This is a genomic window from Endozoicomonas sp. PH6C, from assembly GCF_059322965.1.
Genome location: NZ_CP185342.1, coordinates 3525146 through 3582043, shown reverse-complemented (window position 1 = coordinate 3582043; position 56898 = coordinate 3525146). Strand labels below are relative to the sequence as shown.

At 48.3% G+C, this 56898-nt stretch carries 59 protein-coding genes (2 of these 59 only partly in view); 21 read left to right on the top strand and 38 right to left on the bottom strand.

From position 1 onward, the window contains the following. The 7 genes from ACOMG9_RS13640 to ACOMG9_RS13610 all read right to left on the bottom strand — a co-directional run. Window positions 1-105, bottom strand: partial view of a hypothetical protein gene (locus ACOMG9_RS13640; RefSeq protein WP_494530381.1) — the 5' portion only. It extends 1737 nt beyond the left edge of the window; 105 of the gene's 1842 nt are visible here — the first part of the coding sequence; its start codon is at window positions 103-105; its stop codon lies off the left edge, out of view. Beyond that, window positions 106-1311, bottom strand: coding sequence for a hypothetical protein (locus ACOMG9_RS13635; protein WP_494530380.1), 1206 nt, complete (start codon window positions 1309-1311; stop codon window positions 106-108). It abuts the gene before it with no gap. Next, the gene (locus tag ACOMG9_RS13630; protein ID WP_494530379.1) at window positions 1311-4859 is read right to left on the bottom strand and encodes a hypothetical protein; all 3549 of its coding nucleotides are present in this window, start codon (window positions 4857-4859) and stop codon (window positions 1311-1313) included. The genes ACOMG9_RS13635 and ACOMG9_RS13630 overlap by 1 nt, the downstream gene beginning before the upstream one ends. Window positions 4860-4940: 81 nt before the next feature. Next, window positions 4941-5420, bottom strand: a complete 480-nt coding sequence (locus ACOMG9_RS13625; RefSeq protein ID WP_494530378.1) for a hypothetical protein — start codon at window positions 5418-5420, stop codon at window positions 4941-4943. Between the two features lie 55 nt (window positions 5421-5475). Then, window positions 5476-5865, bottom strand: coding sequence for a hypothetical protein (locus tag ACOMG9_RS13620; RefSeq protein ID WP_494530377.1), 390 nt, complete (start codon window positions 5863-5865; stop codon window positions 5476-5478). Beyond that, a complete protein-coding gene (locus ACOMG9_RS13615) occupies window positions 5865-8852 on the bottom strand; it encodes a tape measure protein (RefSeq protein WP_494530376.1) in 2988 nt (995 codons plus the stop codon). Before ACOMG9_RS13615 ends, ACOMG9_RS13620 begins: the two co-directional genes overlap by 1 nt. A 55-nt stretch (window positions 8853-8907) precedes the next feature. Beyond that, window positions 8908-9651 carry a phage tail tube protein gene (locus ACOMG9_RS13610; protein ID WP_494530375.1) on the bottom strand — a complete coding sequence of 248 codons (744 nt, stop codon included), beginning with the start codon at window positions 9649-9651 and terminating at the stop codon, window positions 8908-8910. A gap of 50 nt (window positions 9652-9701) precedes the next feature. Between ACOMG9_RS13610 and ACOMG9_RS13605 the strand changes: the two genes are divergently transcribed. Beyond that, window positions 9702-10085 (top strand): DUF2237 family protein, encoded by a 384-nt coding sequence (locus tag ACOMG9_RS13605; protein ID WP_494530158.1) that lies wholly within the window; start codon window positions 9702-9704, stop codon window positions 10083-10085. Here the strand turns inward: ACOMG9_RS13605 and ACOMG9_RS13600 are convergent. From ACOMG9_RS13600 to ACOMG9_RS13550, 11 genes are all read right to left on the bottom strand, one after another. Continuing rightward, window positions 10082-10492 (bottom strand): phage tail terminator family protein, encoded by a 411-nt coding sequence (locus tag ACOMG9_RS13600; RefSeq protein ID WP_494530374.1) that lies wholly within the window; start codon window positions 10490-10492, stop codon window positions 10082-10084. The genes ACOMG9_RS13605 and ACOMG9_RS13600 overlap by 4 nt on opposite strands. Further along, window positions 10470-11057 (bottom strand): hypothetical protein, encoded by a 588-nt coding sequence (locus ACOMG9_RS13595; protein ID WP_494530373.1) that lies wholly within the window; start codon window positions 11055-11057, stop codon window positions 10470-10472. Before ACOMG9_RS13595 ends, ACOMG9_RS13600 begins: the two co-directional genes overlap by 23 nt. Continuing rightward, a complete protein-coding gene (locus tag ACOMG9_RS13590; protein WP_494530372.1) occupies window positions 11047-11340 on the bottom strand; it encodes a head-tail joining protein in 294 nt (97 codons plus the stop codon). Before ACOMG9_RS13590 ends, ACOMG9_RS13595 begins: the two co-directional genes overlap by 11 nt. 17 nt (window positions 11341-11357) lie before the next feature. Continuing rightward, entirely contained in the window at window positions 11358-12347 is a 990-nt protein-coding gene (locus ACOMG9_RS13585; RefSeq protein ID WP_494530371.1) for a major capsid protein, read from the bottom strand. Window positions 12348-12416: 69 nt separating this feature from the next. Beyond that, window positions 12417-12788, bottom strand: coding sequence for a head decoration protein (locus ACOMG9_RS13580; RefSeq protein ID WP_494530370.1), 372 nt, complete (start codon window positions 12786-12788; stop codon window positions 12417-12419). Between the two features lie 36 nt (window positions 12789-12824). Continuing rightward, window positions 12825-13805 (bottom strand): head maturation protease, ClpP-related, encoded by a 981-nt coding sequence (locus tag ACOMG9_RS13575; protein ID WP_494530369.1) that lies wholly within the window; start codon window positions 13803-13805, stop codon window positions 12825-12827. Next, window positions 13795-15264 carry a phage portal protein gene (locus ACOMG9_RS13570; RefSeq protein WP_494530368.1) on the bottom strand — a complete coding sequence of 490 codons (1470 nt, stop codon included), beginning with the start codon at window positions 15262-15264 and terminating at the stop codon, window positions 13795-13797. The genes ACOMG9_RS13575 and ACOMG9_RS13570 overlap by 11 nt, the downstream gene beginning before the upstream one ends. 2 nt (window positions 15265-15266) lie before the next feature. Continuing rightward, window positions 15267-15467, bottom strand: coding sequence for a phage head-tail joining protein (locus tag ACOMG9_RS13565; protein WP_066015960.1), 201 nt, complete (start codon window positions 15465-15467; stop codon window positions 15267-15269). A 5-nt stretch (window positions 15468-15472) separates the two neighbouring features. Continuing rightward, window positions 15473-17320, bottom strand: a complete 1848-nt coding sequence (locus ACOMG9_RS13560) for a phage terminase large subunit family protein (RefSeq protein ID WP_494530367.1) — start codon at window positions 17318-17320, stop codon at window positions 15473-15475. Between the two features lie 157 nt (window positions 17321-17477). Beyond that, window positions 17478-18200: a hypothetical protein gene (locus ACOMG9_RS13555; RefSeq protein ID WP_494530167.1), complete on the bottom strand. Its 723-nt coding sequence runs from the start codon at window positions 18198-18200 to the stop codon at window positions 17478-17480. A gap of 119 nt (window positions 18201-18319) precedes the next feature. After that, a complete protein-coding gene (locus tag ACOMG9_RS13550; RefSeq protein WP_494530168.1) occupies window positions 18320-18790 on the bottom strand; it encodes a hypothetical protein in 471 nt (156 codons plus the stop codon). 125 nt (window positions 18791-18915) lie between these two features. Between ACOMG9_RS13550 and ACOMG9_RS13545 the strand changes: the two genes are divergently transcribed. From ACOMG9_RS13545 to ACOMG9_RS13535, 3 genes are all read left to right on the top strand, one after another. Further along, window positions 18916-19269, top strand: coding sequence for a DUF3768 domain-containing protein (locus ACOMG9_RS13545; RefSeq protein ID WP_494530169.1), 354 nt, complete (start codon window positions 18916-18918; stop codon window positions 19267-19269). Between the two features lie 18 nt (window positions 19270-19287). Then, the gene (locus tag ACOMG9_RS13540; protein ID WP_494530170.1) at window positions 19288-19683 is read left to right on the top strand and encodes a hypothetical protein; all 396 of its coding nucleotides are present in this window, start codon (window positions 19288-19290) and stop codon (window positions 19681-19683) included. Between the two features lie 360 nt (window positions 19684-20043). Further along, window positions 20044-20358, top strand: a complete 315-nt coding sequence (locus ACOMG9_RS13535) for a hypothetical protein (RefSeq protein ID WP_494530171.1) — start codon at window positions 20044-20046, stop codon at window positions 20356-20358. 193 nt (window positions 20359-20551) lie between these two features. Here ACOMG9_RS13535 and ACOMG9_RS13530 read toward each other — a convergent pair whose 3' ends face one another. From ACOMG9_RS13530 to ACOMG9_RS13485, 10 genes are all read right to left on the bottom strand, one after another. After that, complete coding sequence (locus ACOMG9_RS13530) at window positions 20552-21619, bottom strand: GNAT family N-acetyltransferase (RefSeq protein WP_494530172.1); 1068 nt, start codon at window positions 21617-21619, stop codon at window positions 20552-20554. Beyond that, window positions 21598-22158 carry a ParB/Srx family N-terminal domain-containing protein gene (locus ACOMG9_RS13525; protein ID WP_494530173.1) on the bottom strand — a complete coding sequence of 187 codons (561 nt, stop codon included), beginning with the start codon at window positions 22156-22158 and terminating at the stop codon, window positions 21598-21600. The genes ACOMG9_RS13530 and ACOMG9_RS13525 overlap by 22 nt, the downstream gene beginning before the upstream one ends. 2 nt (window positions 22159-22160) lie before the next feature. Continuing rightward, window positions 22161-22529, bottom strand: a complete 369-nt coding sequence (locus ACOMG9_RS13520) for a 3TM-type holin (protein ID WP_494530174.1) — start codon at window positions 22527-22529, stop codon at window positions 22161-22163. After that, entirely contained in the window at window positions 22526-22951 is a 426-nt protein-coding gene (locus ACOMG9_RS13515) for an N-acetylmuramoyl-L-alanine amidase (protein ID WP_494530175.1), read from the bottom strand. Before ACOMG9_RS13515 ends, ACOMG9_RS13520 begins: the two co-directional genes overlap by 4 nt. An 18-nt stretch (window positions 22952-22969) precedes the next feature. After that, window positions 22970-23245, bottom strand: coding sequence for a hypothetical protein (locus ACOMG9_RS13510; RefSeq protein ID WP_494530176.1), 276 nt, complete (start codon window positions 23243-23245; stop codon window positions 22970-22972). Between the two features lie 128 nt (window positions 23246-23373). Then, window positions 23374-23931, bottom strand: a complete 558-nt coding sequence (locus tag ACOMG9_RS13505; protein ID WP_494530177.1) for an LpoB-related protein — start codon at window positions 23929-23931, stop codon at window positions 23374-23376. A 71-nt stretch (window positions 23932-24002) separates the two neighbouring features. After that, entirely contained in the window at window positions 24003-24581 is a 579-nt protein-coding gene (locus ACOMG9_RS13500) for a bacteriophage antitermination protein Q (protein ID WP_494530178.1), read from the bottom strand. Further along, entirely contained in the window at window positions 24578-25048 is a 471-nt protein-coding gene (locus tag ACOMG9_RS13495; protein WP_494530179.1) for a hypothetical protein, read from the bottom strand. The genes ACOMG9_RS13500 and ACOMG9_RS13495 overlap by 4 nt, the downstream gene beginning before the upstream one ends. 266 nt (window positions 25049-25314) lie before the next feature. Continuing rightward, window positions 25315-27312 carry an AAA family ATPase gene (locus tag ACOMG9_RS13490; RefSeq protein ID WP_494530366.1) on the bottom strand — a complete coding sequence of 666 codons (1998 nt, stop codon included), beginning with the start codon at window positions 27310-27312 and terminating at the stop codon, window positions 25315-25317. Window positions 27313-27350: 38 nt separating this feature from the next. After that, window positions 27351-27590, bottom strand: a complete 240-nt coding sequence (locus tag ACOMG9_RS13485) for a helix-turn-helix domain-containing protein (RefSeq protein WP_494530365.1) — start codon at window positions 27588-27590, stop codon at window positions 27351-27353. A 181-nt stretch (window positions 27591-27771) separates the two neighbouring features. On the opposite strand from ACOMG9_RS13485, the gene ACOMG9_RS13480 reads away from it, so the two are divergent. The 11 genes from ACOMG9_RS13480 to ACOMG9_RS13430 all read left to right on the top strand — a co-directional run bounded on the left by ACOMG9_RS13480 (window position 27772) and on the right by ACOMG9_RS13430 (window position 34927). Next, window positions 27772-28389 carry a helix-turn-helix domain-containing protein gene (locus ACOMG9_RS13480; RefSeq protein ID WP_494530182.1) on the top strand — a complete coding sequence of 206 codons (618 nt, stop codon included), beginning with the start codon at window positions 27772-27774 and terminating at the stop codon, window positions 28387-28389. A gap of 95 nt (window positions 28390-28484) precedes the next feature. Continuing rightward, window positions 28485-28802, top strand: coding sequence for a hypothetical protein (locus ACOMG9_RS13475; protein ID WP_494530364.1), 318 nt, complete (start codon window positions 28485-28487; stop codon window positions 28800-28802). Between the two features lie 40 nt (window positions 28803-28842). Next, the gene (locus ACOMG9_RS13470) at window positions 28843-29253 is read left to right on the top strand and encodes a DUF7173 family protein (RefSeq protein WP_494530184.1); all 411 of its coding nucleotides are present in this window, start codon (window positions 28843-28845) and stop codon (window positions 29251-29253) included. Continuing rightward, complete coding sequence (locus tag ACOMG9_RS13465) at window positions 29253-30023, top strand: ATP-binding protein (protein WP_494530185.1); 771 nt, start codon at window positions 29253-29255, stop codon at window positions 30021-30023. The genes ACOMG9_RS13470 and ACOMG9_RS13465 overlap by 1 nt, the downstream gene beginning before the upstream one ends. Window positions 30024-30038: 15 nt before the next feature. Then, entirely contained in the window at window positions 30039-30548 is a 510-nt protein-coding gene (locus ACOMG9_RS13460) for a DUF669 domain-containing protein (RefSeq protein ID WP_494530186.1), read from the top strand. A 45-nt stretch (window positions 30549-30593) separates the two neighbouring features. Next, the gene (locus tag ACOMG9_RS13455) at window positions 30594-30734 is read left to right on the top strand and encodes a hypothetical protein (protein WP_494530363.1); all 141 of its coding nucleotides are present in this window, start codon (window positions 30594-30596) and stop codon (window positions 30732-30734) included. Between the two features lie 27 nt (window positions 30735-30761). Further along, window positions 30762-31814 carry a hypothetical protein gene (locus ACOMG9_RS13450; RefSeq protein WP_494530362.1) on the top strand — a complete coding sequence of 351 codons (1053 nt, stop codon included), beginning with the start codon at window positions 30762-30764 and terminating at the stop codon, window positions 31812-31814. A gap of 11 nt (window positions 31815-31825) precedes the next feature. Next, window positions 31826-32515 carry a Rha family transcriptional regulator gene (locus ACOMG9_RS13445; protein WP_494530361.1) on the top strand — a complete coding sequence of 230 codons (690 nt, stop codon included), beginning with the start codon at window positions 31826-31828 and terminating at the stop codon, window positions 32513-32515. Between the two features lie 60 nt (window positions 32516-32575). Beyond that, window positions 32576-33052, top strand: coding sequence for a hypothetical protein (locus ACOMG9_RS13440; protein WP_494530360.1), 477 nt, complete (start codon window positions 32576-32578; stop codon window positions 33050-33052). Beyond that, window positions 33042-34748 carry a DEAD/DEAH box helicase gene (locus ACOMG9_RS13435; protein ID WP_494530359.1) on the top strand — a complete coding sequence of 569 codons (1707 nt, stop codon included), beginning with the start codon at window positions 33042-33044 and terminating at the stop codon, window positions 34746-34748. The genes ACOMG9_RS13440 and ACOMG9_RS13435 overlap by 11 nt, the downstream gene beginning before the upstream one ends. 11 nt (window positions 34749-34759) lie before the next feature. Then, the gene (locus ACOMG9_RS13430; RefSeq protein ID WP_494530358.1) at window positions 34760-34927 is read left to right on the top strand and encodes a hypothetical protein; all 168 of its coding nucleotides are present in this window, start codon (window positions 34760-34762) and stop codon (window positions 34925-34927) included. 5 nt (window positions 34928-34932) lie between these two features. On the opposite strand, the gene ACOMG9_RS13425 is transcribed toward ACOMG9_RS13430, so the two are convergent. From ACOMG9_RS13425 to ACOMG9_RS13410, 4 genes are all read right to left on the bottom strand, one after another. Further along, window positions 34933-36576, bottom strand: a complete 1644-nt coding sequence (locus ACOMG9_RS13425) for a recombinase family protein (protein WP_494530357.1) — start codon at window positions 36574-36576, stop codon at window positions 34933-34935. Between the two features lie 56 nt (window positions 36577-36632). Next, window positions 36633-37178, bottom strand: coding sequence for a hypothetical protein (locus ACOMG9_RS13420; RefSeq protein WP_494530356.1), 546 nt, complete (start codon window positions 37176-37178; stop codon window positions 36633-36635). A gap of 246 nt (window positions 37179-37424) precedes the next feature. After that, entirely contained in the window at window positions 37425-38579 is a 1155-nt protein-coding gene (locus ACOMG9_RS13415) for a hypothetical protein (protein ID WP_494530355.1), read from the bottom strand. Between the two features lie 244 nt (window positions 38580-38823). Further along, on the bottom strand, window positions 38824-39336 hold the full coding sequence (locus tag ACOMG9_RS13410; RefSeq protein WP_494530354.1) for a hypothetical protein: 513 nt from the start codon (window positions 39334-39336) through the stop codon (window positions 38824-38826). 105 nt (window positions 39337-39441) lie between these two features. Here ACOMG9_RS13410 and tnpA point away from each other — a divergent pair, with 105 nt between their 5' ends. From tnpA to tnpC, 3 genes are read left to right on the top strand one after another with little or no spacing between them, the layout of a single operon-like run. After that, on the top strand, window positions 39442-39768 hold the full coding sequence (gene tnpA, locus ACOMG9_RS13405; protein WP_448215653.1) for an IS66 family insertion sequence element accessory protein TnpA: 327 nt from the start codon (window positions 39442-39444) through the stop codon (window positions 39766-39768). Beyond that, on the top strand, window positions 39765-40133 hold the full coding sequence (gene tnpB, locus ACOMG9_RS13400; protein ID WP_448215654.1) for an IS66 family insertion sequence element accessory protein TnpB: 369 nt from the start codon (window positions 39765-39767) through the stop codon (window positions 40131-40133). Before tnpA ends, tnpB begins: the two co-directional genes overlap by 4 nt. A gap of 36 nt (window positions 40134-40169) precedes the next feature. After that, entirely contained in the window at window positions 40170-41885 is a 1716-nt protein-coding gene (tnpC, locus tag ACOMG9_RS13395; RefSeq protein WP_448215655.1) for an IS66 family transposase, read from the top strand. On the opposite strand, the gene ACOMG9_RS13390 is transcribed toward tnpC, so the two are convergent. From ACOMG9_RS13390 to ACOMG9_RS13365, 6 genes are all read right to left on the bottom strand, one after another. Further along, window positions 41805-42527, bottom strand: coding sequence for a hypothetical protein (locus ACOMG9_RS13390; RefSeq protein ID WP_494530353.1), 723 nt, complete (start codon window positions 42525-42527; stop codon window positions 41805-41807). The genes tnpC and ACOMG9_RS13390 overlap by 81 nt on opposite strands. Before the next feature lie 457 nt (window positions 42528-42984). Continuing rightward, complete coding sequence (locus ACOMG9_RS13385; protein ID WP_494530352.1) at window positions 42985-44196, bottom strand: hypothetical protein; 1212 nt, start codon at window positions 44194-44196, stop codon at window positions 42985-42987. 582 nt (window positions 44197-44778) lie between these two features. Next, on the bottom strand, window positions 44779-45978 hold the full coding sequence (locus tag ACOMG9_RS13380; RefSeq protein WP_494530351.1) for a hypothetical protein: 1200 nt from the start codon (window positions 45976-45978) through the stop codon (window positions 44779-44781). 324 nt (window positions 45979-46302) lie between these two features. Continuing rightward, on the bottom strand, window positions 46303-47502 hold the full coding sequence (locus tag ACOMG9_RS13375) for a hypothetical protein (RefSeq protein WP_494530350.1): 1200 nt from the start codon (window positions 47500-47502) through the stop codon (window positions 46303-46305). A gap of 493 nt (window positions 47503-47995) precedes the next feature. Beyond that, a complete protein-coding gene (locus ACOMG9_RS13370; protein ID WP_494530349.1) occupies window positions 47996-50392 on the bottom strand; it encodes an ATP-dependent helicase in 2397 nt (798 codons plus the stop codon). Window positions 50393-50512: 120 nt separating this feature from the next. Then, complete coding sequence (locus ACOMG9_RS13365) at window positions 50513-53065, bottom strand: HYR domain-containing protein (RefSeq protein ID WP_494530348.1); 2553 nt, start codon at window positions 53063-53065, stop codon at window positions 50513-50515. Between the two features lie 299 nt (window positions 53066-53364). Between ACOMG9_RS13365 and ACOMG9_RS13360 the strand changes: the two genes are divergently transcribed. The 3 genes from ACOMG9_RS13360 to ACOMG9_RS13350 form a co-directional block, all read left to right on the top strand. Then, window positions 53365-54618 (top strand): NupC/NupG family nucleoside CNT transporter, encoded by a 1254-nt coding sequence (locus ACOMG9_RS13360; RefSeq protein WP_448218646.1) that lies wholly within the window; start codon window positions 53365-53367, stop codon window positions 54616-54618. Window positions 54619-55213: 595 nt separating this feature from the next. Beyond that, window positions 55214-56566, top strand: coding sequence for a guanine deaminase (gene guaD / locus ACOMG9_RS13355; RefSeq protein ID WP_422133996.1), 1353 nt, complete (start codon window positions 55214-55216; stop codon window positions 56564-56566). 50 nt (window positions 56567-56616) lie between these two features. Continuing rightward, on the top strand, window positions 56617-56898 hold the 5' portion of the coding sequence (locus tag ACOMG9_RS13350) for an MFS transporter (protein WP_494530347.1). Its footprint extends 1005 nt past the window's final position; only the first 282 of its 1287 coding nucleotides appear in the window; it begins with the start codon at window positions 56617-56619; the stop codon falls past the right edge of the window.

Below are 56898 nucleotides of genomic sequence, written 5' to 3'. Positions count from 1 at the left end.
AATAAAGGCATAGGTTGGCTGCGGATAAAACTCAAAAAGGGAGGCGGGTTGATAAGCCTCCCGGGTAAAGTTGAAGTCTTGTGTCTTCTCTGGAAAGTAGGCCACTTAACTCTCCGGTACGATCTCGGGTACCACCGGGCCATGGGCCAGTGGACGAGTGTAGGGCTTGGCTTTGAATTGAGCGGTGCCTATTGCCTGAACACTGTCATCAAACCACCAGGTGGGTTCTGTGCTATCACCTTTACCGGCCAGGGTGCAGAGGTAAACATAACCCTGGAAGTCGGCCGGGCGGATCACGTCGCCGACCTCGTAGACCGTATCGACCTGCCAAACTTCTCCATAGTCGTCCATGGCCACCACGATCACGGCTCCTTCATAGGGGCTGGTGTCCAGGGAGTAGCTGCCACTGATGCTGTCGCTGAGCACACTGTTTAAAACGGCGTGTTTTGTTTCCTGGCTGCCATCGACTTCCAGTTGTGCCTGAGTGATGGCAAAGACCCGGCGAGCCACCGGCAGATCGTCTTCCGTAACGGTGCCCTGGATGCAGGTGGTGTTGCCGTTTCCCGGGATGATGATACCGCCGCCATTGTCTGAAGAAGGTGGACCATTGTTGTCGCTCCAAACGACAGTGGTGTCGTCAGTGTTAGTCCACTGCAGTTCTGAGGCAATATTGTTACGGCTGGTGATGATTTTCAGTGGGTTGCCACTGTCTTCAAAGTCCCAATGCCAAACGGTCATAGTGGAGCTAGAAGACGAAGTGACAGGTATCGGTGAATTGTTATAGGCATTGGTCAGTGTTGCCTGCACTACAAGCAGACCTTTAGCATTACCAGAAGCTGAACCATCCCCTCCTAAAATAACCCGAGTGAAGTTAGCAAATGTATTCATGCTAGAGTGTCCATAGATTGATTGAACTGTCTGGGTTACGCCATTGATTTTAATGACGACTCTATCCTGAACATTATTTTTGGCAGGATTGAAGGTCACCACCAGCTCGAATAATTCATCAAAGGGAATACTCAACTCGCTATACCCACGGCATCCCAGCCGAGTGCCGTAGTAACCCAGCACTTTGACGATGCCGCTTTCTATCCAGATCAAGGTCTGATAATTAGTACCGGCAGCACTGCTGATATCTGCAAATATTCGGAGTAGAGGGATGTTCTGGTCTGCTTGACTGGAATCCACCTGCAGAAGCGCATGAAAAGAAAAATCTCTTCTGCCATAGAAGCCTTCATTGTTACTGGCATTGGCTGACAGACTTTCCAGCCGTCCTAACAGGTTTTCTGGAGTAAACCATATTGCGGCCATCAGTCAGCATCCCCCCGAATCTGCAAAGTAAACTGGTCACTGGTTTCGGTCCCCTGCCCGGCCAGTACGGTTCGGCAGATCCACACCGGAGCCAGGCAACCATCGGTATCAAACCGGATCACATTCCCAACAGCCCAGCCGGTTCCCCAGCCTTGGGCTTTGATGGTGAAGTAAGGTGTACAAGTTTCCGGATTAATCGGCGCTGCATCAGCGGCAGTGGTGGCCGTATCAATAATCCCGAGTTTCTCCTCCACAATCTGGAAGGCGGAACCGGACGTAAAAATAATCGCCCACTTGCCGAAGATGGCTCCTTTGTTGGTCACCACCAATGGATAGTTAATGGTGTTGTACTGGGCAGTGGTGTTATCGCCGATGCGCTCATCGGTCCAGTTGGGATCGCCACCGTCCCACACTTTCTGACTGAAGAAGTTGTGAACTCTGGCCTGCAGGTCACCATAAACTACGGCGCTGCTGACCTGTGTTTCATTGGCTGGTAAGTCCCAGGGCACCGGAGCGATGATGGTGATCTCGCCATTAATCTGCACGTCGCTGGCGACGCTCATATGCTCGACCCGGTCTTTGATGGTAAACGGCGCTGTCAGACTGTTGCTCTCTGCATCCCGGAGCAGCAGTGGATCGGCAAAGGTGACTGTGCCTGCTTCACGATCCGTCGTGTATTGGGCTGGATCGAGGGCCTGGCCCTGACTGTCCTCCACAGTGATCTCTGCCTGATGATCACGGTTCAGGGTGACCAGCTGGCCCGCTGTGGGTATGCCTGCATCGGTATTCTGGGTGTGGCTGATGACCACAATATCCCCCGGACGATAAATCGGCACCTGGCCATCGGGTGGCAGACGTACCGGGTCCAGACCGATCAGCTCGGCATCCAGTGGCAGGCTGGTTTCCACAATGCAGTTGTAGCGCACACTTTGAGGGATGACATAGATAGGATCGGTGCCGTTTGTGAAGGTCAGCTCACACCAGCCGGTGGTGGCATCCATGGAGCCCTGGACCTCTGGCGTGTTAATGTCGCCATTGAAGTCTGCGGTGGCGGTGATGATCTCGGCATTATCCACACGCACTGCGGTGAGCTGAAGGCTTCCGGTCCGGATGGGTGCACCTGGTGTCCTGAAAGCCACTGCATCGACTTTAAAGCCACCGGAGATGGTGGCAGCTGCCTGTACTGTTGCTGTGTTAACGATACCCGAGGGATAAACGGCCAGCGTCGCCACGCCTCCGGTGTAATCTATTGTTCCCACAGATGATCCGGCATTCGTCTGACTGCTGACGTTTTTGTACAGCACACCGTCTCGATCAAAGTAGAGCTCACCGTTCCATTCCAGAATGACACTGCCGGGCAGCAGTGGATCTTCAATCAGAGGCAGCAGGTCGATGGTCAGCTCTGGCGTACTCAGGGTATCGGTATTCGGCTGATGGCTGAGGCCGTTGCTCTGGGCCTTGCTGGTAACTGTGCTGCCTGAGAAAACTTCGGTCTTGGTGGTGTTGGTAAAACTCAGTCGGTATTTGTAGGACTCTCTGCTGAGTGTGTACTCCGGATAGCTGTAGTTCTCTGTCGCCTGCAGAGTAAAGTCGCCGGTCTGGTAATCAATCGTGCCGGTAATATCTCGCCAGTTACCGCTACCATCGTCAGTGTAACTTTTAAACCGCTGAGACGTGGTCTGGTAGGTGGTGTAGTCACTGCTGCGACTGCTGGCATGCTGTGGCACATTACTTTGTCGATCCACCGAAAACTGAACCTGAACGGAGCCTGGCAAGAGCGGTGCACCCGCAATGGTGCCGGTTATTAAACCGGAACCATCCACTGTCACATCCACAATGCCACCCGCTACTGCGCCTTCTTCGTACTGAATATCGATCTCGGTGCCTTGGTCTGGCAAGGCATTCAACACAAAGCCCAGCTCACCCGAGGCGTAGTAGATACTGCCTGATCCATCGCCCGTCAACAGGCCGTTACCCTGATCAGTCAGGGTCTTGGTTTGCTCACTGGCCAGATAGGTGATGACGACACTGCCTGGCTTGATACCTGGCTTCGCAGTGGTGTGCCGAAACGAAAACTTATCCACCGCCACCGAGCCGGTTCGCAGGGTGATTTCATCATCCGCCTGGGCGATATAACTGAACACCAGCTTGCTGTCAGGATCGGGCAAACCATCCAGAGTCACGGCCACGCTGCCAGTGCTAAAGTCCATAGTGCCTGAGCCTGAACCAGCCAGCAGACCATTGCCCGGATCGCTCAGGTCTTGCCACTTGCCCAGAGAGATATAGCTGACCACCAGGGTGCCAGGCTTGGGCTTGGCCCCGGCAAAGTTGAAGGTATAGTTAAAGCCACGGTTCTGGGAGGTGATGTCCAGGGTGCCACTGATGGCGGCTCCGGTGATGCCAGTGGCAGGCTGGTATAGGGCAGTAGCCGTACTGGTATAGTAACTGCTGTTGCGCCAGACGTTCAGCTCACCGCTGTCATAGTCAATGGTCAGGTTGCTGTAGTTATTGGCCCCGCTTTTGTGTACCAGCTGGCCGGTTTTGTCGTCTTCAAAGGTGCCGCCTTCTAACGACAGAGTCACGGTTCCTGGTAGTGCTCCCGTCTGCAGAAAGGCCCGGCTCTGGTTACCGGACAAGTGCACAAAAGAGAGGCTGACATTGCGTTGTGCGGCAGAGGTGGCCACCATCCTTTTGGCGGTGTAGCCCCCGTACTGATCCACCACCGGACTTTCAACCCGGGCACTCGGCACCAGAGGTGAATAAACGCTGTTGACCTTCAGGGTCAGATCGCCCTGGTTAATGGCTGCTTTGGTTGGCTGGATGCCGTAGTAGCGAGAGGTGTCTGCAATCTGGGTCGACTGAACTGAGGTCTTCGCTTCGCTGGCTCCCTGGCCATCCACAGGCATAACGGTCCCTGCTGGTGTGGCAGTGCCGCCTGGGAAGCGATCAATCAGGGCCACGCTGATTTCCATATCCAGTCGTCGACGGTCAAAGTCGATATAGCTGCCTGCGCTGTAGGCATAGGTGAAGGTTTCGATGCGGTGTTCCACTTTGGTGATGCGGACGTACTGCTCCTTTTTGCTATCGCTGTTGTACAGCCGATAAACTTCCCCAATCTCCGGCAGGGCTTTTTCTTCTCGCTGAATGCCGACAATGCTGCGCTGACCCACCAGCTGATCACCCAAAAGTTCAAAACTGGCAGAAGTGCCTGGCACCACATAGGCTTCGATCCGATCCCGGGCAGTATTGCGCTCATCAGTCTGGCTGTCGGTGTTGAACAGCAGCACACTAACATTGTCGTCATCCGGTGCATCGGTGAGGATAATATGACTGCCGAGATAAGCATCGTTGTTGTCGGTGCTGATGCCAATGTAGGCTTTACGCAGGGCGACATCGCCGATGGTACGGTCAATCCGGGAGATGTCCTGAAAGAGGTTATTCACATTACCGTCGATCACCACAGTGCCAGTGGCCCGGCCACCGCCATCCTCCTCGTCACTGAGACGCTGGCTTTCAAAGAGTTTCACATCATCGTTGTTAATGGGCATAGAAATTCCTTTTCTTTAGACGAAAAAAAACCACCCTAATGAGTGGTTTTTATGCTGGAGAAGGATTAAATAAGAATTCAATTACCAGTACGGAGACCCTTCCAAATCTACTCCCTGCATTCTTATACGCATGGACGTAGTCTGCGTGATAACTTTATTTTCAAGCAAAAATATTATCACCTCTTCTGAGTTCTTATTGGATAAAGATTCCAGAGAAAGCCCTTTACCTTTCATCCGATTAACAATTGATTTGTACCACCTCACATCAACGCGAGCCCTTTCTTCGTCTGCATCCGAATTAGGATTTAACCTTGCCTCTGCTAAAGCAATGTTGATTTCTTCCAGTTCTCTTTCCAACAACGATTTATCTGAAACAGATGTTGCAGTTGGCTGCAAGTTACTCTTTTTGGACTCTGGAGCTTCTTGTTTGGTTTCTTCTGGTTTTCTTTTGCAGGCTTTTTCAACTTTTCGAGATTCCCAAGAAGCATCATTTTCAGGCGCTTCAGACTTCTCGGGTTCAGAAAATGTAACCGACTTTCCCTCTGTTTTCCTTATATCCATCAGCTGACTTCCTTGTTCTGCTAGTCCTGACAGTATAGTTGTCGAGATAACCATTTCATGTGCCTTGAACTACCAATAATCGAAGAGTGAGCTGATAAAAATGATGGTCATCAGGATATGCAGAAGGTAGAACCTGCCTTGCTTCAATTGGGCTACCGTTAGTTCGGTCAAAAATGACAGTAAATTGACGCCCATCAGGAAGTTTCAGAAGCATGCTTTTATTGGCTAATTCACTGAGAGACTGCAGTTCAACGACTGTTGAACGATCTACCCAACCGGCGTCCAAACCTCCCGATAACTCTATGGGTCTACCCGATTGTTTTGACTGCTCCTGGATCAGCAAGCCTCCGGTCAGGCTGCGGTCCTGGCTCTGGGCCACCGGGTTCCAGTCGAACTCATTAATCCATAACAAATCGTCAGGCAGTGTGATGCTATCCAGTGTCATCAGGCAGACCTCATTCCGGCATTTTTCAGAGCTTCCAGCAGTCGTTTTTCATCACCCGGCTTAACGCCAACATCCACCTGGCCGCCCGGATACTCCAGACGAATGACTTTCTCTGGTGATCTACTTTGGGTGGGTTGCCTTTGGGTTTGAATACGTGATTTTTCCTGTTGAGCTTGCTGCTCCCTTTGCTTTTGTACTTTCTCTTGTTGCTGAAGCTGGTACTGTCGCTGCTTCTCGGCCCGGATCGATTGATTCAGCGAGAGCGCCTTCTGCAGGTTACTCACCGCCTGAGAGTCACCGTCCTGTTTGGCGATGGCCAGCTCCAGTTCGAGGTCTTTCTTTCGGGCTTCATAGCGACGTTGCTCGATATCGCCCTGCCTACCCTGAAGGCGATCCAGTTCATCCTGAAGGCTGTCCAGTGTGCCTTGGGTGCTGTCTGACAGCCGTTGCATACTGTCGTTGGCTTGTTCGATGGCTTGATTCAAACGATCCAGGTCTTGCTGGTTGAGCAGGTTCAGTTTGTCAGCCAGGTATTGACCATCGCTGGCCATCTGTTGGGCCGACACAGAGCCGTTTTCATAGCTCTGCACCAGGTCTTCCAGGGCGATCTTCTGCTCATAAAATTCAGCTCTTACTGAAGCGGCATTGGTCGCTGTATCCTTCATCCAGTGTCCGATGCCGGTGGTATCCAGTCCGACATTGGCAGTGGCCAGAGCCTGGACTTCCTCTTTGGTTTCAGCCAGTGTCGCTTTTAGCTGTCCCAGCTCACCCAGAGTGTCAGTGGTATCGATCTGAGTAGCGCCTTGCATGTTGAGGAAAGTGTCTTCTGCCTGGGCGCTCAGACCGTAGAGTTCGGAGGTGATGTTGTTGTAAAAACCCACTAAACCATTGAGTGTGCCGGATGCACGTTCTGCCCCCTGTGCCTGTTTATCACCGGCCTCATCCACGGCATCACCCAATGACCGGGCAGCCCCTGCTGCAGACCGGGCACCGTCTTCCAGCTCGGCCAGCTTCTCTCTGCTGGCCGCTAATGCTTCGTTGTATTGTTCTTGGGTCAGGGTACCGTCCGCGAAAGCTTGAGACAGTTTTACGGCCAGATCAGCCAGCTCTGTGCGGGTTTCGGCAGCATTGATCTGTTTCAGGGCATCGGCGGCATCGGTGAAGGCTTTCTTGGCAGTCTTTGCTGACTCAACGTAGACCGAGTTGAGCTTGACGACGTCTTGTTCAACGGACGCTGTCGTTTTTTTGCTCTCATTACGGATGGCTTGCTGCGAACTTTGGCTGGATTGAACAATCGTTTCACCCAGTGACTGCCAGCTGTGGTTAATGTCCTGCACATCTTCTTTTACCGCTTCCCTGAAACCCGCCGACACCGCTTTCAGTGATTCACTGAAGGACTGGAGTTTTTGGGCTGACTCTGTCGCACCTAATGCATTCAACAGACTGCCCATGCCCCCGGAAACGGATGAGATAACTTCGCTGAACACCAGACCAAAAGACTTAACAGCCAGAGTAAAACCATTAAACAACAACCGTACAGCGTTACCCGTCAGAGTGAAGGTATTGTTGAGACTGGTCAGTGTGGAAGCAATACGCTGGCTGGCAGACTGAATACTCGCCACCACACCTTCAAAAGTCAGCCCGGTAAAGTTGGCCTTGATCGCCTCACCCATCTGCACAAACGCATCACTGACGGACTGAGCCAATCGAGACAAACGACCATCTTCAGACATAATACTGATCTGGTCCGAAAGGCCTTTGAGCTGATCCTTGGCATAAGACAATGCGCCACTCTGAGCTACCTCATCCAGAAAGTTCTGCCAGCTGTCTTTCAGGTTGCTGACATAACCGGACAACAGGCTCATATTCTTGGCCGCTGCACCTTCTGCACTTTTGCCTATCTCTGCAATCAGCAGAGCAATGGTGTCCCGCCCCAGCTTTCCGGCAGACGACAGCTTCTGCAATTCCTGCACATTTTTCCCGGTGGCCTTTTCCAGCAATTCCCAAACGGGAACACCTCGCTCCACCAGTTGTAAAATTTCCTCTCCCTGTAGTTTCTGTTTTGCCCACGCCTGACCGACTGCCAGCGTGATGCCATTCAGCCTCTCCATGCCACCGCCAAGTTTGGAAGCCTGATCCACAATGGCCTGCATGCTGCCATCCATGGGATCAAGGCCGAAGGCTTTTAGCCGGACAAACGCCTCGGAGACTTCTTCTAACTGGAATGGTGTGTTGCGGGTGAAGTCTTTAATCCACGCCAGCGCCCGTTCACCTTCAGCCATAGAGCCCATAACGGCCTCCAGCTGAACACTCAAACGCTCAAACTTATCGCCTGTAGTCAACATGGACTCAATGCCACGTTTAATGGTGTAAAGGCCTGCTCCCGCTGCAACCAGAGCAGCGAATCGTCTGGTTAAACGACCAATACCTGATGATGCCTGCTCTGCCTCTCTGGCTACTTTCTTCAGGGTATCTTTCTTGAGGGTTCGGTCAGCAGCTTTTGCCTTTTTGTTGGCTTTCTCAAAGGCATAACCGGTTTCTTCTATTTCACCGCTGAGTTTTTGCTGTTTCTGTGCCAGCCTGGCACTGGACAGTCCTGCCTTATTCAGCTGGTTCCTCAGATTGGCCAGTGCTTCACGTTGACGACCATAAGCAGTGCTACTCTTTCTGACCTCTTGCCTTGCTTTGGCCAGAGCGGTTTTCATCGCCTTGGTGGGCTGCTCGGCACGATCTACTTCTTTTGCCAGTGCAGCCACTTTCGTCTGGGCTGCTCGAAAGGCTTTCCCGGCCTCAAAAGTCGCCCTGGTTTGCTTTTCAAAAGACGTGAGTAATTCTTTTTGGTCTTTCAGTTTGCCAAGCTGGTCTTTCAGGTCTGCCGCTTCGCCCTTCAGATAATCAAGGGATTTAGCCGACTGTTTCACCTTGCCTGACAGCGCATCTTTTGCCTTCAGGACTAACTGAATGGCGGACTGTTTGAGTGAGGCCATGGTCTTTTTTTATAGAGAAATAAGCCCCGGAAACGAGGCTTTATAGATAAGGGAGTTACTGCGCGAGATCAATTTGCATAAATGTGCTCAAGCCAGAGGCAGTGATGGTGCTGTCTGCCAGCACATCAAGTTCCAGCGGAATACTGGCAAAATCATCGGAAATAAAATCCAGATTCTGCACTGGGGAAAACTTCACCCGATGCACACGGATATTAAATGCCTTGCCATCCTGTGCATCGTTCAGGCCTTCCATGAACAGCACGAACTCCTTTCCGGATTCGATCAAAGCCTGCACCATATCAGAAGCCAGTGGCGTATAGCTGACTGTAATACCAAGGTTATCAATACCTCCGCCTGCAATGACTTTGATCCCAGCCTTGGTCAGTGTGTAGTCATCACCTGCAACCAGAGTGGTACTCAGGCTGTCCTTAACCGTAATGGCTTGGGTCAGGTCAGGCATTTTATCGAACGGGATCAGTTCATCAACCACGCCAAAAGACGTGTGGGGTTCATCGGTAACTGCTGTGGTTGATCCGGCTGTAGCTGATCCACGTAGCGCCATAGCCAGATTATCTGCCGTAAAGTCGTGGGCAGTGAGGCTGGCAGAAATAGACGAGATCCGGCTGATAGTGTTTCGGTTACCGCCACCGCCCAGGTAGTTTTTCAGTTCCTTTTTATCTTCTTCAAAACTGAACTTGAACTCGCTGACGTTACCAACGGGCAGCAGAGGTGCGCTGCCATCGGCAGGTTTGAGGTAGATGCTTCCGGCACCAATAAAACTACGGTCCATCGTAGACATGGTTTTTCTCCTATCTTGTAGGCCATGGGTTAATCATGGGAGGGTTTTACATGTTAGAAATGCTGTTTGAACAGCTCAATGTATTTGGTAGACAGTTAGAGGTTTGTTGTCTGAGTCCAATGACTGGCTTCTTTCGGAACGGATATTGCCATACCTGTCCACAGGACTCCGGCAGTCATACGGTCTGCGCCCGGATGACCGATGAGTTCCTGCAATTTTCCCTGTCCAAAGGTAACGACCTCATCACACCCAATCCTGCGTTTGGCTTTCCCGGCCTGAAAGCCGGTGACCGCTGGTGTCTGTGCGTAAGTCGCTGGGTGGAGGCTCATAAGGCAGGTGTCGCTCCGCCGGTTTACCTGGCTGCAACCAATATGGCAGCGCTTGAAATGGTTGACTTGGCGACGCTGGAGCAGATGGCATTGGATTGTTATTAAACGACGACTTCAATGTGTAGCTGCAAGTCAGCAAACGAAAGATGGGCATTGCTTGGGGCAATATCAAACCGGGTTTCACTGAAACTGATATTTCGGGCTTCTGGTGTGAAGCGTTGCCCGGTGGTGAATAGCTCGCGGATGGAGCGGGTTAAATTCAGCAGGTTGTAAGTCGTATCCTTGTTGGTTTTGGCCACGGCACTGATATTGAATTCCATCCGGTACTTGGCTCGTTGGCCCTGTCGTTGTTCTTCATTGATGGATTCCAACTGCACCAGTATGGCCGGGAGGTCTAAATCCTGTTCCTGACCTGTAGCTGAATAACCAAGGAGGGTATTTTCAGAAACCTGCTGTAGATGCGATAACAGACTCTCAATAATCTGTCGTTCAGGATTCAACGTTGAAGGCATAATTCAATTCCTGATAAAGCAGTTCAGCAAAACGATCCAACAGCACTGGGCCCAGTTTTTTCAAAGACGCTTCGGCCTTCGCTTCGATAGGTACGGTTTGCTTTTCCAGCGGTAAGCCCATCCACATCCAGCGGCCTGAGCGTTTGGATTGCTGGTAACGGTGCTGCCAGTTTGCCTGGCGCTGAAAAACCAGAGTTTTATCGGTATTGTGCGGTTGCAACAAAAAACTGCCTTGCCAAAAACGACTGCCAACCTGAACGCCTTGGCGGGTTTGCCTTGGATTGCCAAAGCGATGCGCTCCCACTGGGTTGGTACCAATCCAGACCGTCATATAACGTTCCTTACCTGGGGTTCTGTTACTGCGCACAACAATCCGGTTCAGTGCTTTAATTTGTTTTTGTGATAGGTTCAGTTGCCGGGATAAATCCCGTAATACCTGACGTTCAGCCCAGCGACTTAACTTGGTCAACGCCCTTTGAATAGCTTGCTCAGTTTTTTTCGGTGAGTCTTTGAACAGTTTGGTTAACGCTTCAATGTCACCACTGACTTCCTGTTCAATGAGCATAGATATTCCATTTGGCTAAATAGCCATCGTCTTTTAGTTTGCGATCCACCTTATAAACCTGACCATTGACCGACAGGGTATCGCCTCGCTTGAGCCGGATAGCACTATCTACTGAGAGAACGGTGACTTCACCCTGAACAGCTTCATACTGGCCAAGTTCCACCAGTTCCCTGCTGATAATGCCCCAGGTTTCCAGTGATGTCTGATCAGAAAGCGTCACTAAAACCGACTGCCCAAAAGTTGAAAGAAGGGTGTGATCCAACACTTTGAATGCTTCATCCATTTGAGCAGTCTCCTTTCTTAGCTCATGGTCAGTTTGATGACTGCCCGTGGTCGTAGATTGATTGGCAGCGGATTAGACTGGGTATGAACAATCACGCCTTTCTCAAAATCCATTACCTTCTGCTTGGCATAGCGTGGCAGGCCGATGGTGTTGACGGTCTCGACAAAGTCTGCCGGTGCAAACCAGGTTCTGAAGATATCTGCACCCGTTGGGTAAAGGTACGCTTCATTGGCTGCGACAAAATCATTGCCGCCCACTGAACCCCGGTATTCTTCCCAATCAATATCGGCAAAACGGAATCGGCCCTTGGGATCGATACGCAGTGCTTCGCCATCCTGCCAACGTTGATAAGCTTCTTTGACCGACTTGTGGCCCACCAGCCCATCAAAGAAGTCAGAGCCACAGAATGCATGGAGGCCACTGTAGGGCAATGCACCCAAAGCATCATCAACCAGACGACGAGCTTTTACGCCCTGAGCACGAACGTCGGTAGTCGTGCTGCTGAATTTAAAATCATGGGTCTGCTGAGTGACACCAAACTCATCAAACAGGTTGTAGAGTATGGTGCTGCCATCGCCATCCAGGATTTCACCCTTGAGGGCACCCATACGCAGAAACTCCAGCGTTACCTCGTGGTTGGCGTTCATCTTCTGTAAACGCTGGTTAACCACAGTCTGAACGCCTTGCATGGCATCTTCACTGCCAAACTGACGAACATTCTGCACTTCGGCAGCAAGAATAGTGCTGTCGTGAGGAATATGGGGCACAACAAAACTACGCAGCTGACGTTTATCGCCAATAGCCTGAGTCGCCGGTGCGCCTCGCTCGGTCGATGGCAGCAAGCGGAGTTCACCATTAATGCTTTCCACCACGACGGTTGTGGTATTGATACCACTCTCCTGAAAGAGTCCCAGTTGCCCAAGACGACCAGGCTTGTAGTCCATCTCATTGATGGTGGCGGTCAGACTGGTAAGGCTGAATGCATCGTCATTAAAAATATCCAGCATGTTCTCGCTCCTTGATAACGGAAATAGGAATGTGTGAAGAAAGAGTTACAGCAGAAAAATCAGGACGGGTTATTCCGTGCGCAGGATAATATCCAGCCCGGCCAGTTGATCCACGGCCGTTGCCTTTTGCTCATCGGTGATACCGGCAGGCCAGATCAGCAGGCTGTCCACTACTTCTGCCAGGCGGGCGATAATGACACCATCAGCACCCGAGGCATCCGTCACTTTGCCAGCGTAGAGAATGCCAGCAGCGGTTTCAGTGCCATCCGCTGCGGAAGGATCAAGAGAGCTGTAGATACCATCAGCAGAAGCCTTGCCGACTACAGTTCCGGGCTCCATCGTAAGGTTCGCAGCCAGTGAGACCTGCTCACGACTAATGGTGTTGTTTCCTTCAGACACGAGAAATTCACCGGTATAGACCGATTCCGTTTTTACACTCATCGTTAAAGTCCTTTTTTGAGGATTTATATGGAGGGGTTATGCTCTGTTGCGTCGGCTGTAAATAGCCTGCGTATCAATAGCGACAGTGGTTTGCTTTAAGCCCTGCTGTTGTGGGGTAAGGGCTGTATTGATCGGGTCATCTTCAGCGGTCACTAGTTCAAACAGGGTATTTTGAACGTCGAATACTGAGAGGTCGTCTCTTATGAAATCCGCAGCTTTATCCGGGAAGCCTGCTGTCTGACAGAGGTTCTTAATCTGGTCATAGCTGGCGAGTCGAACCTTGACTTCATCTTCCGACAGTGACGCTTTAAGAATTGCAGAGGTTTTTTCTGGATAACCAGCCCGACTGCAAAGATCTGCAATAGCCACAGAATCAAGTTGAGGTTGCGACTTAACTGATTCTGTCTGACCTTGAGCTAGTCCATAGCTGTCTGGTGCATTACTGAACATGGAAACATCAAACCGGGCAGCAGCCTTGATGGGAGTATCCATCTGATCAACCAAGCCAGCGGCCATTGCTTCAGTCGCCGTGTACCAAGTCTCGCTATCCATCAGGGCTTTCATTTCCTCAATGGTTTTCCCGGTTCGGGCAGTGTAAGAGACTGCAATACTGTCGGCGATCTTATCCATAACATCGGCGGTTTTTCGCATGGCTTCCGCGTCGCCCTGCGCCCAGCCATAGGGGTTATGGATCATCATCATGGCATTCTCAGCGATGGTGATCGTATCTCCGGCCATGGCAATGACACTGGCAATGCTGGCCGCCAGCCCTTCGATGGTGACATGGATATTGGCTTTGTGCAGGCGCAGAGCGTTATAGATGGCAATACCTTCAAACACCATGCCGCCCCGACTATTTAGGCGGACATTGATCTCTGTGGCATCCAGATTGCGGATTTGATCCACCACACTCTGTGCCGAAACGCCGTACCAGTCATCAATATCATCAAAGATAAACAGCTCTGGTGTCTGATTCGCTTCATTCTTAAAGGTGTACCACTGTCGACTATGACTCATCCCTGTCATCCTTTTCTGGTTGATTGGAAGCTTTATTGTTTTCCGGGTCACGGCCATCGCTGTCGTATCTTAATGAATGGCCATCTGCCCGGCGATTATCAGCGGCAATTTCGCCATCCATTTGCTCACTGTCAAAACCCAGCTCGCTGACCACTTCGGAACGGGACTTAAAACCAGAGCGCACTGCCATTTTCTGTGCCTGCATATCCTGAACTGGATGCATATACGGCCAGCCATGGGCGATCCATTTCACACGACGATAGTTTCTTGGTTGATTGCCATAGTCAGGAATGGAGACTGTGCCATTAAGCACCGCCATATCCAGCCAGCGATTCCAGACTGGCCGGCAGAACTGAAAAATGATCTGGTTATGCTGAATCTGCTGGATGCGACGACGGAACTCGTTGATGATCAGGCGCAGCGCCCGATCACTGACTCCAGCCATATCGCCAGAAAGCAGCTCATAGGGCAGTCCGATACCTGCGGCAATCGCCATTAACTGCTGTTTCATAAAATTGGGGTAGTCTGCGGCGGTACCCGGTGGGTTATTGAATTCGACCTCTTCACCCGGTGCCAGTTCTTGCATGGTTCCAGGTTCCATTGCCACCATGGGCAGACCATTGTCGCCAAAGACCAACGGCTTGCCAGTCAGAGGATCAATAGGGTCTTGTTCTGGCGATGGTTTCTTAATAAAGCCGGTGAACAGGTTGGCTATTTCCTGTCGTAATAGCGTGGCATCATCAAATTTATCCAGGTGATAGAGTCTGACTAATACCTGAGTCAGCAATGGCTGACCTCTCAATTGTCCCGGACGCAGGGCTTCAAATATATGAAGCACATTTTCGGCCTTCACCCTGGCCAGCTTGGTGCTGTCAAAAGCAAACTCAGCTGGATGCTCCCGGTGAAAGTAGTAAGCCACCCGCTGACCCAACTTATTGAACTCAATCCCGGCCTTAATCACATTGCTATTGTCTAATGTCTCGTTATAGCTGATGGGGACAAACTCGGATTCCAGCACCTGAAGTTGCAAGGGAACGGATAGCCCATCTTCTGGCCTTCGGGGACGAAGCCTGACAAAACACTCACCACCTTCAAACATGGCGCGAGTAATCAGCGATTGCTGTCCGGTGAAACTTAGCAAACCATCAGCATCCGATTCATCCGACCACTGCAGAAACAGGTTTTGCAGCTGTTCCCGTAAACCATCGTCGTCCAGCAGAGATTTAGGTGTAATGCCACGACCAACCACATTACTGACCAGCTTTTCCAAACCACTGCTGGCCCAGGGGTCATTGCGGATTGCTGCCCGGGAACGGTTAATCAGTTTGGACAGATCAGCAGTGAGTGCGGTATTTGCAGAAAGCCCTGGTGCATACCAGCTTTTGGCTCGTCGTCCCATGCCTGCGGCGGTGTAGGCTGAGTTTTTGAAACGACGAAAAAGGTTGGTGAGCAATCCCATGCTCAAACTCCCTTGGATGAATAGATGCCGTATTGCTTTGGGCGTTTCTGTTGTTTAATCAATTCACGCTCAATGGCTTGCAATCGCCTTTCCATTTCGGCGAAGCTGCTGTACTCCACCCGGCGGCCTTCAAATTCCACAGTACGGGTCTCACGCAAGAGCACTGCCCGTTTCAGGGCCTGATATTCTGCCTCAGTAATCATGGGGGTTATCTCTGAAGGTAGGAACTGCGGGACGAACGACGAACTGCTTTTGGCTTATTGCTGGTTTCTTCTAATTCAGGATCAGGGGTGTCTTCTGGTGCTGGTCGGCCTTTGGCGAGCAATTCCAGGTTGATGCCTCGGTGCTGCTGGAGGATACGGATTGCTGCCAGCGAATAGACTCTACAATCCAGTGCTTCGTTTCTACGGTTCTTGGCATCCCAACTAAAATAGGGCACACCGAGCCGGTACTTCTTTATCTTTTCTTCTGCAGTGGCCTGTTTGAAATAATCTTCATCAAAGCAATCCTTGACTGGCCAGTGACAGTAACCCTGTCCGGGCTCTAAAACTCGGTAACGCTGATAGATAAGCTCTTTCGCAGTATCGGTGCCGACCAATGTCAGGTAGACCCCTTTCTTGTTTTTGGTTTTGGGAAATGTGGCGATAGGTTTGCCAGCCTGAGATGAACCCTTAACTGGAATTGCCCAATCGGCTCCTTGCTTACGACAGAAAGCATACACCTCATCGGTGTAGTGACCACCAGAGTCAATGCAGACCTGAGCTACATTCATTTTGATGCCATCCTGCCGGGTGTAAGTTTTGTGCAGCATATCCGTCAGGGCATCCCATATTGGCTGACGGGATAAGTCACCGTATAAACGGACATAATCAATAGACCAGCTTTCCTCTCCAGCTCCCCAACCCGTCACTTCAAACTCAAAGCGGTCATCCTGGACATCACAGCCAACCGTCAGTATCTCCACCCACCAAGGCAACTCTGCCGGGTAATGTTCCCTTCGCTGGTAGAGCAAGGTATGTTCTACCGTTTCACCTCTTTCCGTCCATGTCTCACCGAGAACAGTATTGGTCCAGTCCTTGAACTGTACCGGGTTACTTTTGGCGGCGAGAAAGTCCTCTACTGCATTTTGCCAGCTGTACCAGCCATTAGGGCTGTAGAGCGAACTCAGGTGAAAACCGGCTACCTTGCTACTCTTTTCAGTTTCAGCCTGCCAATGGCCATTAGTGAGCAGTTTGGGTTTGTCTTTTTCATAATGCTTGTGGCCACACTGCACACACTCAAACCGAGTGGTTGCCGGATCATGGTTATCAAAGATGATCTGAGCCCAGACGATCGGTTGGTAGTGTCCACAGCTATTGCAGGGAACCAGATAGCGTCGTTTATCACTGCTTTCATAAGCCGCTTCAATCTTGCTGGTTTCTGCAATATTGGGCGTACTGACCATCAATATCTTACGGTTACGGCTAAAAGTGGCTGTTCGCTTGATCGCCAGATTGATAGGACTGCCTTCGCCATCCACATCATCGTCGTAGGCATCTACCTCATCCATGAAGAGAAAACGGGCGGGCATCGAGCGCAACCCTGCCGCTGAGTTGGCTCCGGTAAAGATCAGCACACCATTGGGAAACTCTTTGGTCAGCAATGTATTGCCACTGTCACGGCTCCGTGGATCTTTTACCTTCTCCCGAAGATCAGGCATTTCATCGATCATCGGAGCAATGCGCTGCTTGGAGGTTCGCTTTGCCATATCCAGCGTGGGCAGCACATACATCATGGGACCCGGCGTATGGTCAATCACATAGCCCAGCCAGTTATTGCCACATTCAGTGCCGCCTACCTGGGCACCTTTCATAAATACCACCTGCTCAACAGGCGACGATGGCGACAGGCAATCCATGATCTCTTTCAGATACGGTGTGCGGGAAGTTCGCCAGCGACCTGCTTCTTTGGTGGCTTTGGCAGGAAGAATTCGTTTCTGGTCAGCCCACTCGGAAACGCTCAGGCGAGTGTCTGGTTTTAAACCAGCAAAAAAGCCTGAAAGATAGGGGCTGTTCATAGAGTATTTAATTTTTTTGAAAAATCAGACGCAACAGAAAGTCGCTATATGAATCCTTACAACTTTAACAACTAATTAATAGTATTTTGTTGCAACAAAAATAATAATAAAAAGCCTTGAGATAAATGCATTCTGTTCACACAAAAATATTTCATATTCATTTCATTTCTAACTTAAATATTTCAATTCCAACACCTTCGTAAAGTCGATCAAATTTTATCCACTTATCTCCATTAAAATACCCTCTACCTCTACACATATTGTACCAAGCATTTTTGTTTGCAGGTGTAGTAATATATGACTTTCTCTCGTGGTTTTTACCCCACTCTAAAGCAGTTGAAACTAAAGACCTGTCAGCACTAATGAATTCTGTATGTGCTATATCGTTGTGGGTGTATCTGACAATTAAACCACAGTCACCTTTGATTGAATTGATGTTTTCTTCAGTACTTTTTTCAGAATCAAATAAAACTCTTGACACTTTGAAGTGATTGCTTAGCTGCTTCCTCATTCGTGCTTCACTGCGCAAGTTATTAGTAGATATTGCATGCATTTCCTCATCGGAAATTGGCAATTTATTTTCCAGATATGAACAAACAACAGCAGCATTAGAGCACGTTTTAAAAGGTGGTGAGTGTTTTTTTAAATAAGTATTAATTTGGGAATAATCTCTAATTGAAACAGCTTTAGTTGTATTTTCAAATATTTCAAGTGACTTATTATGCTTGACTTGTTTATCGCCATCATGGGCTTTCACGGTCCTAGAAAATGCCAGTCGTTCAGCTTCTCCATTTTGGGCAGGTGATTTTGGATCAAAATTATCGGGGTTTATTTCCTGTAATTTACTATTGTCTGCAGTTCGAATCTGATTAACCGGCATATATACAGCCCTTGACTTGATTTTTTTCTAAGTATAGACATACTTATGAGTTATTCGTTTTTCCTTGTTTTACTTCCATAAATCTGAGGTCTTTCTTAATAAGCTTTATTACCTTGTCATCAAGTGAGTTCATTGAGTATCGCTTCCAACTCTTCCTGAAGTAGCTCCCCGACTTTTCTTGGATCATCCTCTGCCGCAAGCACATCCGCCATTCGATCAGGAATGGCCAGCAGTCCATCCCTTATAATCCGCCCCGCCTTGAAAGCATCCTGCTTTACCTTTGCTGCATCAGTCAGGGTGCCACTTTTTTCCTCATACTCCAGCTTAGCCATCTTGGCTTTGAACGCTTCCCGCATAGTGCGGGCAGTCACAAAGTCAACGGCTCCTGGTTGTGTGGGTGCAAGGTCGGTGGATTGATCGGAACGGATAAGCGTTACTGGATCAGCATTGGCTTTCATGGCCTGCTGTGCCTGCACTGAATCCACCTTGCCATTTTTCAGTTTCACAATCCCTTTTTTGATCAGCTTGGTGACATAGCCTTTGGTAAAGCCTTGCTGTCTGGCAAATTCCGCTTGTGAAATCAGTGCCATGGGAAGTCATACCTACAGCCATCTCATTCAATATGGGCATTCATCTTAAATTTTCTCGACTTATCGTGGCCATCCCCTATAGAGCTACTGCGACAACAAAAAATGAATCAATAAAGGATGTACTTATGAACGAAATTGCCACGTTAAATGATGCAGTGCGAAAGTCACTGGTGAATCTGGAGGTAAAAAACAGTCTTGCTCTGATCAATTGCCGGTTTGAAATCATGATGACCGCTAACCTGCAACATACCATTGAAAACAAAGTCGGTTTGCTGAAAGCCATTGCCGAATTTAATCAGTTCAATGAGCAGAATGATCCCTATGGCGAGCACGACTGTTTCCGCTTCAAATTCGAAAATGAGTGGATCATTGCAAAATTTGATTATTACGCCCCGGATATGGAACACGGCTCTGAAGATGCTTCGGATTTAACCAAAACCATCCGGGTGCTGACCATTATGCTGGCCATCGATTATTAACGACGAAGAAAAACAACCATGAATAATGAAGCCCAATTGATCACTCATTACTATTCCTGTGCCGGAATTCTGGATCAATTAAGTGACCAGACCCGCACACCGGCAGAATTGTTTGGGGATGGGGAGCTGGAACTGATTTATAACCTTTGCCGTTATAGCCAGATCATCAGTGAGATCGAACAATCAAAAAATGACGAAGAAGGCTTTCCCGGAGTATTTGATTATGAAGTCTCTGAAATGCTGGCCGCTCAACTCTGGATTGCCTTGTGTGAGCAGCACCCGGAATTTGAGCCCTGGGATTTTCCTGATGAAAGCCAATTCAGAAATCTGTTAGAACAGCTAATTGATGACTGGCTTAAGCAGCGCCTTCCCAGAGAGTTAACGATTCAGCAATGGCTGGAGAAACGACAGTAACTCAAACGCCACGGATGGCGCCAGTTCGAACAAAAAAGTATACCTGTTGCGCCATTTTTAAAACCGGGATTTCTTGTTAATTATCAGCAGGTTAATGCCAAAAAGTATACCAAGGGTATACCTCGTTTTCAGACTTGCCACTAACGAAAAACCGCGCCCGTTCGTACCCGCAAAAAGTTAAACATTGCAGGGACCCACGTTGTTTTTAATTTGACAGTTTGAAAGCCGTTACCTACTGAAAAAAACATTGTTATATCAACCATATAGAGAGATTTAAAAAGCAGAATAAAGTTTGAGATATACGGCAGATCACCCATAGTTAAAGTGTAAAAACATTAAACAACGCAAAGGAGAAACATCATGGCTACTAATAAAAATACCGCTAAAACTACTGATAAAAAGAACGCAAAAGGAGATAAAACCATGGCTAATAAAAGCACTGAAAAGAAAACTAAAAAGTCCGACTCTGAAAAGTTTGCTGAACTGGCAAACATCCGTGTACCCAAAGCTCTTCGGATATTGAAATCCATTTCATCATTGGCCAACGATGACAAATATGAGTACACCGAAGCCCAATCTACCGCCATTACCAGCGCTTTGAAATCCGCTGTTGATGATCTGTCTGAATGCTTTAAAAACGGAGGCAAAAAGGATGAGGAGGTATTCCGCATTTAATCAACCAATCAACCTATAACGAAGCAGGCGATAATGCCTGCTTTTTTGAGTTTGATGATTATTCCTGCACTATCGGAACATCACTAAACACCGGTAAATCGTCACCATTCGACGTTTTCAATATTGATTATGTACCCTATTGCGATGATCGAATGACCCGCCAGATCGACGTAGTAACGAGCCTATATGATGTTTAATCTTTACCCACATATTGAAATGAACAGGTCAACCGATCAAACGAGTGCTTGCTTAATATCGACTGGGCAGGCATGCCGACTCGCCCCGGCTTGCGAGTCATTATCCAACGGTCCGATTTGTTCATGGCATGGATCAAGGCAGGCGACGTGGTGACGGTATTCACCTTGTAACCCTGTTTCCGGTACAACTCGCAGATATAGCAGCGCAACTGAAAGCCAATCCCCAGGCCCTGATAATCGGGCAATACCACCGTTCTGTGCAGTCGTTTCAGCTTCTTATTGCTCGGATGAGGAAAGTGCAAGACGCTGCACCAACCCACAGGTTCACCGTTAATTTCAGCAATGTATTTATGGGCAGAACGATTGTGAACACTGCTCAGATAGTGAAATGGCCTAAATAATGGCCACTCTGATTGGTCGGCTTTGCGGACATCGATGCGGATTTCGGGTCGCCGAAGACGCCTCCGTTTGAAGGTATGCTTGTTGCAGTCATAGACCCAATCCGGTTGCAACCACTCCACAATGTCGTAATGACAGCTGACCGCAATGAACTGCTTGTCCTCCTTTCGGATAAACTTCTGGATAGCAGCACTGCCGATCTTGGCCACCTGTCGATCCACCACCGAAGTGAACTCGTCGTAGATGACGGGCTTATCGGATTCCAATATTAGCCTGGCAAGTTCGGCTCGCATCTTCTGGCCGTTGGAGAGTACCGCAAACGGCTTCAGCCAATCCGGGGGCGAAGAAAAACCCACTTTGCTTAGAGATTCGGTAATTTGCTTGGCGCTCAGGTCCTCACTGAAATCATCCACTACGGAGCGATCTGACCAGTCAAACCCTGAGAACAGTTCAAAGTCCTTGAAGACTTCTCTGGCAATGGTCGTCTTACCGGAACCACTGGCACCAACGATCAGGCCGATATTCCACGGTTTGTCCTCAATGGGAATATCAACGTCAAACTCCTTTTTGACGGACTGCATATCAATATCAAACATCCCTTTGACTTTCTCAGTGCGGAAAGAAGGCTTGATAGCGGACTCCACTACAAACTTTGAACTCGGCATTTCAGTCCCTTTTGTGTCAGTTCGTCGTAGATTTCCTGCTGATGGACTTCGTTGTCACACTCTACCAGGATATTGAAGATTTCGGTGTATTCCTCACCATTGGGTTTCTGCTCTGGTTCAGGGGCAGGATCATCAAAGAGCGTTACTATAAAATCGTCTTTAAAACCGAGCAGATTCAGATCAAAGTCTTCCGCTTGCAGGGCTTCGACTTCCCTGGATAGTACGTCCATATTCCAGCTTGAGTTCAGAGCTATGGAATTATCCGCTATGACGTAAGCCTTCTTCTGGGCCTCAGACAAACCAGCAAGCACGATACAGGGAACGGTTTTGAGATTCAGTTTCTTCGCTGCCATCAAACGACCATGGCCAGCAATAATACCATTTTCCTCATCAATCAACACTGGATTGGTAAAGCCAAACTCCTTGATAGACGAACAAATCTGGATGATCTGCTCTTCATCGTGAACCCGGGAGTTGTTAATATACGGAATCAGTTCGCTGACCTTACGGTCCAACATTTTGTATTTTTTCGCTGCCATCCTTAGCGCCTTATTTTGTCTGCCACCTTCTCAATGCCCCGGCTGGCGATATACCCGCCAATACCCAACTGAACGATAGAGAACAGTTTAAGTTCAACCGCTTCTGATAAATCCGGTGCCGACCAGCCAAGCCAGCGAGCGACGATCAGGGCAGTAAATACCAGCATCACAATGGGACGCCAGGATCGTTGTAGCCAACCATCACCCTGAGCCTCAGCCTTGATAACCCCGGCACGCTGAACCAGTTCATCCAGCTCCCCTTTGACCGCCATATCCACCAGTTGGTTTTTAGCTTGGGCCGCTTTGTCAGGATCAGGAATGATTCGCTCAATAACTTTACTTAAGACCGGAATAGCAGCAGCCCAGCTCATTTGATAGTCTCCAGCCAGTGCTCAACGACAAAGTTCGGGCAAGTTTTGTAAGGCGTGAAATAGTAATGGCCAACGACCTGAGCCTCTGGATAACGCAGCTGTAAAGATTCAACCAACATTTCCAGCATCAACCACTGGGCAGATGTGAAGTTATCTTCCGGTTCGCCATTTTGGTTGATGCCACCCACCATACAGATACCAATGGATTCATGGTTATGACCTCGAACGTGAGCACCCTGAACCTGAGAATGTCTGCCATGCTGAAGCTTGCCATCCCGTTCAATAATCCAGTGATAGCCGATATCCAGCCAGTCATTCTCTTCCACATGCCAGCGTCGGATATCGACTGCTGTGACTTCCTGATCTGCCCGGGTTGCCGAGCAATGAATCACAATGAAATTAGTTTCCGTCCTTGGAATCATCGCTTCATTTCCTGAAGGCTATTTTTTGAAAAAGAAGGCCACCAGGCCAATCAGTGCAGACACAACCAACCAGCCAAGTCGTTCAATACCGGCCAACAGGACACCACGGGAACTGCCCTGGAGTTCCAGTGCTCTGATCCGGGCTTCCATCTCACTCAGTTTGGAATCCAGCTGATTCATATTGTCGTTTTGGTGGGCGATACGCTCTTCAATCCGAGCAAGCTGGGATACTGCCTCGCTCAGCTTGTCCAGCTTCACATCGATGCGATCCAGACGGTCGGAGAGGTCAGTCATGAGTGCGTCCTGCACAGGGAAAAAATTGGGGCAATAAAAAACCCCACGCCATTTCTGGGTGAGGTTTTGCATTTTGAGAAACTATGCCCTATTCAGTAATCATTGGCAAGTTCAACTTACAGATAATGCTATTTTAGATCAGCTAAATCGTTTGCAATTTCCTCTGCCATGTCAATCATCATTTCATCTACGCTTGGAGCTAACACCCCCCTGGTAGCTGAAGATTTGGAGTATAATTGCGTCCAAATTGTTTGTCCTGTTTCAGCACTAATCAGTTTCAGAGACATTGCTATTTTTGTAGGCGTGGCTAATGGGAATTGAGCTTCGCCCTGTGCAAAGCGTGTTACCCTCCCTTTTAAGAGGGCATCAGCATTTATCAATCTCTTCTTGGCAATTATTGTATTTTCATCAAGCAATTCTGAAGGTAAACGATGTTCAGAAACAATTGCGCCTGTCTGAGCGCGATCAACTACAGCATCAAAAACATCTCTATTTGCTATGACCATTGCGATCATATCCGCAGCAGTATTGGCATCTGGAACACCATCAAACGGCAAGACTGCAATACGATCAACCTCTGACAGCGAAAAATTAGGATTGGTATAACCTCGTTTTGAGGTAGAGCCACAACCTGTCAATATCAGAGCTGAAAATACCATAAAGAACAGAATTTTTATTGGTTTCACTGTTATCCTTTCCTTGCTTAAAATTATTCGAACCAATATATGATTTAAACTGTTACATCTCAATAACAACATCAATAGATAATGGAGCTTTGCTTATTGGTTGAATCCAGCCTGATAGCAACTAAAGCTTCTCTATCCAAGTCTTTATCGCATAGAGCCCAGTAATATTCATGCCAAATTTGGAAATCACGCCTCCAATTCTGCCGACAAATCCGACATTTTTTTATCACCAAACTGACAGGGTAGAGATGCCGACCATTAGTCACATAACTCCGATAATCCAGAACGGTATAGGCCACCACATCTCTGATCTTCTGTTGTGTCGCCTCCCGATAATCCCGCTCACTCTCCGCCAGTTTCTCTGTAACATCCTGCTCCAACCATTCAAAGAAACGTCTTTGCTCAGGTAACCAGTGCTCCGTTCTTGGCCCGTACGCCCACTTTGCCCAGGAACGAAATGGCTCATCAAGGTTTTCCACTGCCGCTATCACCTTACCAGCTTCCACGGCATTGCAGATCAGCAGGTTGTTGTCCAACTTGCTCGATTGACTACCAGCCCGAAATGCCAACGGATTAGCCTCAAACCCTTTGCTGGTAAAGTGAATGGCATAGGCATCGTGAATAGCCTGTCTTGCTGAATAGAATTTCATGCTGAGTCTCCATATCGGGCAATGAGCACAGCATCAGCACGACCATTGTCTTTTTTTCGATGAACATCGGCCTCTGGATAGAGGTCTAACACTTTTCCCCGAGAGGCATCCTTGTGAGCACCCATCAGACCTGCAGAGCGTTTCCAACGCTGGGGAGTCACATAGGTCAGAGGAAAACCCATTAAGCTGACAGCGGCTTCCACAGCGCCATAGGAACGGCCAAAATTGAACATGGAGACCACGCCTTGTCCGGGTCTTGCTCCTACTTTTTCCAGATAGACCATCTCTACCTGTTGCCGGGAATAGCCACCAATGATTTTCATCAGGCCATGACCGCTTACTTTTTTCTTTCCTCCCTCAGGGATAATGGGCATATCTTCCAATTTGATGAGTTCCTTATTCTGACTGTCCAGAACTGCTATACCTCCCGTAAGCCCCGGATCAATTCCTATAATAATTTTGTCCATAACTTTTCTTCTCTTCTTATCCTTGAAATTGTCTCTTGAACCTCCCGCCCTTATGCTTTCGCCATGCTTCCCTCGCCCCTCCCCCTTTTACCTCCGCTCTCCTAAAGGAGAGAGCGGGGTGGGGGGTGTGGGTCGGCTAAAGGCATCAACCTACCTGGAGGCCTTGAAAATAAAGGGGTCCAGGGGGATGGAGGGGGTTAAAATATAAGGTCATCTAAAAAATGCCAGTAGGGGGTACTTTTTTGGTTAGATTTTGATCAGTTTGACTAGTCACTTTTGATTGCCTCCTGCCCCTTTTCAGTGACCGTAACAAAAGGCGCATCAACCGCTAAAAAGCCCCGGTAAATCATCGTATCAATGGTTCTCCGCCAGTGCTTGGAACAGATAAAACCTTGCTCATAGCAATCATCCTTGAGGTTTTGAAGTTCTATCCGAGCATTCAACGGATCACGACCACTTTTATGAAGAGTCTCCTGTGCGTTTTCAATTAGGCGATTCAGGGCTTCAATAATTTTGACCTGACGCTCTCCTATCCGGTTTTCAGGGGCATTTTTGGATTTGAACCCGTCTGTCATATTCGGGTCATAATGCTTTAAAACACAGCTGTATTGAGGCTCACCTTCCTCATCTACGAAGGGCAGCCGGACAGGGTGAAACAGAAATTTGATGGGGTCTGGTTCATCTGCATCCTTCATCTTCTTGGCGGTAATGGTGATTTCGTCGTCTGATTTCACCACTGCATACTCAGCATCCAGTGCACCTTTGAGAGCACTGTTACCACGAGCCCTATCCTTACTACCAACTCCTGTATGGTGGACGATCAGCACGTTGCATTGATACTTGGCCCGAAGTAACTGGTCGATGTGGTTGATAAAGGTATTCATCTCCTTGGTGGCGTTCTCGTCAGCAGGGCCGAAGTTTCTCGCCAGAGTATCAATAACAATCATGGAGGGAATTACACCCCCGGTTTCTTCCACAATTTCCTCAATGCTGGCACTGACCAGCCGGGCATTACCCAGGTCCGTGAGGGAGGCAGCGCACTGGCTGATATAAATCGGGGCATTACGCAGGTTGTAACCATGGGATACCTGCCATGCCATTAAACGCCGGGAAAGACCATTAAAGCCTTCCCCTGCGATATAGAACACGGGCCCAGGACGTTTGACCGGCTTGCTATGCCAGTCTTTGCCTGTGGCAACGCAGCACGCCAGATCGATGGCAGAAAAGGATTTACCGCAGGCAGGCTCACCAAACATCAGCGACAGGCTGTCCATTTCCAGAAAGCCCTTGATAAGCCAGTTAATCGGCTTCACGCCCTTGACCAATTCTTTAACATGACTGAAGGCAAACTCAGGCTTAGTAACGGGCAGTGGCTCAACAAGAATGGACGAACCGGGGTTATTGTTGTTATGGGTGCGGGAAATGCTGGCAATCGTGGTATTCAGCTCTGCATCAGACAAGGGTGGATGATTGGACTGATTCCATTGATCAAGGATTGCCTTCACTTCCCTGAGAGAGAAATTCTGGCGCAGCAACTGTCCGGCCATACTGGCGGCGGCATTATTGCGACCCTGACCTTCTGCCAGATTACTCCCGTCGTGTGGCAATGGGTACTGATCAGTAGAGAACCCCAGATTACCCGTTGGTTTTTCTTCAGCAGCCTGGCCATTAAAACCATTGATGGTGGCAATATCATCCGGGGAGAGCATAGGCAGATCGTGAAGGTCGGCTATATCCATATACCCATCCGTTTCCCACTGATAAAGCGTACCGTCAGCATGGGTACTGCCGGGAGCCACTACATAACCGCCAATGCCCCGCAGGTCGATTTTGTTCTTTCTCACGGAGTTATGAACGGGATAGTCCGAATTGACCTGAAAGTAGTAGTGCTTGCCTTTACTGGTGATGGCTCTTAATGGTGTGCGGGTAATGGCGCCTTCTTCGATAAACTGCACCGCTTCTGCACTGTCTGCATCGACGACTACGACACCATATCCGGTGATTACTGCCCAATTGGTGTGTGGGTAGAGTTTGATCCAGTTCTCGATGGCACTGTCATCCGGTGCTTCTTCCTGGTATTGCTTCCAGCGAAACCGGGGGGCTTTTGGCCATTCAGTTTTTGCTTTCTCTTTATCCCCAGAACAACGGCCATCGACAAACCAGGCAGGAGGTTCTTCAAATGGAGAGCCGAGCGGGACAATGGATAAACCGGCTTCGTTCAGTTTCCAGGCTTCTGTTGCGGTGTTGGGCAAGCTCGCTTCCATACAATGAGTTCCTTTTTATTTGTTATGCAATACGGGGTTTATGAGTGGGGCTCGACGGATTGCAGCATCTCAGGCGTCCAGTGCGGCACCATGCAGGACCAGAGCAACTGCTTCATGCGGGAAATGGACTTATGACCATTCTCTATCTGGGAGAGTTCGCCTTTTGAGCAGCAGAGGAATTCCGCCATCTGCTCCATGCTGATGCCCCGTTCAAGGCGGTAGGCCCGGATCAACTGCCCCGGGGTTTTCGGTTGGGTAGGTTCTCGTTTGATCACCATCTTCCGGTTCCTTTTGGAAGTTATGGAAATCAAATTATTGAATTTGCTTATTTAAATTGTCAATAAATGTTTAATAAAATATTGGCTATTTATACAGTATGTTTAAGGCGCTATTTTTTCCCCATAATGGTTATAGACAACAGTTCGTCAATATTTGCCAAAACCAATAAGGAAAAGAAACGTGAATTGGAAGCAGCGCACCAAAGAGTTACTGGCAGAAAGAGGAATGTCACAATCGGACCTGTCCAGAGCACTGGGTGTTACCCGCGCCACCATCTCTCTCTGGCTCGGGGATTCCAGCAACTACACCGATTACAATGTAGCCAAAATTCAGTACAAGATTGCTGCGGCACTGGACGTTCCCAAAGAGTACCTGGCCAAGGGAAGTGACATTAATAAGCCTGAAGGGCGCGGCGTACCCGTGCTGTCCTATGAAGCCATTAACCGCTGGATGGATGAGAATGCCTGCCATGAAAATACGACATTGATGTTCTGCCCTGTTCCTTGCAGCCCAATGAGTTACGCTCTGGAAGTGCGTGGTAGTGCCATGGATAGTCAAGGTCGCTCTGGTGCCACTTTTCCCACTGGAAGTATGATTTACGTTGATCCCAAACTGCCTATGAAAGAAGGCAATATCTGTGTATTGGAAGATAAAGAGATCATGCTCGGCATCTATGAACGGGTCAACGGTCAGGATACCGTGGTGTTCCTCAACCCCAATTCACCTCGTTTGCAGGTAGAAAGCCTGAAGTATCACGGCACAGTGATCGGTACGTTTACTATGGTCAAGCAATACTAAAACAGATCACTACAAAATATTAAACAAACATTGACATTCTATTCTCTGATAGGCAGTCTGTATTTAACAATAAATAACAGATCGCCTAATCAGTCATGAACAAAACGGATTTTTCAGCTGTTCAGGATGTAATCAGCGTACTCGCAAAACAAGTGGTTTCGCTACACGGTGAAGCCCAACGCCTCTCTCAAGAAATCACCGCTGTCCATTCCGAGTCTCAGTCCGCTGTTGAGGCTCTGCTTGATGTGATCCAGGACTACAACCGCCAACTCAATGATTCAGAAGTGCAAGCCAATCAGCTGACAGTCATCCCCCGTCGTTTTCGTCTCGGGGAGTTACTGATTGATCTGACCAATGATCGGCAAGTGGCAGTGACGTCCATCCCGGAACTCAGCGAGCTGCTCAGTGACTGACTGAGTTTCACCCCCTACCGCTAAACAAAAGGAAATTGCGATGACCGAAAGCAATGATGCTTCACGGCTGGACAAACTCGCCTACGAGTTAGAGCTGGCCAAGCAAGCCGAACAGCAGGCAAAGGACCACCGCCTGACGATTGAACAGCAGTTATGTGAGTTCGTGGGTGTAAAAGATGAGGGCAGCTACTCCGTAAAGGGAGACTACTACAAGGTCACCACCGTCTCGGGCTTCACCCGCGCATTAGATGTAGAGAAGTGGCAAACACTGAAAAACCGGCTCCCAACTCATATTGCTGAAAAAGTGGTCAGAACCAAACTGGAGGTAGATACCCGCCAGTTGAAAAGCCTGCGGGGTCTTGATCCGGCTCACTACAACATGGTGGCGGAGGCCATTACCACCAAACCCAAGAAAGTAGCCGTGAAATATGAACGACTGGAGGTGAAGTGATGGCCATCTCCCTGGAATCCATTAGCCGTTCCTCTGGCATTAAAGCTCCACGCATTGTGGTGCATGGCCCAGCCGGTGTCGGCAAGACCACATTAGGCTGTGGTGCGCCTAATCCTATCTTTATTCAGACTGAGGATGGTTTGGGAAAGTTAGAGGTAGATGCTTTCCCCATGATGACCTCATTTCAGGATGTGCTGGATGCGCTTTCTGCTTTGTATACGTCCGAACACAACTATCAAACCGTCATTATCGATAGCCTCGACCATCTGGAACCGCTGGTCTGGCAGCATCTGTGTGAAACCTATGTGGGGCCAAAAGGTGAGCGTTACCAGTCTGTTGAGGACTTCGGTTACGGCAAGGGCTTTCTTCTGGCGCTGGATTTGTGGCGCCAGCTGTTGGAAGGTCTGGATGCCCTGCGTAATGAAAAGGGTATCGCCTTCATCTTGATTGCCCATTCGGAGATCAAGCGGTTTGAAAGTCCGATGACCGATAGTTATGACCGCTACCAGATCAAACTCCATAAACGTGCCAGCGACCTTATCCAGGAATCCGTCGATTGTGTGATGTTTGCGGATTACAAAACCGTCATTGAGAAAGAAGAAGGCGGTTTCAATAAGGTGAAAACCCGTGGCATCAGCACTGGCCAACGCTACCTCTATACCGAAGCTCGTCCGAGTTTCGTTGCCAAAAATCGCTATGGTCTGCCGGCAGAACTCCCGCTGAACTGGCAGGCATTTAGTGACGCATTGACCAATAACTCAAGCCAATAAACAAGGAGATTACCCATGGCACAGTTAGGTTTTAACGCTGGTGACTACGATCCAACCGATGAGTTTGAGCCATTACCGGCTGGCGAGTACCTGACCATGATCACTGAATCGTCGCTGGAAAATACCAAAACGGGCGGTCGTATGGTGAAGCTGACCTACACCATTATGGAAGGGCAGTATGAGAGTCGGAAACTCTGGTCACAACACAATATTGAAAATCGTAGTCCCAAGGCAGAGGAAATCGGCAGGAAGGAGCTAAGCCGGATCGCTCACGCCATTGGCCAGCCCATGATCAGCGACACTGATCAACTATTGAATCAGGTGGTTCGGATTCGGGTGGTGGTTAAGAATGATCCGGGCTACGGCCCTAAAAATGAAGTGAAAAAATGGATCAATGTGGGTGGCCAGACAATGCAGAGTGCTCCAGCACCTCAGCAGCAGACACCCGCCCACAATCCAGCCCCCGCTCAACAAGCGCCTCACCCAGCAACTCAGTACGCCGCACCACCGTGGGGACAAAAATAATCATTCACCAAGGGGGCTTGCCCCCTTCATTCAAGGAAGAAATGTATGTTTTTCAATGCTACCGGAACCGCAGCCCGGAAACTGGATAAGGCAAGGTTCACCAAACAACGACCATCCAAAACAGAAAGAAAGCGGAAAAGAAAAGCCCAGCGAATTGCCAGACGGTTAAACAGAAAGCAGAACTAGGCCCAGAGCCTGGGAAGGTGAATCATTGTGAAAATCCCCGAATCCAACCGTACAACCATCAAGGCGATTGTCCAGCATTATGAGGACAACCAGGGCGATGCATTCCGGGCTCATCTGGGTGGTTCTATTATTGGTCGCCCCTGTGACCGGGCGCTCTGGTATACCTTTCGATGGTGTTCTGATGTAAAGCATGGTGGCCAATTGCTGCGACTTTTTCAGACGGGCCATCTGGCAGAAGAACGGTTTGTGTCTGACCTGCGCAATGTAGGCATCAAAGTATTTGAAACCGATCCGGCCACCGGTAAGCAGTTCAGGGTTTCTGCCTGCAATGGGCATTTTGGTGGTTCATTTGATGGTGTGGGTCAGGGCTTTATTGAAGCCCCCAAGACCTGGCACTTGATCGAGATGAAAACCCACAATGAGAAGTCTTTTAATAACCTGGTTAAAAAAGGCGTAGAGGAAGCCAAGCCAGAGCACTTTATTCAGATGCAAGTCTACATGTATCTGGCCAATCCTCAGCTGACCAGAGCCTTCTATATAGCCGTGAATAAAAATACAGATGAGCTTTATGGTGAGCGGATTCGGCTTGATCCTGTTATTGGTAAAGCAGTCGTTGAGAGAGCGGAATGTATTATTGCCAGTGACCGCCCTCTGAGCAAAATCAGTGAAGACCCCAGCTGGTACCTCTGCAAATTCTGTGACCATCACTCAATCTGCCACAGCCAAGAGGCACCTGCCGTTAATTGTCGTACCTGCCTGCACAGCACCCCGGTAGAAGATGGGCAGTGGCACTGCGCCCGGCACGATATGGACATTCCCGAGCCTGTTCAGAAATCCGGTTGTGAGCTCCACCTTTATAACCCGTACCTGTTAGAGCAATTCGCTGAGCCCATTGATAGCGGTGAGTTCTGGATACGATATCGCCTGAAATCAACGGGTGAGGAATTCATAACTGGCAGAGATAAAGGCCAGTTCTCCTCTCAAGAAATTCAGGCAGTAGAAGACAAGAGCCTGCTGACTGATAAAAAGCTGGCAGGGTTGAAAACGCAGTTTGATGGAAACATTCAAAGCAACCAATAAGGAAAGCCATTATGAATAAAGTCATTTCATTTAATGTGAACCAGCAAAGTGTAAGTAGTCAGAAAGAACAGACCATGTCCAGCCGGGAGATTGCGGTCGTGACTGGCAAGGCTCACCGGAATGTTAAGCGGGATATCCAGGTGATGTTCAAAGAGCTTGGAATAGATGCGCTCAAATATGAGCAGACCTACTTAGATGGCAGTAATCGGAAGCAAACTGAATATTTATTACCACGATTTGAGTTTGAGGTTCTGATTACTGGTTATGATGTGCAGCGTCGGGCAAAAGCATTGCAACGCTGGTTTGACCTTGAGACTGGTAGGGTTCAACCAAAGCATGCAGCCGAGATTGATTCAGCGCGACTGTTATCAGTAGAACAGAAAATTGATGATATTGAGAAGCAACTGGAAGACCCAACCAACCGTATCCACCTGACTGAACCACCGGAAGGTTATGCTTGCGCTTCGGTATTACAGGAGTTTATCCCCTACAGCTTTTCCTTTGTGAAAAAGACTCTCCGCTACTTCAAACTTCCGCCAGTTTATTACATTACCCAATCCGCAGAGGGCGAGCGATATCCAGTCCGCTCATACAATATTGAGGATTTTATGACCGCTGCGGCATTGGTGGAAGAAGAAGCCAAACAGATATCCCGCTGCTACAAGGAGCACCCTGTCGTCGGCCGCTTCAGAAATCGCTAATCATCAACGGACACCAGGCTCCGCAACCTGTTGCACTCGAACAAGAAAGGACACCAAGAAATGGATCATTCAAAACGCTATCGCTTCATACCAGTCAGCAAACCACCTGCTGCAGATCAGATTGATCTGATCGGCCTTAGCCCAGACAGCGGGCTCTGCATAACGGATTACCAACAAGGTAACTTCTACCCTCGGGTTACCCACTATTTGATAGAAGATACGGCTTCTTTTGATCAATACGCTCAGGCGGCTTGTGATGAAACCATCAATGATCTGGAAAAACAGTTAGAGCAATTTCAAAGCCAAACCATCCAGCTCAGGGATTTGTTTGCCATTGCTGCATTGGTGGGAGAGTTCGTCTGCAAACGTGGAACTGCCATAGAGCCTGCGGTGAACTTTGCTTACACCATTGCAGATAAGATGCTAATGGCAAGGGAGGCTGACGACAGTAAACCAACGTCTTTTGATCGTAAAGCCACCGAGCGGGTTGCCAATAAGATCATCAATCAGATGAAGGGCTTTGACCATGGCTTTTGAACTCCGCTGGTATCAGCAGGAGGCCATTGATGCCATCTATCAATATTTCAGTGCCTCTGATGGCAATCCGTTGGTTTGCGTCAGTACTGGTGGAGGCAAGTCAGTGATCATTGCTGACTTTATCCATGGTGTTCTGTGCTACTGGCCTGACCAGCGGTTTCTGATTCTATCCCACGTAAAAGAGATCATTGAGCAGAACCATGAAAAGATTATCGCCCAATGGCCAGAGGCACCAACGGGAATTTACTCGGCCTCAATGCAGTCCAGAGATACCGATGCTCAGATACTATTTGCGAGTATCCAGAGTGTTCACAAACGAGCGGTAGAGCTGGGACACTTTGATCTGCTTATTATTGATGAATGCCATCTTCTTAATAGCGAAAGCTCGGAGACCATGTACTCGCGCCTGATTGCAGGCCTGCGGGAAATCAACCCGGCACTGAAAATAGTCGGCTTCACCGCCACACCTTACCGGATGAAACAGGGCCTGCTCACGGAAGGCAAGAACCCACTGTTTGATGAGATTGTCTATGAGACAGACATCCAGAGACTGATTGACGATGGCTTTCTATCCCCCCTGCGCTCCAAGGCTGGAAAAGACAAGATTAACCTTGATGGAGTCAGAACCCGGCAGGGCGATTATCTCACCAGTGATATGGAGGAAGCAGTCAACAAGAACGATGTCACCGAAAAAGCCGTGGCTGAAATTATCCAGTACGGTCAGGAGCGGAAGGCATGGCTGATCTTCTGCGTCAGTGTGGCTCATGCGGAACAAGTGAAAGAATTGCTCATCATTGAAGGTATCGAGGCTGAGTGCATCACTGGAGAAACCCCAAAAGAAAACCGTGCCCGGATACTGGCTGACTATAAATCAGGAAAGATAAAAGCTCTCACCAGCCAGGGTGTTCTGACCACCGGTTTCGACGCGCCCTTAACCGATATGATCGCTCTGCTTCGAGCCACCAAATCACCCGGCCTGTATGTACAGATATTAGGTCGTGGTCTGCGCATCAGCCCGGAAACCAGCAAGACGGATTGCCTGGTTCTGGATTATGGCGGCAATGTCGAACGCCACGGACCGATTGACCGGATAACCGTTGACCACATAAAAGCAGGCAAAGCTTCCGGAGAACCGCCGGTTAAGGAGTGTCCGGAATGTTTTGAGCTAATTCTTGCAGGCCTTCGGGTTTGTCCTGTCTGCAACTATGAATTCCCGGAACAGGAGAAGCATGAAGCAGAAGCTTCCAACGCTGCACTGCTAGCCAACCAGATTGAACCGGAATGGCTGGATGTGGATGAAATCCTATACAACCTGCACGAGAAAAACGGTAAGCCACCTTCCATGCAGGTCTCTTATCGATGTGGCCTGGAAACCATCCGTGAATGGGTTTGCTTTGAACATGGCGGTTATGCACGACAGAAAGCCGTGATCTGGTGGGTGAAACGCTTTGGTCATGAAGCCTGTCCTGAGCTAACCGAGGACGCTCTGCATCGAATCAATGAGATTCAGGATAGACAAGAACCCTGTCGCATAGAAGTAATCCAGGAAGGACGATGGCAGCGGGTAAAGGCTTACGATTTCACAGTAAAAGCAGGCACCCCAAGTGAGTGGAACGACAACCCGGCTAGCAGGCCAAAACCACCAGCATTTAATACTGACAACTTTGATGTATTTGATACGGATATTGATTTTTAGGAGCCCACAATATGGATATTGTGCAAAAATGCGAAAGAGATGAAACTATGATCCACTGCTTTGAATTCAGCGAACAGGTGGTAATCCGATTCGAGAAAGCCATAAAAAAGAAAAAGCTTAACGGCTCTAATGAAGTCGAAAAGCTGATTCTTGAATGGTTGGAAGAGCAAGGCATGTAACCATGCTACTTGCCTTTCTCCAGCTTAAGAATGCGTTTTTTCCCTTTATAAACGTCGGCGGAATAATCTTTAAATACCGTAATCCTGATATTAATACCGGATAGAAGGTGAATAATCGCAATGGCTCGCTGACCTTCTTTTTCCGGTAATTGGATGACGATTTTCTCCACGGTCCCCCTCAGTGCTTCGATAAATGGTATTTGATCTTCTTTGGTGGCCTTTCCTAATTGGAACCGTTTATGGAAAGCATTGATGTGATCAATACTTGCAGCCATTGTCGGAGAAGTAAGAGCGTCCAAGTCATTTTCTATCCGGCCTATTTTCTCGTTAATGGCTTCAATATCATTTTCAAGTTTGACCACTCTCTGAACCCCTGATCTTGATCCAGCCTCCACCAGCTCTGCCAGGTTTTCTATTCTTTGTTGTTTCTCATGCAGCTCAGCCTGCAATGCGGCAAGTGTCTTTGTCAGTGTCGCCTTTTTATTGTTCGATGCACTCACCAGCATATCATCTTTATCAATGACAGCAATGACCTTCATTAACACTTGCTGAAAGTGATTAGAATTCAAGCAGGTTTTGTTTTCGCAGTTCTTGTAGCGGTATCGGTTATTGCACCGATAGACACGGTAGTCATTTCGACCGGATGTAGAGACCACAAAAGAACTGCCACATTGACAAAACATCATGGATTTAAAAAAATTGACATACTGCGTTTTGCTGGGCCTGCCCAACTCTCTTGTCAATCTGCTTTTTATGGCTGCCTGTGCAGCATAAAATGTGTTTTCATCAATGATTGCTGGATATGCTTTAATTTCGTCATTTATATCAGCAACTTTTTTAACACCATTGGTATAAAAAACTTCTCCGGGTTCATAAATACCTAACACTCGTTTTGAGCTAAAAATATTGTTTAAAGTTGCTGAAGGGAATCTATATTCCTCGCCATACTTCTTCTCCATCGTTTGTGTGATTGAGGCATAGCTCAAGTTTTTTTCAATACAGAGGTGAAATAGCTCTTTTACGATTTTTGCCTTGCTCTTAATGACAACGGGCTTTCCCGATGAGATATCAATCCACCAGGGATAAATATGTTTATGGCCAAGTTCGCCGTCAGCAATTTTTTGTCGTTTATACTTCCAGCTTTTCTTTGTTCGCTCTGCTTTGATCAGGCTTTCCTCATGGGCTCTGCACAGGATGGTTATTGAAATAATGAGGGGGCCGAAGTTTGACTTGATATCCTCACGGTTATAAGTAATCCGGTCAACAGATGTGTAGATGGTAATCCCTGAGTTCAATATCCGGATAAATAACTCCAGAGCATCCATGATATTTTCGCGACTGAGCCTGTCCAGGCTCTCAACCAATAAAACAGCAGGCCGTTTGATCAGCCCATCATCCACAGCCTTCAAAAAACCACCTAGCGCCGCTTTATCGTCTAAATGCCTGCCATGATAAGCGGATTTCCCAACATCCGTGAGGTGAAAAGAGGTGTCTAACGTCCAGCCTTTTTCCTCACAGATCTTTTGACTTGCTTCAAGCTGGCGTTTTATCCCGCTTCCTCTAAGCTGTCTTGCGGATGAGATGCGCTGGTATGAATAGCAGAATGTCGTCCGTGTGACCGTTGTATCCATTGCTTTTCTTATACTCATAATGCCTCCTACAATCGTGCATTAGTCGTTTGTGAAAAGCAATTATAAGGTTTATGTTATGTTGAACTCCGGATAGAAGTGGCTCCGGCTACCCTTCTTGCCACTACCTCATGGGTAAAGTAACCCGCAGTCACTATGGGTATAAGATAAGGATTGCTGTTAGTGTATGCTGCATAACCACTGTAGGCTGTTCCGGCATATCGCAATGTCTGCCACCAGGGATGCTTAAGGTGCCAGGTTGATACGTGCCCGGCTAAAGCGACCTCGGTGGAGGTGATAACGGCTGCGAGTTGATTACAAAAAGATGATTTGACCTCTTGTAGCTCATTTTGCTCTGTGTCTGACAGATCAAAGCGACCTGCAAGGGCAGAGACCACCTCGGGTGATTTGCAGATGCCGTACCAGAATCCATAATTGATCACAGTGGAAATGGCCAGCCCGGAGCTGCTGGTTGCCAGTTTCAGACTGTCTTCAACTAACGATGTATTACTGTAGTGGCTCAATAAGTTAAATTGTTCTTCTTTTGATATACCTGAATGAGCGACTGAACATAAAAATAACAAGCACGAGAACAGCGTTGCTAGTTGACCGGAAGTTTTCATTATTGAAGTCCTTAATCAGGGTGAATGATTTGTGATAAGTAAGTGACCAGTCAAACCTTGACTACCAGAATTAACCTGTTTCTTTTATAGCATCCGGTATAGCATCCGGTATCTTCCTGGCCCTTTGGGGCTTACACGGCATTAGTTGTTCACTATTCTTGTTTATTTTCGGCATTCACTAGCGGAAATTGCTCAGCGACACACGAGCTAAAATCTAATTAGCTGTCTCTCGCATCTAACTATTTGTCAATTAAACAAGGTGTACAGATAATCCAAAGGAGCATGAAACTTCTTCCATTGTTTACGGACTGTTTCGGTGAAACTTTCTTCAAGTGAGTAACCATAAACACGATGGTTTGAAAAACCATTGATCGCAGCGATTGCCAGCGCAGGACCCAGAGGAGCGATGTTTTTCAATAAATGTTTTGAGTCCAGTTGTGAGTGTTGCAGCATCATAAGTCCAATGATTTGTGCTCCGGCTAGCAATCCGACGAAGGCTCCAACACAGACTTCCGGAACTATGGGGACGGCTGAGACCAGAGTGACAAGTGTGATTCCTTCGAAGATTAAATTTGAGCGCTCAGCAGACATCATTATGGCTGCGGCTATGGCTGCAGCTAATGATCCAGCTATGGCTCCGGCTTCGGCCAGTGCTTCTGCTCCTGCCTCGATTCTATCAGTATCGTCTGAATTAAGTGTTGAAAAAGAGCTTCTTGTAAATATTCTCTCCGTCAATTCAGACGATATCAGGTAAGCACCAATCGCTTGCGCCGTTGTAAAACCTCCGGCGAGCGTAGCGTCGTAGACTACTACCCCGACCATCAGACCCACCATTGATGACAACATAGTATATTCACTACGGAGATAAACCAAAGTTTGGGTCGTGCCTCTGTCCTGCTGCCTTAAAGCCTGGATGGCATAGGTTCCGGCTACCGTTCTTACAACGACCTCATGGGTAAAGTATGCCGCAGTGACAACGGGTATAAGAAAAGGAGGATCGCAGGTAGTGTATGTTTTGTAACCAACGTATGCAGTTCCCGGAAATCGCAGCGGCTGCCACCAATCCAGCTCAAGGGGCCAGGCCGATACGCGTCCGGCTAATGCAACCTCAGTGGAAGTGATAACGGCTGAAAGTTGATAACAAAAAAGTGATTTAAATTTTTGCAGCTCATTTTGCTCTGTGCCAGACGGATCAGAGCGACCCGCAAGTGCAGAGACCAGCTCGGGTGATCTGCAGAGGCTGTACCAGAATCCGTAACTGATCACGGTGGAAACGGCCAGCCCGGAACCACTACTGAACAGTTTCAGGCTGTCTTCGACTAACGATGCATTATTATTGTAGTGGCTTAATGAGTTAAATTGCTCTTCTCTGGTTAAGCTTGAATGAGCGACCGAACACAAAGATAATAAGCACGAAAATAATGGTATTAGTCTAACGGACATTTTCATTCTTCGTGTCCATAATCAGGGTAAATGAAACTGATGTGTTGCGAGCATTTCCTGTTTTCTCAGGATCCTATTTATAGAACAGCAATGGAATTTTCGCCAACCATTGAGTGGTTCCCGGGTTCAGGAAATAAAGTGTCCAATGCAACTTGCTGATGGTAAAAGGTATGACAAAGATGGTGCGATTGACTTCACTCTGTCAATGAAACAAGGTGTACAAGTAATCCAAAGGAGCATGAAATTTCTTCCATTGGTTCTGGGCTGTTTCGGTGAAACTTTCTTCAAGTGAATAACCAAAAACAGCATGGTTTGAAACGCCATTGATCAGAGCGAGTGTTAATGCAGGAGCCAGGGTAACAGCGACGTTTCTCATTAAATGCCTTGAGTCCAGTTCCCGGCTTTGTTGCAATAGAAATTGCAAGAGTACGGCTCCGACTGTCATTCCGACTTCGGCTTTAAGTCCAATAAAACTGTCTATGTGTCCAATTTCAGATTCAGGACTGGCCAGGGTTATGGTAACAAGTGTGTTTACTTTCAAGAATAGATCTGATCTGCACCAAACAGCCATGGCTCCGCTTATGGCTACAGCCATTGTTCCCGCTATGGCCCCGGTTCCGGCCGCTGCCATGGTTACTGCTTCTTCCACAACTGCATGACCACTGCCTGAGTCAAGAACTAAAAGAGAGCTTAATGTTGATATTGTCTTCATCATTGAAGCAGATATCATGTAAGCAAAGGTAAACGCCAAATAAACCCACGCCCTTCAGAATCAAAACCCCATTTGAAATGATTAGCCTCCCGATATAAGGAGGCCAATATGTCAAAGAAATTACCCGCAGACAGTGAATGGCTAGAGCGTGTTCAGTCGTGGCGGGATTCAGGTTTGACTCAGAGTGCGTGGTGCCAACAGCATGGTATAAGGGTATCCAAATTCGGATACTGGAAGCGTAAACTCGACACAACCCCCAGCGTAAAACCGACCCCGAACAACTCTGGCTTTGTCCAGGTAACACCCCAACCAGAACCTGGTGCGCCTTCTCGGATAACACCACTCTCCATCACCCTACCCAGTGGTGTAACAGTGTCCGGTATTGATGAAAGTAACCTGTCGCTTTGTGAGCAACTGGTGAGGGATATGCTATGAACACCCCGGTTATGCGACCGTCAGAGGTATTACCAAAGGTGTTTCTCTACCGGGAGCCGATTGACTTTCGCAAGTCATTTCGTGGGCTTGCTGTGTTGGTTGAACAAGAGCTGGGGCACAACCCCTTTGACGGCTATTTATATGCGTTTACCAACCGGCAGCGTAATAAAATCAAGTGCCTGTTCTGGGAAGATAATGGTTTTGTGCTTTATTACAAGAGCCTGTCTGAGGACAAATTCCACTGGCCCAAACCGGACGAAGAGCTGGTTACATTAACCGGGAAACAATTAAACTGGCTGCTGGACGGCTACAATCTCAATGCCATGCAACCCCATAAAAAAAGGCATTATGAGAGCTGTTTTTAGTCCTGTTTTTCAGGGTTTTATGGTAAAATAGCGACCATGAAATCGACCGCCGACACTCTGATTTTTCAGCCGAAATCCGCACTGGATTTGCCCTTTCATCAGGCTGAGACTAACCCTGAAATGGTCGCCTTGTTTGAGGCGATCCATTCGCAGGAAAGTGTCATTCTTGAAAAAGAAAATGCCCTTCTTGAAAAAGAAAATGCCCTTCTTGAAAAAGAAAATGCCCTTCTTGAAAAAGACGACATTATTCAAAAGAAGTCAGAGGTCATCGATTCTCAAAAAAAACGCATTGCGCAACTGGAAGAGTACCTGAGGCTCTCCCGATCCCGCCTGTACGGAAGAAGCACTGAAAAAAACAACAGCCAGGTCGACATTTTCAACGAGGTGGAGCTGGAAGGCTGCACCGGAGAGCAAGACGAAGCTGAAGGTCAGCCAGAGCAAGAGCCTCCAAAACCACGCAAAAAGAAAACAGGGCGCAAGTCATTTTCAGAGTCTCTGCCCAGAGTGCAGGAACGCTCTGAACTCAGTGAAGAAGAAAAAGCCGGAGCCATTGATACCTTCTTTGTCAAAGTCCGTGAAGAGCTTGATATCGTTCCGACCAAGGTTCAGGTGAAAGAAATTCTGCAAGAGAAAGCAGTCTTTCCAGAAGTCGATGAGCATGGACAGGAGAAGCGGGTCATTAAAGTTGCAGAGCTGCCAAAACACCCACTGCCCAAATCTTCACTCTCTGTTTGCACACTGGCCTGGATCATTGTCTCCAAGTACTGCGACGCACTGCCTTTGTACAGGCAAGAGAATATCCTCAAGCGATACGGTGGCTCTGTCACCCGGACGACGATGGCCAACTCTTTGATTCGGCTGTCTACAGAACTGCGGCCACTCATCAATTTGATGAGAGATCATCAAAAGACCGGTTCGGTGATCCATGCTGACGAAACCCGAATTCAGGTGATCAAGGAAACCAGCAAGTCCATCAACTCTGACAAATATATGTGGGTCAGCCTTGGTGGGCCACCCGGACAAACATCGGTGGTGTTTGAATACGATCCCTCAAGAGGCAAGGAGGTTCCCCTGCGTCTGTTCGAAGGGTTCAGCGGTTACCTGCAAACTGACGGGTATGCCAGTTACGACGCTGTATGCAAACAAGAAGGCATCACCCAGGCGGGTTGCTTCGACCACGTTCGCAGGAAATTTCTGGATGCCAGGAAGGGCGAAGCCAAACCGGGCAAAAAGGTGAAAAACACCCGCGTTAGCAAGGCGAATGTCGCTTTAGGCAAAATCGGTAAGCTTTACGCCATTGAGAAAGAAATAGGAGATCTTCCTCCATCAGAAAAAGCCATCCTGCGTCAGCAAAAGAGTAAGCCACTACTGGACGACTTTCATGTATGGCTGGAGAAAAACATAACCAGGCTAGACCCGGGCAGCCTGTCGCACCAAGCCATGAGCTATGCATTGAACCAATGGCCAAAACTGGTCGTTTACTGTGACAACGGCCACCTGGATATCAGTAATGCCGCAGCGGAAAACACCATCCGCCCCTTCGCTATTGGCCGCAAGAACTGGATGTTTGCAGACACGCCAAAAGGGGCGCAAGCCAGTGCCCTTTTATACAGCCTGATTGAAAGCGCAAAGGTGAATGGTCTGGAGCCTTTCAATTACCTGAACCATATTTTAAAAGAGCTGCCTTACGCCGATACCGTTGAGAAACTGGAACAGCTTCTCCCCTGGAATGTTAAGACAGGCAAAGAATAAGAAATCTTGGGGGCGGCAGCCAGTACGCTGGTTTATTTGGCGCTTACAAGCAAAGGCTGCTTTCACAGGTGATAATCCTATGTCGAGCATCTTTTTATAGACTATTGCCCCGACCATCAGGCCAGCGATTGATGACAACAATTTATATTCAATACGGGCATAATTTAGCGATTGTGTTGTGCCTGTGTCCTGATTCCTTAAAGTTCGGATGGTAAGGGCTCTGGCTAAGGTTCTGGCCATTACCTCATGGGTAAAGTAAGCCGAAGTCACTATCGCAACACGATAAGGATCCTGGTTAGTGTATGTTTGATAACCAACGTATGCTGTTCCTACAAACCGCAGTGGCTGCCACCATGGCAGCTCAAGGGGCCAGGGCGATATGTGCCCGGCTAAGGCAACCTCAGTGGAGGTGATAATGGCTGCAAGCTGGTTACAAAAAGATGATCTGACCTCTTGTAACTCATTTTCGTCAGAGCCTGACAGGCCAAAGCGACCCGTAAGGGGAGATATCAGCTCGGGTGATTTGCAGATGCTGTACCAGAATCCATAATTGATAACAGTAGAAACTGCGAGCCTGGAACTGCTGGTCACCAGTTCCAGGCTATCTTCAACTAAGGATGCATTATTATAGTGGCTCAACAAGTTAAATTGTTCTTCTTTTGATCTGCCTGAATGAGCGACTGAACATAAAAATAATAAGCACGAGAAGAGTGTTGTTAGTTTACCGAATGTCTTCATTATTGAAGTCCTTAATTGGAGTAACTGATTTGTTATTAAATGACCAGTCAAAGCTTAACTATCAGAATTAATCTGTTTCTTTTATAGCATCCATTATGAGGTTCAGGGGCGACAGATCTATGTATACACCGCGCTTTAGAGAGGAATATTAATAAAAGTGGCTGAGTGTTTTTGTTGGTTCGTTATTCAAAGAGAAAAGTTAAACTCAATCCGCTGCTTCCCGAAGCATTCAAAGCAACTTGAGCAGGTTCAGAACCTGCTCACTCCTGTTGAATCTTTTTACACTTTGTTTTTTTAAACAGGATTACAAAGTTGTTGCCAATGACTTTAACTGTTGGCTATCTCTCGCTTCAACTATCTGTTAATTAAAAAAGCTGTACAAATAATCAAGGGGAGCATAAAATTTCTGCAATTGGCTACGGGCTGTTTCGGATAAACTTTCTTCAAGTGGGTAACCATAAACGACATTGTTTGAAACGCCATTGATCAGAGCGATAGCCAATGCAGGAGCCAGGGAAATCGCAAGATTGCTTAATAAATGCCTTGAATCCAGTTTTGACCTTTGCAGCTTCTGAAGTTCAATGATTCCCGTTGAGACTGCTGTCCCGGTTACAAACCCGGCCAAGATTTTGTAATCAACTGCAATTCCCCTCATCGGAAAAGCCGTGGCCACGATGGCAAGAGTGATAAAGTTAGTGAACTGATTAAGTGAGTTCCCAACCCACATGATTCCGGACATGGTTGTGGCAAATGACCCAGCTAAGACTGCGTTTCCAGCCAGGCTTTCTGCTTCTGCCCCTGTCCCGACAAAATCAAAAGAGCCTGAATTGAGTGCTGAAAAAGAGCTAATGGCTAATATTTTCTGTGTCAATGTAGCGGAGATAATGCAGGCAAAAGCAGCTTTTACCGCTGAAACATCTTTGGCAAGCATCTGTTCGTAAACGATACTACCGACCATCAATCCAGCGAGTGTTGACAACATGGAATATTCTCTGCGAGCATAATCCAAAGGCCAGACTGTTCCCTGATTCCTTAAAGTTTGGATAGCAGCGGCTCCTGCTACTGTTCTCATCACTACCTCGTTGGTAAAGAAAGCCAAAGTTGTTAAAGGTACATGATAAGGCTCCTGTTGAGTGTATGCTTTATATCCAATGTAGGCCGTTCCCATGTATCGCAGCGGTTGCCACCAGGGCTGCTCATGGGGCCAGGGCGAAATTTGTCCGGCTAAAGCAATCTCAGCAGAGGTAATAACGGTTGCGAGTTGATTGCAAAAAGATGATTTGATTTCTTGTAACTCAATTTCTTCTGTGCCGGACAGGCCAAAGCGACCTGCAACGGCAGAGGCCAGCTCGGGTGATTTGCAGATGCTGTACCAGAATCCGTGATTGATCACTGTGGAAATGGCCACCTTGGAAGTGCTACCAACCAATTTCAGGCTGTCCTCTACTAATGATGCATTATTGTAGTGGCTCAATAAGTTGAATTTTTCTTCTTTCGATATGTCTGAATGAGCTCCAGGGCATATAAATAATAAGCACGAGAATAGCGGTATTAGTTTAGTGAATGTTTTCATTATTGATGTCCTTAATTAAATTTTCTGGTTTGTTATAAGCTAATGACACGTCAAAAAATACCTGCCAGAATTAATCAGTTTCTTAAATTAAATCCAGCATGAGATTCTTGAGTGACAGATGCTCTCTATATGCCCTCCTTTGGCTGACCTTAATAGTTGTAAGAACTTGTTTGTCATACAAATGAACCAGTGTTGCTGTTACTGGCTCTTTGGGCTTTTCTGTCTGGATAGTTCCTTATAGTACAGCATTGGAGTTGTCTCCACTCATTATCATAATTAATTCTTCTGGTGTCTGACCTGAAAGAAATATTCACCCGGAACCAAAAAAGTTTTTTCAGAAATAAGTGGACGTGCGTATTAGTCAAAGCCGCTAGCAGCCTGTCGGACTTAAGCGTCCGCAGTAGGACAGTCTTAAGTCCGACAGGCTGCTAGGGCGCTTTTATTGAATCGCTCAAACGAAGAAAAGTCAGCTGACATTTAAAGTCATTCAGACGCATTGCGAGGAGTTCATAGTAACTCAAAAAGTTTCAGAGTCTGCTTATTCTTTTCGTAAGACAGTCAGCCGGGTTGAGCCAGTTATTGTCAATTAAATATGGTGTGCAAATAATCTAAAGGGTCATAAAGTTTCTTCAATTGATTACGGGCTGTTTCGGATAAACTTTCTTCAAGTGGGTAACCATAAACTGCATGGTTTGAAAGGCCATTAATCAGAGCGATTGACAGTGCAGGTGCCAGGATAACAGCGGCGTATCTCGGTAAATGCCTTGAGTTCAGTTCCCGGCCCTGTTTCCAGAGAAACACCTCGAAAATGGGCCCGACGAAGCTTCCGGCTATGGCGCTAAAATAGACTCTGTATCCAACTTCAGGTATAGAGCGAGTGAAGGTGCTAACTGCGGTTAGAGTCAAGACAAAATTTGATCTGCTCCTAACATGGCCGGTTAAGATTGCGGCTGTGGCCATTGACCCAGCTAAGGCCCCGGCCCCGGCTAAGGCTGCTGTTCCTGTATCGTTTTTATTGCCAACGCCTGAATTTAACGCTGAAAAAGAGCTAAATGATGATATTGTCTCTGCCAATATAGAAGATAACACGAAAGCAAAGATTGCATTCGCAGGTGTATAACCTCTGTCGATTGCCTTGTCATAGGCTATCATGCCAACGATCGTGCCAGCGATTGATGACAACATGGTATATTCACTACGGGCATAATCCAAAGATTGGATTGTATCATTGCCCTGAGACCTTAAACCCCTGATAGCATGGGCTCCGGCAAATGTTCTTGTTATTATCTCATTGGTAAAGTATGCGAAGGCTGTTATGGCCGCAAGATGAGGCGCCTCACCAGTGCCTGCTTTATAAACACTGTATGCTGTTCCTGCAAATCGCATTGGCTGCCACCAGGGCGGCTCAACGGGCCAGGGCGATATGTGTCCGGCTAAAGCAACCTCAGCAGAGGTCGTAAGCGCTGCGAGTTGCTTACAAAAAGATGATCTGATCTCTTGTAACTCATTTTCTTGTGGGCCTGACAGGTCAAAGCGACCCGCAAGGGCGATGACCACCTCAGGTGATCTGCAGATGCCGTACCAGAATCCATAATTGATCGCGGTAGAAACTGCCAGCCCGGAACCGCTGGTTACCAGTTTCAGACCGTCTTCAACTAAAGATGCGTTATTGTAGTGGCTCAATAAGTTGAATTGTTCTTCTCTCGATACGTCTGAATGAGCGGCTGAACTTATAAATAATAAGCATGAGCATAGCGATATAACTTTAATAGTTGTTTTCATTGTTTATGTCCTTATTAAGTGTGACTGATTTGTTATTAATAAATGACCAGTCAAACCTTAAATACCAGAAGCATCCTGTTTCTTTAATTACATCCGGTATAAGGGTTATAAGTGGCAGATGCTTTATATTCACCCTCCTTTGGCTGAACTTTCCAGTTAAGAAACCTGTTTGGCACATGCAGGAACCTGTCATGCGTTCTCAGCACTATGGGCTTTACTAATTCAAAAGGAATCTATAGTACAATAATGGATCTTTCGCCATTTATTGTCAGGAGTTGACTGTTCTGCCAATGCCCATTGATAGTCTCTCGAATCAGCTATCTGTCAGTTAAACAAGGTGTACAGATAACGCAAAGGAGCATGAAATTTCTGCCATTGGTTTCGGATAGTTTCTGTCAAACTTTCTTCAAGCGTGTGACCATAAAGAATATTCTTTGAAAAACCATTCATCAGAGCGATTCCCAATGCAGGAGATATGGTAACAGCAATGTTTCTCCATAAATGGTTTGAGTCCAGAACGAAGCTTTGTATCACCAGAAGATGCTTGTATCCGGTTCCGGCTATGATTCCGGCAAGCACTGCGTCTTTGGCTATGAATTGAAACTTGGCCATAGATATGAACAGCTTGGCGAATGTGATTAGGGACGCGTACACATCTGATGACAACCCAACAGTTGCGACTCCGGTTATGCCTGTGGCTAGTGAACCCGTTATGGCTCCAATTCCGGCTAAGGCTTTTGCTTCTGCCTCGACTGAATCAACAGCGCCTGAATTATGTGCTGAAGAAGAGCCTATTGCTAATACTTGCTCTATCAATAAAGCCGATATCAGGTATGCAGAGATTGCATCAAAAGTTGTAGCTCCTCTGCTGACCATCCTGTTATAAGCTGCTGTCCCGACCATCGTGCCTGCCATTGTTGACAAGAAGGAATATTCACTACGGGCATAATCTAAAGGTTCGATTTTGCCTCTATCCTGATACCTTAAAGCACGTGCAGCGTAGATTGCGGCTACCGTTCTTGCCATTACCTCATGGGTTAAGTAAGCAGCAGTCGTTATGAGCCCATAATATGGATCCTGGTCAGTGTACACCAGATAACCGCTGTATGCTGTTGCTACAAACCGCAGCGGCTGCCACCAGGGTGTCTCAGGCGGCCAGAGCGATACGTGTCCTGCTAATGCAATCTCAGTGGAAGTGACAACAGCTGCGAGTTGATTGCAAAAGGAAGATTTGAACTCCAGTTGCTCATTTTGCTCTGTGCCTGACAGATCGGAGCGACCCACAAGGGCAGAGATCACTTCGGGTGATCTGCAGATGCTGTACCATAATCCATAATTGATCACGGTGGAAATCACCAGCCCGGAACTGCTGGTTGCCAGTTTCAGGCCATCTTCAACTAACGTTGTATTGCTGTAGTGGCTCAATAAGTTTAATTGTTCTTGTTTTGATAGGCCCGAATAGGCGATTGAACATAAAAATTGCAAGCACAAAAACAGTGGTAGTGATTTACCGGATGCTTTCATTATTTATGCCCTTAATTCGGGTAGTCGGTTTTGATATAAACAAAATACCAGACTGACCCTACCTATCGTGAGTACACAGTTACTTTGATTACATCCAGCATAAATACCTAACCAGTTGGTTTCGCATATTCTGGACGGCGGCTTTTTCCACCCTTCTGCGTTCCAACTCTGGTTGCGTAGCTATGGCTACGCGCCCGTCGTCGCGCCTTGTAGAATGAAAAAATCCACTCGCCAGAATATGCGAAACCAACTGGCCAGGTACTTAAGGTTCATGGGCGACAGATGCTTTATATGTCCCCCTGGTTTGGCTTATATTTCTGTTGCGAAAAGCTGATCGGTATGCACTGGCAGCCTGTAATGCGCCAGCTTTTGGCCACTTCTGTTTTTCAGAAGGATTTATAGTACAGCAATGTCATTTTCTCCATTCATTGGCATGAGGCTGAGTTGCTCAAGCATAGAAAAAAGTCAGCTGACATGTAACTTTGCGAAGCGTTCAGAGCAGCTCGAACAGATGCAGAACCTGCTGATTGCGGGCAAACCTTTTTACGCTATTCTCGCTGTCAAACAGGATGACAAAGTTAGTGTCGTTGACTTCAATGACTTTACCCTTCCCGAAAATGCTGTGTTTCAACCTCCGGTTAAGTTGCCATGGGGCATTTTCCGGTACTTCCCTGCGTAAGATGTTTTGTCGTGCTGACAGATAGGCCGGACTGTGAAACGAAGCGGAAGGCTTTGAGCGATGCTTTTCTGCCAGTGAAGGGATGGTTTCAATCCTTTGTGCCAGGTTCGGCTTTATTGCCTGAAAGTATCGACGTGCTGCTTTACTCAGGCCATTTTTCTTGAGTTGGTTGACCAGTTCATCCTCTGAGGCCTGGTTGAGTGACTGGCAAACGGATTTGACGTGAGGGACCTGCATCTCTTTCAGGAACTGGCTGATCTGTTGTGAGCCGTTATCCATCCAGCTTTTGGCTTTGGGCTGGAGAGATCCGTTGCTGGTAAACAGGTAGAGTTTTTCTCTGGCACGGGTCATGGCTACGTAGAGCAGTCGACGTTCACTTTCCAGATCTTCGCTGCTGCCCGGGGTCAGTTCATCTTCTCTTTTGAACGGCCAGTATTTTGAGGTCAGTCCCGGAATCAATACTGTCGACCATTCCAGCCCTTTAGCCCGGTGGCAGGAGCTGATCACGATCTGTTCGGTTCCGTGAGCGGTCTTTTGTCCCGAGGTTCTGGATGGTGTTTTCTGTTTGGATCTCAATTCATCCAGATGCAGGCAGCTTTCCCTGACGGTCAGGTTCATTTTTCTCAGATAGCTGAGGAATCCATCGATGGCCAGCAGTTGCTCTTCCGTTCTCTGATCATTAAGGCTCATGGATTGCAGGCTTTCCCTGAGCTCTGTGCGTTGAATGTAGCCTTGCAGTAATTCAGCAGCAGGTTGCTGATCGGATGTCTTTTCCAACGACTGTAATATCTCACCCCTGTCGTAAAGCTTCTGACGCTGATAATCACTGATTCCTGAAACTTTGCTGGCTAGCAGACCCAATTCTTTTCCCCATTGCTGATCCTGTTCCTGAAGGCGGGCAACCAGTTGTTTTAACAGGGCTGCTTTAACGCCCAGGTGAGGGAGGGTAAACAGCGAAGTCAATATCTCGGAACGAACGGCAGGGTTCAGGTGCTGCAACTCGCCTGAGGCCATTCTGAGGGCTGCGATCAAGGCTGATATTTCAGGACGGTCAAATAGGGAAGGGCCTTCACACTGGTAAGACAGACCGTTTGCCAGCAGTCTCAGCTCCAATGGGACGGATTGTGCCCAGACCCTCAAAAGCACAGCAATCCGGGAGTCGGAGTTGGAAATATGTTGCTGGATAGTGGCCAATACCCGTTCGGTATCTTCGCCTGCCCCTTGCGAGATTGAGATACTCGAATCCGGGTTGTCCGGGTGGGCAATACAGATCACATCTTTTCTGTTTTTGTTACGACTGATCAAGTGACTGGCTGCCATGGCGATCTCGTGGCCATAGCGAAAAGTATGAGGCAGAGTCAACTCATGAACGGCATCGGTGCTGGCGTAATCGGCTTCGAAATGCCGGAGAATATTCTGGATATTGGCTCCGGCAAATTCATAAATGGTTTGATCTGGATCGCCCACGGCAATCATTTTTGCCCGTTCACCAGCGATGATACGGGTCAATCGGTGTTGCAGGGTCGAAGTGTCCTGATATTCATCTACTATGATTCGATCTATTTTGTTGGTGATGCGGGGGATGACATTCGGGTTGGCTTCTATCAAACAGACTGTGTCGTACAGCATATCCGTGAAGGTTATTCTTTGATGCTGGTGGCGCCACTGTTCAAAGGCCTCAAAGAGTTCCACCAGAAATCGAAAATAATCAGGATAGTCTGCCTGTTCCAGAACTTCGCAGGGGGCGTTAAGACTGGCTTTAACGTTATCGATAAAACTGCTGGCCACTTCAATGTAACGGGCGCTGTCTGCTTTGATCCGGTCTTGCAGTACGTCAGGTGCCAATGCCAGCAGCAGTTCCCGGACTTTCAGTTCGATCTCTTTCTCTGTCAGGGGGCGGTGATTGTAGGTCGCTCTCAATCCCCAGCCTTCCAGCGACTTGAGAAGTTTCAGGCCTGTTGAGTGATAGGTCCGGACTATCGGAAGTGTCGGCCACTGTCGACAGCGCTTTCGAAGCTTGCGGGTAAAGTCCAGCTGGGCTGATTTGTTAAACATCATGACCATGATGCGTCGGGGAGGAACCCCCTGGTTCAGCAACTCATGAATGAGAAAGGAGAGGGTGGTGGTCTTACCTGAACCGGCCACGGCTATGCAAAGGGCATGTCCATCTACATGCCGGGTTACCCTCTGTTGAGGGCCGGTCAGTTCCATACAATCAATACGCCAGTGGGGATCTATCGGACAGAGTAATCATAGTACCAGATAATGGTCTCAGGAGTGCATACTTATGAATACTTTATCGAACCAGATTTTCTACAGGCTTCACACCTTTCAAAACTGAAGATCAAAACGCAGGTCTAATCCCGAGGCTTCAAAGTCGCCATCGCCGATTCCGTCATAATAGGCTGAACAATAAAAACTGACACCGTTGCTGCTGTAGAGGTTAATGCCGGTCTTGAGCATTGCTCTAAAACCCTCACCAGCCAGGCCGGATGAACCGGACGGAACTGGTGCAGAGTTTTTTTGTTTGAAGGTCCAGATTCCCTCAAACGTGAGAAAGGGTGACAGACGAGTGTCCGTGGACATTTTGAAGTCTTTTCTGACCGTTGGTCCAAACTGAAAAACGCCGGTTTCGACTTCAACCGAAGAAATGGCTACGTTCAACGAATCCAGATAGTCATCACTTTTTTCCTTGTAGTAGGACAGTCTTGCCTCTGGCGTGATTCGAGTTTCCTGTACCTGCCAGGTTCCGATCAGCGCAGCAGTTGCGAGCCAGCGTTCAGAATCAAACGAATCCCGATAGGTGCCAAAGGGTGAAATCCTGTTCTCTACTTTACCCCAACCAGCACGGGCATCGACATAGAAATTGTCTGACAGCTCTGTGGTCAAATACGGAGAGACCAGAAACCCAACACCTTCTGCTTCACTACCAGGGACTAAATACTCTAAGTCCGTCCAGTCACCCTGAACGGAAAGACCAACAAGAAGCTTTGGCTGGAACAAATAATCCATACCAATATGAAGAACTCCGAAACTGCCATCACCTTCTTTGTAATTGAACCTGCTGATTTGTCCCTCGGTCCAAACGTCGAACTTAAACGGGATCTCAGAGTTGGCTGCAAGCATAATCTGTTTGCCAACTGCGGTTGGGAATTGTGGTCGAGGGTCTGGATTTTCGAGAGAGCGATGAAAGTCATCCAGAGACAGCCCTGTTTTTGAAACTGAGGACGATCTACCGACCCGCTGGTCAGACCCTAATGTCGCGATCAATACATCGATATTTGCAAGAACCTGCTGAAGATTAGCGTGTAAACCAGGTGAGTACGCATGCGAATGCGCATTGCTTCTGCTGTAGGCAAAACTGACCCGATCTGCTCCGAGGCGCGCTGAGAATGGCAAGCTCCCGGCATTGAATGCAAAGCCGAAACCTTCGATGCCAGAAGTTCCTGGCATGCTATTTTCCAGTCTGTTGATGCGCCGGACGACATCGGGTTGGTGTTGCAGGATCAGCCTGGACCGCGCCTCCAGAAATTGCTCTATCTGATGCGTTGTGGCGCGCCGCGAGTCCTTCACATCAATCGTGCAAACAATCGATTCCGCAGAGGTAAGCAAGAGCGTACCAGTTTGTTTTTGTACGTCCAGAACGCCTGAGGGATTGTCGCATGTAGCACCTTCTACCCCGATACCATCCGGTGCCGAAAAGTTTATGGGATAACTGCCGGGAGGCAAAGGAATGGCTCCGGAACTGCCCGATCCGGATTTGACCGGAATGGCAGTGTTCAAGTCAGGAGCTGACGACCGAATAAAGAAAGTACCGTCGACGTCAGACCGGATCACAAGTGTTATTGAGCCAAGTGGTGAAGCCGAGACGATTACATCAAAGCTACAGGTCGCGACGTTACCCGCATGATCTGTTGCAGTATCCGTAAGGGTCGTTACTCCCAATGGAAAAGCGCTTCCGCTGTTTAAGCCGGCAGTAGGGCTCGATGTTTGTGTTGGTGTCACCGGGCCATCTTCATCGTCTGTTGCAGTGGGTGATGTAAATGTTACGACGGCTGAGGTCTCACCTGCTGGGGCGGTTTTGTATATGTTTGAAGGAACCCCCGAAAAAACGGGTGCGGTCTTGTCAACATGTGGTGAAGTCGTAACGACCACACCAAAACTGTAGGCCGCTATGTTACCCGCACGATCTGTCGCGGTATACGTAAGGGTCGTTACACCCAGTGGAAAGGCGCTTCCGCTGTTCAATCCGGGAGTAGGGCTGGAGGTTAGTGTTGGTGTCACCGGGCCATCGGTATTGTCTGTTGCAGTGGGTGACGCAAACGTAACGACGTATGACGTCTGTCCCGCCGGAGCGGTTACGTAGATGTCAGAGGGAACCCCCGAAAAAACCGGCGCAGTAATGTCAAATCTGCCACCATTTGCGACAAATGGCGTTATCTCCTCCGAGCCAGAAGGGACCGAGAAATTCAAGTTGACAATTTGTCCGTTGTCCTGAATGTAGTCGTGATTGATAGTGCAAGAGCCGAGGTCTGGATTGCATTCGTAAAAGAAGCCCGGTCTGAAATGGGTAGGTGCGACGCAACCTTGTCCCGCGCAGCTGCCTGAATAGTCGGAGATATTAAAATTGGGCACACCTGCTTCACCAAAGCCGATAAAAACCCGCTTGCTTTGCAAACGATTGATGACAGAAAACCCGTTGTTCGGATGTGCAGCCCCATTGAAAATGCAACTACTGGGTGATGTCGTGTAATCTCCTTCGGCCAGATCACCAAAGGAAGGTAGTCTTGGACAGGCTACCTGGGCCGTCGAAATCCGGGGTTCTAATAATCCAATTAAGGTGAGAAAGGCGAGTACCAGAAAGCGTTCTGAACAGTATCCCATGATGAGATCCAATTCTTAAGAAATCATTTAGTGGACAGAATCAAGTTGTCTTTCATTACATCAGAATATCATCAACATCAGATTCTAGTCAGAGAGCAGATTTGTAGCAATTTTGCAGGTTGCCGGAGTCGTCGGCAGATTGAGTGAAATCTTTGTATCCGTTTACAGGCGAATTCTACGGGACACAGGGTGTGTCATTATTATGTTTTTATTCGGTAATTACTTTCTATTAAAGCCAATAAATATATAAGTATAATGCCCCAAAAATCCGTTTTAAGGTGACCATCCCCGTGCAACACATGCTTATAAGTCTCTTGGGAATCGCAGTCCTATTGGGTATTGCAATATTATTATCGGACAACCGCAGAGCGATAAAGTTGCGAACCGTGGGTGGGGCATTTGCTATTCAGGCGGGTATCGGCGCATTCGTTCTTTATATCCCTGCCGGACAATACATTCTGGAAGCCATTACCAACGGCGTTAATGCTGTTATGGGATATGCTAACAGTGGTATTGGTTTCCTGTTTGGAGGACTGGCCAGCTTCAAGCTTGGCTTTATCTTCTTTGTCCATGTTCTCTCTGTCATTATCTTCTTTGCTGCTCTGGTGGCAGTGCTGTATTACCTGGGGATCATGCAGCTTGTCATCAAACTGTTTGGCGGCGCTCTGCACAAATTACTGGGCACCAGTCGCACAGAATCGCTTTCAGCTGCTGCTAACGTTTTTGTTGGTCAGACTGAAGCACCTCTGATGGTTCGTCCTTTCATCAGCCGTATGACTCAGTCCGAACTGTTTGCCGTTATGGTGGGCGGTCTGGCGTCTGTTGCCGGTGCAGTTATGGTGGGTTACGCCAGTATGGGGGTTGAGCTTAAGTACCTGATTGCTGCCAGTTTCATGGCGGCTCCGGGTGGCCTTTTGATGGCAAAAATTATCAAGCCTGAGACCGAGACACCTCATGATGACGTAGACGACATTGACGAGGAGGGCTCTGAAGAAAAGCCAGCTAATATTTTTGATGCTGCTGCTTCGGGTGCTGCCAGTGGTCTCAAACTGGCTGCCATGATTGGTGCCATGTTGCTGGCTTTCATCTCCCTGATTGCCATGCTTAACGGTTTGCTGGGTTGGGTTGGTGGCTGGTTGGGTTATCCTGACCTGACCATAGAACTGATCCTGGGTTATGCCTTCTCTCCTCTGGCTTACCTGATCGGCGTACCCTGGTCTGAAGCTCTGACTGCAGGTAGCTTCCTGGGTCAGAAAGTGATCGTTAACGAGTTTGTTGCTTTCAGCAGTCTGGCTAACTACGTCGATGCTGAAGCAGCAGCCAAGGCCGGTGTTGCCTTGTTGTCTGATCGTTCTCAGGCAATTCTGACCTTTGCCCTCTGTGGCTTCGCCAACATTTCATCCATTGCTATTCTGCTGGGTGGTCTGGGCTCTATGGCGCCTGACCGTCGTCAGGACATCGCCCGCTTTGGTCTGAAAGCGGTGGTAGCGGGTACACTCTCTAACTTGATGAGTGCCACTATTGCCGGTCTGTTCCTGGCCTTGGCCGTTTAAAGTCCGTTATTGGGTGAGTCGTAGTCAACGGCTCATTCAATTCTTCCTGACTGACTCCGCTATTTTCTATATTTTCTCTTCTATTGATTGGGTTTTCAGGGCTAACATTCAGCTATTTCAAATGGGCTACAAGACCCCCTCTGCTTCTCAGACCATGACGATTCTCCATCTGCTGTCGGGCCTAACCTGCTGGATCAGGTGCAGACCGGAACGGGAAGGGCAAAGGATCCTGTTTGCCAATAAGTCAGAAATTGACGCCGAATCAATAGGTCGCATCGAAATCTATGACAGTGACTCGACTGTGGATATGCCTGAGGGTGTGCCGCGCGAGAAAAGGCAGGGCAAGAAAAAGTCGGTTGAGAAAAAGCAGAAAGCCAGGGGCCGTATGAAAAGAAGGAGTGATCACTACCTGTGCCCTTGCTCGATGAAACTACGAAACTTCTACCTTGAAATGTTCTGTTTTGTAGAGGTTTTTTTCAAAGGAAGATATATCCGGGGATTTGCGTTTTCCCAGTCTGGAGCTATAACGACAGTTGCGCCATCTAGTTCGTAAGTTTCTTGTTTCAAGCAACTAGCAACTGTTGAGGGAAACGCTATGTCTGCAAGCCATTCCCCGGGTGTCGGTGAGCCATGTGCGGTAAGAGGCTCGGTCCTGTCCTACCGGGACGACCCCTTCCAGTCGCCGCTGGAAGAGTGTGTCGTCCACGAGCCCGACGGTGTGATAGTGATGCAGGACGGAAAGATCTCAGCTTTTGGTCCTGCTGATCAGGTCCTGCCCTCTTTGCCCGAGGGCATAGAAGTCACTAACTACAGAGATTCCCTGATTGTCCCCGGTTTCATTGACTGCCACGTGCACTACCCGCAGACGGAAATCATTGGTGCGTATGGCAAGCAGTTGCTCGACTGGCTGAATAAATACACCTTTGTTGCCGAGCAAAACTTCAGGGACAAGGCGCATGCCCTGGAAGTCGCGAAAGTGTTCCTGCAAGAGGGTTTGCGCAGTGGCACGACCACCTCCTGTGTCTTCTGCACCGTAGACCCGGTGTCGGTGGATGCTTTCTTCGAGGAATCCGAGAAGCTGGGGATGCGCAATATCGCAGGTAAGGTGTTGATGGACCGCAACGCGCCCCCGGAACTGATGGACACGGCGCAGAACGGCTACGACCAGACCAAGGAACTGATTGCCCGATGGCATAACAGGGGGCGCAGCCTCTACTGTGTTACGCCGCGTTTCGCTCCAACCAGTACTCCTGAGCAGATGGAGATGACCGGGGCTGTATGGAAAGAGCACCCCGGTACTTATTTGCAAAGCCATGTGTCGGAGAATCTGGGCGAGATTGAGTGGGTCAGGGAACTGTACCCAGCGCGTACCGGGTATCTGGACGTATACCACTATTATGGGCAGCTGGGTGAGCGCAGCATTCTTGGCCACGGTGTCCATTTGACTGAAGAGGAATTTCAGATCCTGCACGATACCGGAACGGCGATTTCCCACTGCCCAACTTCCAACCTGTTCCTGGGCAGTGGCCTGTTCAGCGTGGAAACTGCCATGGACAGCAAGCGGCCGATTCGGGTCGGTTTGGCAACCGACCTCGGTGCTGGCACCAATTTCTCCCAGTTAGTCACCATGAACGAGGCTTACAAGGTCGCGCAAATGGGTGGTTATTCCCTGAGTGCCCATCACGCTTATTACCTGGCAACCCGTGGCGCTGCCAATGCCCTGTACCTTGATGACAAGATCGGCAGCATTGCGGTCGGGATGGAGGCAGACATTGCGGTGTTGGATCTAAAGGCAACCCCGTTGATGGATTATCGCCTGAAGTACGCAAACGACCTGGACGAGGTTTTGTTTGTGCTCATGACACTGGGCGATGATCGCACTGCACGTGCGACCTACGTCAACGGCAATTGCGTGTACCAGCGAGTAGCCAGTGAGACACAAGCATGACATGAAATGAAATAGCTCTCCATCAAACCTGGCCAGACAGGAGTATCAGCATGAGTAGGCAAAGCACCCTGGGTGGCGGACAGGCCTGGATCAACTGGCTACTGGCAACCGCTTTTGTCGTTTTTGTTTTCACCTTCCAGACGGGCTATGCCATCACTAGCGTGGGCATGCAGGAAGATCTTTCGCTGACGGTGGCCCAGGTGGGTTTGATTGGCTCTATCTATACCTGGGCATTTGCCGTGGTGCAGTTCTCCAGTGGCTCTATCCTGGATCGCTTCGGCATTCGCTGGGTCTTGCCCATCGCAGCGGGCTTTGTCTCGGTTGGGGGGTTA

What these genes read in the sequence shown, in the direction of transcription:
- ACOMG9_RS13635 (WP_494530380.1), bottom strand. Translation starts at nt 1,311, where the DNA reads ATGGCCGCAATATGGTTTACTCCAGAAAACCTGTTAGGACGGCTGGAA.
- ACOMG9_RS13630 (WP_494530379.1), bottom strand. Translation starts at nt 4,859, where the DNA reads ATGCCCATTAACAACGATGATGTGAAACTCTTTGAAAGCCAGCGTCTC.
- ACOMG9_RS13625 (WP_494530378.1), bottom strand. Translation starts at nt 5,420, where the DNA reads ATGGATATAAGGAAAACAGAGGGAAAGTCGGTTACATTTTCTGAACCC.
- ACOMG9_RS13620 (WP_494530377.1), bottom strand. Translation starts at nt 5,865, where the DNA reads ATGACACTGGATAGCATCACACTGCCTGACGATTTGTTATGGATTAAT.
- ACOMG9_RS13615 (WP_494530376.1), bottom strand. Translation starts at nt 8,852, where the DNA reads ATGGCCTCACTCAAACAGTCCGCCATTCAGTTAGTCCTGAAGGCAAAA.
- ACOMG9_RS13610 (WP_494530375.1), bottom strand. Translation starts at nt 9,651, where the DNA reads ATGTCTACGATGGACCGTAGTTTTATTGGTGCCGGAAGCATCTACCTC.
- ACOMG9_RS13605 (WP_494530158.1), top strand. Translation starts at nt 9,702, where the DNA reads ATGTTAGAAATGCTGTTTGAACAGCTCAATGTATTTGGTAGACAGTTA.
- ACOMG9_RS13600 (WP_494530374.1), bottom strand. Translation starts at nt 10,492, where the DNA reads ATGCCTTCAACGTTGAATCCTGAACGACAGATTATTGAGAGTCTGTTA.
- ACOMG9_RS13595 (WP_494530373.1), bottom strand. Translation starts at nt 11,057, where the DNA reads ATGCTCATTGAACAGGAAGTCAGTGGTGACATTGAAGCGTTAACCAAA.
- ACOMG9_RS13590 (WP_494530372.1), bottom strand. Translation starts at nt 11,340, where the DNA reads ATGGATGAAGCATTCAAAGTGTTGGATCACACCCTTCTTTCAACTTTT.
- ACOMG9_RS13585 (WP_494530371.1), bottom strand. Translation starts at nt 12,347, where the DNA reads ATGCTGGATATTTTTAATGACGATGCATTCAGCCTTACCAGTCTGACC.
- ACOMG9_RS13580 (WP_494530370.1), bottom strand. Translation starts at nt 12,788, where the DNA reads ATGAGTGTAAAAACGGAATCGGTCTATACCGGTGAATTTCTCGTGTCT.
- ACOMG9_RS13575 (WP_494530369.1), bottom strand. Translation starts at nt 13,805, where the DNA reads ATGAGTCATAGTCGACAGTGGTACACCTTTAAGAATGAAGCGAATCAG.
- ACOMG9_RS13570 (WP_494530368.1), bottom strand. Translation starts at nt 15,264, where the DNA reads ATGGGATTGCTCACCAACCTTTTTCGTCGTTTCAAAAACTCAGCCTAC.
- ACOMG9_RS13565 (WP_066015960.1), bottom strand. Translation starts at nt 15,467, where the DNA reads ATGATTACTGAGGCAGAATATCAGGCCCTGAAACGGGCAGTGCTCTTG.
- ACOMG9_RS13560 (WP_494530367.1), bottom strand. Translation starts at nt 17,320, where the DNA reads ATGAACAGCCCCTATCTTTCAGGCTTTTTTGCTGGTTTAAAACCAGAC.
- ACOMG9_RS13555 (WP_494530167.1), bottom strand. Translation starts at nt 18,200, where the DNA reads ATGCCGGTTAATCAGATTCGAACTGCAGACAATAGTAAATTACAGGAA.
- ACOMG9_RS13550 (WP_494530168.1), bottom strand. Translation starts at nt 18,790, where the DNA reads ATGGCACTGATTTCACAAGCGGAATTTGCCAGACAGCAAGGCTTTACC.
- ACOMG9_RS13545 (WP_494530169.1), top strand. Translation starts at nt 18,916, where the DNA reads ATGAACGAAATTGCCACGTTAAATGATGCAGTGCGAAAGTCACTGGTG.
- ACOMG9_RS13540 (WP_494530170.1), top strand. Translation starts at nt 19,288, where the DNA reads ATGAATAATGAAGCCCAATTGATCACTCATTACTATTCCTGTGCCGGA.
- ACOMG9_RS13535 (WP_494530171.1), top strand. Translation starts at nt 20,044, where the DNA reads ATGGCTACTAATAAAAATACCGCTAAAACTACTGATAAAAAGAACGCA.
- ACOMG9_RS13530 (WP_494530172.1), bottom strand. Translation starts at nt 21,619, where the DNA reads ATGCCGAGTTCAAAGTTTGTAGTGGAGTCCGCTATCAAGCCTTCTTTC.
- ACOMG9_RS13525 (WP_494530173.1), bottom strand. Translation starts at nt 22,158, where the DNA reads ATGGCAGCGAAAAAATACAAAATGTTGGACCGTAAGGTCAGCGAACTG.
- ACOMG9_RS13520 (WP_494530174.1), bottom strand. Translation starts at nt 22,529, where the DNA reads ATGAGCTGGGCTGCTGCTATTCCGGTCTTAAGTAAAGTTATTGAGCGA.
- ACOMG9_RS13515 (WP_494530175.1), bottom strand. Translation starts at nt 22,951, where the DNA reads ATGATTCCAAGGACGGAAACTAATTTCATTGTGATTCATTGCTCGGCA.
- ACOMG9_RS13510 (WP_494530176.1), bottom strand. Translation starts at nt 23,245, where the DNA reads ATGACTGACCTCTCCGACCGTCTGGATCGCATCGATGTGAAGCTGGAC.
- ACOMG9_RS13500 (WP_494530178.1), bottom strand. Translation starts at nt 24,581, where the DNA reads ATGAAATTCTATTCAGCAAGACAGGCTATTCACGATGCCTATGCCATT.
- ACOMG9_RS13495 (WP_494530179.1), bottom strand. Translation starts at nt 25,048, where the DNA reads ATGGACAAAATTATTATAGGAATTGATCCGGGGCTTACGGGAGGTATA.
- ACOMG9_RS13490 (WP_494530366.1), bottom strand. Translation starts at nt 27,312, where the DNA reads ATGGAAGCGAGCTTGCCCAACACCGCAACAGAAGCCTGGAAACTGAAC.
- ACOMG9_RS13485 (WP_494530365.1), bottom strand. Translation starts at nt 27,590, where the DNA reads ATGGTGATCAAACGAGAACCTACCCAACCGAAAACCCCGGGGCAGTTG.
- ACOMG9_RS13475 (WP_494530364.1), top strand. Translation starts at nt 28,485, where the DNA reads ATGAACAAAACGGATTTTTCAGCTGTTCAGGATGTAATCAGCGTACTC.
- ACOMG9_RS13470 (WP_494530184.1), top strand. Translation starts at nt 28,843, where the DNA reads ATGACCGAAAGCAATGATGCTTCACGGCTGGACAAACTCGCCTACGAG.
- ACOMG9_RS13465 (WP_494530185.1), top strand. Translation starts at nt 29,253, where the DNA reads ATGGCCATCTCCCTGGAATCCATTAGCCGTTCCTCTGGCATTAAAGCT.
- ACOMG9_RS13460 (WP_494530186.1), top strand. Translation starts at nt 30,039, where the DNA reads ATGGCACAGTTAGGTTTTAACGCTGGTGACTACGATCCAACCGATGAG.
- ACOMG9_RS13455 (WP_494530363.1), top strand. Translation starts at nt 30,594, where the DNA reads ATGTTTTTCAATGCTACCGGAACCGCAGCCCGGAAACTGGATAAGGCA.
- ACOMG9_RS13445 (WP_494530361.1), top strand. Translation starts at nt 31,826, where the DNA reads ATGAATAAAGTCATTTCATTTAATGTGAACCAGCAAAGTGTAAGTAGT.
- ACOMG9_RS13440 (WP_494530360.1), top strand. Translation starts at nt 32,576, where the DNA reads ATGGATCATTCAAAACGCTATCGCTTCATACCAGTCAGCAAACCACCT.
- ACOMG9_RS13435 (WP_494530359.1), top strand. Translation starts at nt 33,042, where the DNA reads ATGGCTTTTGAACTCCGCTGGTATCAGCAGGAGGCCATTGATGCCATC.
- ACOMG9_RS13430 (WP_494530358.1), top strand. Translation starts at nt 34,760, where the DNA reads ATGGATATTGTGCAAAAATGCGAAAGAGATGAAACTATGATCCACTGC.
- ACOMG9_RS13425 (WP_494530357.1), bottom strand. Translation starts at nt 36,576, where the DNA reads ATGAGTATAAGAAAAGCAATGGATACAACGGTCACACGGACGACATTC.
- ACOMG9_RS13420 (WP_494530356.1), bottom strand. Translation starts at nt 37,178, where the DNA reads ATGAAAACTTCCGGTCAACTAGCAACGCTGTTCTCGTGCTTGTTATTT.
- ACOMG9_RS13410 (WP_494530354.1), bottom strand. Translation starts at nt 39,336, where the DNA reads ATGATGAAGACAATATCAACATTAAGCTCTCTTTTAGTTCTTGACTCA.
- tnpA (WP_448215653.1), top strand. Translation starts at nt 39,442, where the DNA reads ATGTCAAAGAAATTACCCGCAGACAGTGAATGGCTAGAGCGTGTTCAG.
- tnpB (WP_448215654.1), top strand. Translation starts at nt 39,765, where the DNA reads ATGAACACCCCGGTTATGCGACCGTCAGAGGTATTACCAAAGGTGTTT.
- tnpC (WP_448215655.1), top strand. Translation starts at nt 40,170, where the DNA reads ATGAAATCGACCGCCGACACTCTGATTTTTCAGCCGAAATCCGCACTG.
- ACOMG9_RS13385 (WP_494530352.1), bottom strand. Translation starts at nt 44,196, where the DNA reads ATGAAAACATTCACTAAACTAATACCGCTATTCTCGTGCTTATTATTT.
- ACOMG9_RS13380 (WP_494530351.1), bottom strand. Translation starts at nt 45,978, where the DNA reads ATGAAAACAACTATTAAAGTTATATCGCTATGCTCATGCTTATTATTT.
- ACOMG9_RS13375 (WP_494530350.1), bottom strand. Translation starts at nt 47,502, where the DNA reads ATGAAAGCATCCGGTAAATCACTACCACTGTTTTTGTGCTTGCAATTT.
- ACOMG9_RS13370 (WP_494530349.1), bottom strand. Translation starts at nt 50,392, where the DNA reads ATGGAACTGACCGGCCCTCAACAGAGGGTAACCCGGCATGTAGATGGA.
- ACOMG9_RS13365 (WP_494530348.1), bottom strand. Translation starts at nt 53,065, where the DNA reads ATGGGATACTGTTCAGAACGCTTTCTGGTACTCGCCTTTCTCACCTTA.
- ACOMG9_RS13360 (WP_448218646.1), top strand. Translation starts at nt 53,365, where the DNA reads ATGCTTATAAGTCTCTTGGGAATCGCAGTCCTATTGGGTATTGCAATA.
- guaD (WP_422133996.1), top strand. Translation starts at nt 55,214, where the DNA reads ATGTCTGCAAGCCATTCCCCGGGTGTCGGTGAGCCATGTGCGGTAAGA.